The organism is Thermosporothrix sp. COM3, from assembly GCF_059696735.1.
In genome coordinates this window covers 5764058-5818781 of record NZ_AP019376.1, presented here as the reverse complement: position 1 = coordinate 5818781, position 54724 = coordinate 5764058, and the positions used below count along the sequence as shown (strand labels likewise).

The window sequence follows — 54724 nt, the reverse complement described above, 5'->3', positions numbered from 1 at the left end:
KNNKNNKNNNKNNKNNNKNNKNNKNNKNNKNNKNNKNNNKNNKNNTGTTCCATTATAAAATGGCTTGTAGTGCGGTTTTACGGGCTAGTTTTTTGCAAAAGGTAACGGTTCATCCCTATTCTCCCTTGCAAGGGGGTGCGCATGCCTAAAATCAAAAAGCGTGAGGAGTCATCTCTACAAATTCCCGTTCAGGAAGCAGTATATGATTTCTTTGCTTCTCCTGAATTTAAAAGATTGCGGCCCTCCACCAAGCAAGAATACTCCCAGGAGCTTCCTGAGTTTGCAGCATGGTGTGCATCTCATACCATATTGCAGGATAAAAACAAGAAATCCTGGTATGCTCTGCCAGTAGGGAAAAAATATGAACCGATCATGTTGAATCAGATAAACCACCATGTAATTCAGTGCTTTGTGGAATACTTACAACAAACACACAAGCCATCAAGATCTGCTGCAAGTGAGATATCCACTTACACCCTGGCCAGCTATGTAAGAGTGGCTAAACGCTTCCTCAGTTGGTGTCTGGAGGATGAGCAGTATAGCGATATACTTGATGCTAAAAGCATAAACAAAATTAAGCTCCCAACAGTGGTAAAAACCATTATCGAGGTCTTCTCGCCTGAACAGCTAGAAGCTCTTTTTGATGCGTGCAGATATGAGGAGTCTGAACATCTGCAAATACGAGATCAGGCCATCCTTGCACTGCTTGTAGATACAGGTATCCGAGCTTCCGAACTCGTTTCTCTCACTATAGGGAATGTAAGCCTAGACACAAAAGATTCTTACGTTCGGGTACTTGGGAAAGGGGGAAAATGGGGTGAAGTTGGCATGGGAGAGAAAACACGCCGGCTCTTACAAAAATACATACGTATGTTCCGAGTGCCAACAATAGAGTTTGCAATTGAAAGCCAGCTTAAAAAACTGCCTACTCGTAGCGCACAACAATTTAAGGCACAGGCGATACAAAAAGCGAATCTCTTTATGAGCCGGTCAGGAGGAGGGTTAACAGTTAGAGGCTTAGAGAGGTTGATTGAAAGATTAGGTGAATGGGCAGAAATAGAGGGAGTAAGATGTACTCCCCATACTTTCAGGCACACCTTTGCAGCAATGTTTATACGCAACGGAGGGGACATATATACGCTTTCCAAACTGCTCCGCCATTCCTCTGTGAAAGTCACAGAAGAATACCTAAAGAGTTTGAAACAGTCAGAAGCACGGAGAGGGGCAAAGTCGGTACTCGATACCCTCTAGCTCTTTCCCTTGCAAGGGGAACTACAGAACATTTCCTCTGTAGCTTCTGATTGAACAGCCGGGCTGGTGTCGAAGGCACCTTCCCGGCCAGCAGTCCTGTTACTAGGTTCAGGACTAAGCGACATTATATCCTGAAAGGACGGAAAAATGAATTACTTTCGCACTCTTGGGGGAATTCTCATTCTCTTATCCGTCATCGCGCTTGAGGCTTTATTTGCCGCAGGCATCTGGTTCATGATTGGAGTCGGTTTGCAACCTGCTCTCGGCCTCTCCTGGTCGTATGTGCTGGCAACAATTGTGAGCCCAGTGGTCGCAATTATGGCAATCGTTTTGTTTACATACGGCCATCAGTTGAAGTCATACATTCTCGATTATGAAGCGGTTCACGGGACAAAGTACAGTAGCGAGTATAAAGTCCGTTTCAACAGCCCTTCATATACACTCATTGTGGATTGTATGAAATGGTTCGTGTTTCTCATGGACTCTGCTGGTATTATTTATAGGCTCATGCTGGAGCCGATCCCCTTGCCCGGCAAGTTCCTGCTTGGCATCGTATTAGAACTACTGGCCCTTTCTCCCTGGCTTATTGGCACGATTGTCTATATTTTGGCGAATCGTCCTGCCGAGGCAATTCGCCGTGATATAGACTATATAACAGAAGTAGAAAAAGCGTACGAAGATTTGCGATCATTAAACGAGAAAAAGCGGAAGGCCCCACCTACCGCCCGTCACCAGCTTGCACCTACACAGACTGCTTCTTTACCACCAGCTCAAGCGGCCTCACTGCCGCCAGCTCAGGCTACAGTACAACCAGCACCAAAAATTATTAAGCCAATCTCCGGAAATTTTATCTCCCCTCTGCTGAACAACCAGGCCAATCAGCAGGGGAATTAGCCCCCTCTCCCGAACCTACCGAGTCTGAAAATTCAGGAAAAAATTCGGTAGGTTCACCTGCTCACTCCGCTTCGCCAGCGGCTTTAGTCTGGCATAAAAAACGAGGCAGGCAGAGAAGCAATGAGCAGGTACGCGAACTGATTCTCTATAGAATCGTTCGGGGTCATTGGCCTGGTGGATTATCAGATGACATGAGAATCTATTACAACCAGCATTATCTTAGAAGGAGTGGCAAATTTCATGCCAAAACAGTCCAGTGGCGCGCTGAAGCCGAAGAACAATTCGGTAAAAAATTCAGACTCACCGAAAAAACAGCCGAAAAAATACACGCTCCTCGATCTGGCAGACCTGTGGTTCACCTTGCCCGATACCGACAAGCGAACCAACGTTGAATCTTGCTCTGATGCTGAATTCTATCAATTCATCTCGCAGTATGTTCGCGTGGAAGGAGATGCGCCGGAACGCTGGTCTCTGGAAGATCGGCGCGATGTCCTCAATTTTGCGCTAGAAAATTCGGTACAACTGAATTTTTTAGAGGCTTCAGACGGCTCTACAAGCCATGTAGGCAAGAAAGAAGATACAAACAATGAAGGCCCGCCAGCAGGCACATAGGGAGCTACCAGAATAGCTTTTGCCGGGATGACAGAAAGAGTGTCCCGGCTTTTTCACGCTCTGAAGAGAGTTTTGTCAGAATGTATTTACAAGTCCTGATACACGGGGTATAATAACTGTAGGTTATGAATTTTGGTGTTGTGATAACTATTCGTTATCATGATCACAACGCCGCCATCACCATTCTTGCACTCGGACAAACGTTCAAGCACGTACTTGAGAAGCCCACGGCTTGAGTCGTAGGGCGTCGTTATTCTCCTTCCAGTATGGTGGTTGTAAACCCATCAGGTTCCTCTCTTGGAGCCGGTAGAGAGTAGAGGGTAGAGGTAGAGAGTAGGGGGAAGCTCTACCTACCGGCTCTTTTTTCAATAGGTGATGTTGCATGAATGATAAGCCAAAGAAAGAAACAGCGAGAGCCTATCGGGCCTTTCTGGCTTATCGCGACATGCCACAGCCTCGGAGTCTACGCAGACTTGCGGAAGAAATGGTTCGGGAACGCCACAAACCTTCAACAGTTCATCAACAAACCTTCAAGAGCGAGGCTTACGCAGCTTCATTATTTCGTCAACTCGCTACATGGTCATCTACATTCAATTGGCAGGAACGATGTAAGCAGTATGATGAAGAGCAGGCCGCACTGAGACGAGTTCAATATAGCGAGCTTGCCATAACCGCCCTCTTGAGACATCTTCAAGCAGATGTCTCCCCTTCCGCTCATTCCCAGATCAAAGCGGCGCAGCTCGTCCTGGAGCATCTGGTTGTCTCTGAGGAGATCGCCACCCTCAAAGCACAACAGGAGAAGCTCAGTGAAGCACTTAAGAAACTGGGGGTAGCACTCGAATGAGACTGCTTCCACTTTTGAACAAGAACAAAGCTGCTCTATCGGCTCTCGAATCCATGTTGTTGGAAGATCAGCCACAGGATATACCTCGCTTCTATGATTTTGTCCGAGACGCCTGGCACATTTTGGAGCCGTCAACGCCGTTTGTGGATGGCTGGCATATCCATGCCATCAGCGAGCATCTTGAAGCAGTGAGTTCAGGACAGATACAGAGGCTCCTCGTCAACATGCCTCCTCGCCATGCAAAGAGCACCCTGATCAGTGTGATGTGGCCTGTCTGGTCATGGTTGCTTGATCCATCTTTGCGCTGGCTGTGCGCCTCTTATGCGCTCTCTTTATCAATCAGGGATAACCGACGCTCGCGGATACTTATCCAGTCACCCTGGTTCCAGTCCCGTTATGGGCATATTTTCAGGCTCGCAGGCGATCAAAACATGAAGAGTCGCTTTGAGAATGACAAGCGAGGATATCGACTGGCTACCAGTGTCGGAGCTGCTACGACAGGAGAGGGTGGAGATCGACTTCTCATAGATGATCCGCATCCAGCCAGTGACGCGACCAGCGATGTGCAGAGACTGAACGCGCTTCAGTGGTTCAACGAGACGTGGGTGAGCCGTCTCAATGACCAGAAAACAGGTGCGATGGTCGTGGTTGGTCAGCGTATCCACCAGCAGGATGTGAGTGGACACATTTTAGAGTTAGGGGGTTGGGAACACCTGAATCTGCCAACGGAATTCGAGGAAGCGACGCGCTGTCGTACCTCACTTGGTTGGACAGATCCGCGCAAGGAAGAGGGTGAGTTGCTCTGGCCTGAACGGTTCGATCACGAATCCCTTGCACGGCTCAAGAAACAGCTTGGCTCTCAGGCTTATGCAGCTCAGTATCAGCAGACGCCTGTCCCAAGTGGTGGCGGTCAATTCAGGCGGGAATGGTTCCGGTATTTTCGAGAGACAGCAGATGCTTATCTACTGGAGGGGCGTGCTGTCATCAAAGCGCACTGTGAGCGTGTCTTTATTACCGTAGACCTGGCGATCAGCAGTAAGCAGCATGCGGACTACACGGTCTTTGGAGTGTGGGCAATGACACCAGAGCATGACCTTCTGCTTTTGGATGTGATTCGTGGCCGCTTCAGTAACCCTGAACAGTTCAAGTTGATACAGCGTCTGCATCACCACTATCCTCACGCGTATTTCAAGATCGAGAAGGTGGGCTATCAGCTCGCCCTTGTGCAACAGGCCTTGTCTCAAGGTATCCCTTGCAAGGAGTACCAACCCGTCCGAGATAAGGTCACACGCGCCTCCACAGCCTCTATCTGGTTCGAGAATGGCAAGATCTACTTTCGACAGGGGGGCCCCTGGTTGCATGATCTGGAGACAGAGCTACTGTTATTCCCGAAGGGCGCACATGATGACCAGGTTGACGTGATCAGCATGGCGGCAGAAGAGGCCACGAACGGCCAGCGAGACATTGAACCGCTGGACATTGATACAGCACAAGCCCTCAGTGGCTTTCTAGGATATTGAGTATGGCACTATGGGGAAAGCTTATGGAAGCTGGAAAGGCGGCTATCGTTGCCGCTAAGCGTGTGTTTGAGGAACAGCCGGAGTACACGGAATACAAAAACCGGGCTGCTGAATATGCATTGTTATGGAGCTATTACAATAATAGCATGTTTGACCGTGTGTCGAACGCCTGGTCAGCGTACAAGGCTAAGTATAACCTCTACCGCAACATTCGAATGATCTACAATCCGACAAAGAGGCTTGTAGACTTTTATGCTGGTGTCGTCTATCCCGGCGCGCTCTCAGAAGACGGGCGAGCTCTTCCTGATGGCGCGCCTGTCGCCATCCCCTTCAGTTCCGATACCCCAACCGAACTGGTACAGGCCATTGCTCAATTTTGGGCATGGAACAACTGGCAGTCACGCAAAAGCGTGATTGTCAGGTATGGGGCCGCACTGGGAAGTGTCCTCATTGAGCTGATCGACGACATTGAGCGAGGGAAGATCACGTCAGAAATCGTCTGGCCGGGGTACGTCAAATCTTTGGAGCTGGATGCTGCAGGCAATATCAAAGGATACGTGATTGAGTACACGGCCAAAGACGAAGCCGGGTCATACCAATATAGAAAAGAAGTAGACAAGGGATCATTCCGGTATTTCAGAGATGACCGCCCCTATGATTATGGCTTTGGCGCTGAGATAGAGAACCCGTATGGCTTTGTGCCTGCCGTCTGGATTCGACACTGTGATACTGGTTCCGACCACGGCAGTCCTGCAATTGCCGGGAGCCTGGGCAAAATTGACGAATTGAACAATCTGGTAAGCCATATCCATGACCAAGTACATAAGGTCATCGGTGCGCCTCTGGTTTTGTGGACAGACGGCAATGTCAACAACTTGTTCGGGGCGAAAAAGCGAGGCTCTACGAACGATTTTGACGAGCCTGCCAGTGAGCAGGAAAGCTTGCTCATGCTGAAAGGGCCAAAGGATGGGAAGGTAGATAGTCTGGCCGGGAATTTGGATCTGTCAGCAGCAAATATCTACATAGACAAACTACTAGCCGAAATTGAGCAGGATCACCCGGAGCTGATCTTTTACCGCGAGCTTCGGTCAATGTCGCAGGTGACGGGGCCTGCTGCATCACGCCTGGTTGGAGATGTCGCAAGCCGGGTTCAGGAAGCGCAAGCCAACTATGACCAGGCTTGCATCTCCCTGTTTCGTATGGCCTGTGCTATGGGTGGTTTCAGAGCCAATAGTGGCGCGTGGGGGCGCTCTCTCACACGCCAACAACAGAAGTTCTTACCGTTCTCACTTGAGAGCTACCAGCGCGGAGAATTGGACATGTCGATTATGCCCAGGCCTCTGCTCACTCCAACGCGACTGGAGCAGGCGCAAGAGAAACAAGCGATTTGGCAGGGGGTCAATCTGGCCGTGCAAGCCGGTGCGCCTCTGGAATTCGTTTTGCGAGGTGAGGGCTGGACTGATGAGGAGCTTGCGCAATTGGGTCAGGATCGGGTAGAACAGATTAAACGTGATCAGCTCTTGGCACAAGAAGATATTGTGCCAGGGGTGGAGCAATGATTATCAAACATATGTTTCTTCTTCCCGCGTTAATCCAGGCCAGGCGTCATAATACATCTGTCCCATATATGCGGGATGTACTGTATATGCAATACAAGTGCAAGCAGGAGCAATGGAATGAAGAGCAGTATCAAACAGCATTGCTTACTCTTGCCTTCCAGTATCCAGCCGATGTGTACAAACATGTTTATAAAGGAGATCTGCATGCAGAGGAAGTCACCGAAGAAAAAGCCGGTTCCGCTAGGTGAGCCTATCGAATGGACAGATGACGATCTGGATGCTCTCGCTCTTGTCAGCGAGACCAACATTAAAGAGGCAGAAGCGCTTTGGCAAAACACTGCGCCTCCCCCTTGCAAGGGATTGATCGACGCAGAGATTGTTGAGCCAGAGCCCGATAAAAAATGAGTCAGTTCGCCTACAATTACAATCCACGTGCCAGACGCTATGTGGATCTGAAAACGGGCCGCTTTGTGCCAGAACGCATCGTCAGGCAGGCAGTTGATGCTGTGATCGACAAAGAGACTCAGCGCATTCGCGATCTGTCTCAGCAGCTCGCGGATCGCGCGATCTCGCTTGCTCAATGGCAAGTCGGGATGCTTTCTATCCTGAAGCCACTCCATGTGGCGATGGCGATGATCGGCAATGGTGGCGCAAAAAACATGTCGCCAGCCGACTATGGCTTTGTTGGGAACTTGCTCAAGGAACAGTATCTATTTCTCAGGGGCTTTGTGAAGGACATCAAGACCGGCAAGCAAGCATTAGATGGCACCCTCCTTGCAAGGAGTGCGCTCTACACGCAAGCGGCCAGAGGGAGCCATGAAGCGATGAGAGAGCGCGTCGCCCGTATCGGTGGCGCACGCTTGCAACGCTCTATTCTAGGTATCGCGGATCATTGTACGGGCTGTTTGCAAGAAGCCCGCAAAGGCTGGCAACCGATAGGTTCGCTGATTCCAATTGGTCAGCGACAATGCAAGAGCCACTGTCGCTGCACCATGCAATACAAATAACAGACAGGTACTGACAAACTCTATTCGAGTTGTCTTTACAAATTGAAAGGAATCTGGTACAGTATGAAGAACAACAATACCACGAATACTACTGATGGCGTCCAGGCGGCGACCAGTAGTCCCCAGGCCCAGGCGGCCAACTTGGAACCCCAGGCGGGTGAAAAGTCCTCAGAAAATCAACCATCTCTTGAAGCGTTACAGCGCGAGATTGCCGATTTGCGCAAAGAGAACGCATCCTATCGCAAACGTGCCAAAGAGCAAGAAGAAGCGGCTCGCCTTGCAGAAGATCAACGCCTGAAAGAGCAAGGCCAATATAAGCAGCTTGCAGAGCAGTATCAGGCGAGAGTGAATGAATTAGAGCCGATCTCTGAGCGTTACAATCAGCTTGCATCTCTCCTTGCAAGCCAGATTGAGAGCGAGACCAAGGACTGGCCTGACGAGATCAAGGTATTTGATCCCGGAGCTGATGCACCGATTGAAGAGCGCCTGGCATGGATAGAGAAATCAAAACCGCTGGTGGCAAAGCTTGAGCAGCAAGGACGTGCTGGTTTGCCGGGGAATGCACCAAACCCAAAACCGACAGGACAGTCACACAAGAGTGAAGCAATCACGACAAGTCTTATGCGCAGTGGTTTATACAACTTTTAAAGGAGCATACGGATACTATGGCCGCAATTACAAAGAGTGGCACCCCCTCACTTTCCAGTGCCACGCCGCCCCCAAATAACCGGTTATCTGGCCTCTACGCGGGTGAAGTTATCGCCGCAGGAGATGCCTGCGTTATCAAAAATGATGGCAAGATCTACCGCGCGAGTGGAGCAGCCAATGATGGCAATGCCGTTGTGGATGGCTTTGCCGCAACTTCTGCTGCACCTGGAGAGTCTCTTTCCCTGTACTGGGGAGTGAACTTCAATTACGGAAAGAATCTTACTCCTGGCACCTCGTTGTATCTCTCAGGGACTGTGCCGGGTGGATTGGATACCGCACCCTCTACAGGCGGTACGACGGTGATTGGCCGTGTCGTGGATAGCACCCGCATTTACGTTCAGAAAAGCTACTAAGTAGTGCCGATGCACTAGAAAGGAAAGTACAGGATGGCATACGGCACCCTCCAAATACTGGATACTTTAGCCGCAAATAGAACGCTGATTGCAGATTATGGCGAAGAGAATACCTACCGTGCTGTACAGCAATTTCTGGACGCGCATAACGAGATTGTAAATATGATGACTTCTGATCTCGTTGAGCAAACGACAGATAGATTACGTCGTTACGGTGGCGTAGATACCATGACGATGATTGAAGGGGATGAGCACAGCTCGCCAGATGTACAGAAAATAACCACTGGCGTCAACGTCGGCTTCCCTCTCCGCCTATTCCAGGTCGGATTGCAATGGACCCGTAAGTATCTCCAAACTCGCACGGTTGCGGAGATAGCTGCTCAGGTGAACGCGGCCATGACAGCCGATATCAGGAGACTGCAAACCGAGATAAAGAAAGCCATCTTTACCCCCACAAATAATCTCAACTATCTGGATAGATTGGTTGACAATTTGAATCTCCCCATTCGCGCCCTACTCAATGCAGACGGGACACCGCTTCCCCCCGATCCGTATGAGAATGCCTTTGATGGTAATACTCATACGCACTACTTGGCTGTTTCAGCGCTAGATGTGAATGCGCTCAATAGCTTGATTAACACAGTGCTGGAACACTACAACACCGGTACGATCAAGGTGTACATCAGCCAGGCACAAGAAGCAGCAGTCCGCAGCTTATCCGGCTTTACAGCGTATGTTGACGCTCGGGTGCTACCTCCGACTACAACGGCAGTTGGCCGGACGCCGCTTGATACCATGAACATCTACAATCGGGCTATCGGAGTCTTTGGGGCGGCAGAAATCTGGGTGAAGCCCTGGATTCCAAATAACTACTTGTTTGCGTACAACCCGGCGCAGACGAAACCGCTCGCGATGCGGGTGCGAGATGCTCAGTCAGGGTCGCTACGTATTGCCGCTGAGTTAGAGTCTTACCCCTTGCATGCCCAGTATATGGAACGCGAGTACGGGATTGCGGTGCAAGAGAGGTCTAACGGTGCCGTTTTGTACATCGGGGGGAGCACATATGTCACCCCGACCTTCTAAGCGAGGTGGATGGAATGCCAGAGAAGAAAACACAGCAAGAAGAGAAGCAGACAGAGCAGCAACCCCTTGCAAGGGTGGAGCCAGAGCGCAAGCTTGACGAGGCCCCTGAAGGCGGGAGATACGTCGTCAATGGCGTGCTCGTTGATGCTAACGGCCTGCCAATCAAGGACAACGCGTGATGGATCGAACAGCCGCCTTGAGCTTCCTTCAGCAAGAATATAGAGAGCTGGCGATAGAGGCCAAGTTTACACCAGAGCAGACAGCCGATGCTTACAGCACGGCTATTGATATGAGCTTGCGCCATCTTGGTGTTGCAGAGCAGGATCTTCCAACGGCCAATGTTGCGCAAGCCGATACGCTTAAGTTCATCGCGCTTTTGAACTATTACGCGCTCAAGCGGTTTTCACGCTTGCTCGCTATTCGCTTTGATGTGGAGTTGCCCGGCCCGGTCAAAGCGTCTCGCTCACAGGCCTTTGACCGCGTGCAAATGCTTTTGAAAGACGCTGAAGCGGAGCTGGCTGGACTTGATATTCAGGTAGGTGGGCAGACTACACAGGGGTTTCAGCTCGGGCGGTTGCAACTGGATTTTCTGGAGCCAGGTTTAGCAAGCGGGAGTGAGTTCTAAATGACGATTATTAGCGATGAGGACTTACAGGCATTTTCTGACCTGGCAACAGAACTGGCCCTCAAGGATATGTGTGATGTGTTGAGAGAGACACGCACGCCCGACGGGCAGGGCGGTACAGAGATTACATGGACTGTCGTTGCGACGGTGCCATGTGCGCTGATTGATTCAGGGCAATCTCCCCAGGAAGTGGTAATTGCGGAGCGTCTGCAAGGCAAAACGCTCAAACGGCTTCTGGTGCCGCGCCTGACCGACATCCGCGGCGCTGATAGGCTCAGAATCAACGGCATCACCTACAAGGTTATTGACCTCTATGACCCAACCTCGTATGAGGTCTTGCGCCGGGTTGCGGTAGAGCAGTTAGCATGACCCTTGCAAGGAGCTGAGATATGGGAGTTGAGATTGTTGGTCTGGACAAAGTACTTGCTGATCTGGATCAGGCGGTAGACGAGCTGGAAAATCGTACAGAGCAGGAGTTGCTGGCAACGGGCAAAGAATGCAAAAACGAAGCACAGAAGCGGGTGCCGGTGCGGACTGGTCGTCTGAAAAACTCGATAAGCTACGAACAAACAGACAGGTACGAGGTTCTAGTTGGAACGAATGTCGAGTATGCGCCCTATGTCGAGTTCGGGACGCGAAAGATGCAGGCGCAACCGTATCTCCTGCCTGCGTTTGAGATTTCTCGCAAAGGGCTTGTTGAAAGGCTCAAGAAGTTATGACCTCACTCGGAGAGATTCAGCGAGCCTTGTACCAGCGGCTTACAGGCGACACCACACTGATGAACCTGGTCAAAGGGATATTTGACGCAAGTTCTGTTCCTGATGTTCAGACTTATCCCTATGTAACCATTGGTGAGGCAACCGAAGTCCCGTTTCATAGCTTTCAGCGGCGCGGCTATGAAGCGACGGTAACACTCCACATCTGGAGTGCAGCAAAAGGATTCAAGGAAGCGCAAGCCATCCTTGCAAGGTTGAATCAGATCCTTGACCAGCAATCGCTTCAGCTTGCAACTATGACGCAGGTTGGTTGCTGGTATGAATTCTCGGAATCTCTCAACGACCCAGAAGAAGATGTACGGCACATGCCTGTTAGATACAGGATTGAGACACAGGAGTAAGAACTATGGCAAAAGCGGCTTATAGTGCAGTGATCAAAGTAGGCAGCACTATTGTGCACGACATTTCGAGCGTGGAACTTCCTTTCAAGACCGACTTAGAGGAAACTACTGCATTTAGCAGTAGTGCGCCCGGTACCAAAACGTTTATCCCAACCTTGCGAGGGATGGAAACAAAATTGTCGGGAAACTGGAATGTAGGTGATCCCGGCCAGCAAGCGTTAGAGGACGCCTATTTCGGGCGGCAGTTGGTACAGCTTGAGATATCTCCCGATGGGGTGAAGAAATATTCCTTCGATGCCTGGATCGGTGAATACTCGATCAAGGCCGATGTGTCAGGGAAAATCGAGGTTGAGTACTCCGTCACAATGAATGGTGACGTGACGCGAGCATAAGGAGCTTCCAAATGGCGATTGCCGCGTATAATTCACAATTCCTCGTTGCATCCAAGCCAAGTGTTCCTTTTGTCAATGAGATGCTCACCGATGTAGGAGATCACAAGACCTATGTGATCGCGAACTCGACAAAACGGTATCTTGATCGGGACGTGCCAGTTATCGTTGAAACCAGTTCAGATGGTACGACCTGGACTCCGGTCAGCACAGGCTTCACTCTCTATCGTGTCGCTGCTCGCGTCGTCTTTGACTCACCGCAAGATCCGACCTTGCAAGTGCGTCTGGCCTCTGGCGCGTTTTATCCGTTCAGCCAGATAGGCAATGCGAAAAGTGTCGAATTTACGAGCAAAACAAATCTGGAGGACAGCACAACCTTCAATCCTACCGGCGCGAAGTTCTACACCCCGACCTTGCTCGAGGGGGAGCTAAAGGTTGACAGGTTTTGGCTTAATCATGATCGGGTGAAGAATTTGCAAGAGCGAGACCTGCTCATTGTCTCTTATGTCTCTCCTACAGGCCGCAGGTATGAAGGGTACGCTTACGTATCCGAGTGCAATATCAAAGCCGAAGTCTCGGCACTCATTGAAGAGGGCTTGACGTTCCAACTCACTGATGAGTTTTTCAAAGCGTAAATTTACAACATCACAAAAGGACAATATGAGATGAAGCCTGCAGAAATCAGAGCAAAATTCTTTAATAGACGCTTAAAGGTGCAAGACCTTGAGGTTACTCTTCCCGGTCTGGAGGAGCTAGATGGACAGCTTGCTCTCAGAGAATTGACTGCGAAGGAGGTCGTCCAGGCTGAACGCCTGAGCAAAGATGAGACAGGGCGGAACGAGGCATTAGAAGCCGCTGCTTTTGTCACTTACTCTCTCATCACCCGAGAAGGGAAAGAACAAATCTTCTCTGAGCAGGACATTGATGGCGTGGCGGGATTTGGGATGTCAGTGCTCACCCCGATTGCTGAGAAGATTCGGGAACTCTCCGCAATTGACGCAGACGAAACCCAAAAAAACTTGAAGCAAACGACCTCGAATACTTCTCCTACTTCCTGACGGAAACCGTCGGGGCAGGCAACACCAGAGACGAGTTTCTTGAGCGAATGAGTGCCAGCGAGTTTGCTGGGTGGCAGGCCTACTTCTCGATCAAAGCCAAGAGAGAGAAGCAAGCTATCGAGAAAGCGAAGAAAGAAGCAGCAAAGAGGCGATAAATGGGGATTTTATCCGGACTGATTGTGAAATTGAGTGTAGACATGTCCGGCCTGAAAAGCGGAGTGGCACAGGCAAAAAGCCAGCTCTCAGTTGTGTCATCCTCTGCTTTCAGCACAGGCAAAGCTCTCCAGAGCATGGAGGGCAGTGGCAATATGTCCAAAGCTGTGACCAACGTCGAAGCTGCGAAAGCGCACCTTGTCTTGATTGAAAGCCAGGTGCGCAAAGCTCGTGAACAACTGCAAAAGCTTGAGCATGCCGCCAACGCTGGTGAGGCCGTCACCGGCGTGGAAGAGGCCCGCGCTAAGCTGGTCTTGCTTGAAAAGCAAGCTCAGGACGCCAGAGAAAAGATCAAGCGTCTTGAGGACTCTAACACAGGGCAGAAGCTTGCCGCGGAGTTCCATCAGGCGTCTACTGCCGCCAGCTCTTTCAGCTCGCGTATCAGTTCCATGTCCTCTCATTTTAAATCCCAGCTCGAGGGGATGAAGGTGGCGGCGATGGGACTGGGGACAGCCCTCACCGGAGCACTGTCCCTCGGGGTCGGTGCCGCGATCGGTCTGGGGACGGCTATCTTTCAGTCAAGCGGGAAGATGGAACAGACCGAAATCGCCTTCAAGACCTTGCTTGGCAATGGGAATGAGGCGAAAAACCTGCTTCAGCAGATCCAAAAACTTGCTGCAACGTCACCTTTCGAATTCCCAGAGCTAGCTCAAACAGCTCAGAAATTACTGGCAATTGGGGTCAACGCCAAAGATATTCTGCCCTGGCTGACAGATATCGGGAATGTGGTCAGCGGAAATGCACTTGATCCGAGCAATCTTCAGGATATAGCAACTATTTTCGGACAAATGCGCTCAAACGGGAAGGCTTCAGCCGAAGACCTCGGTCAGCTCGCGGACAGGAATATACGCGTATGGGAGATTCTTGCCAATCAACTCCATATGACACAAAGCGAGGTGCGTGACCTTGTATCCAAAGGATTACTGCCCGCAGATGATGCTATCGCCATGTTGCGTAAGGGCATTCAGGAATCAAACCTTGCGGGTGCTATGGAAGCGCAGGGGAAAAGCGGATTTGGTGCACTCTCGAATCTCATTGATTCCGCAGGAAATGCCTTGCGTGAATTTGGGAAAAGTACCTTTGATGCAATGAAGAGTGGTTTGCTGCAATTAGGAGATCTCTTCAACAGTCCCGCCTTTTTGGGATTTGTCACAGGGACAGGCAAGCTTTTAGGCAGTACCCTTCAAAACATTGGCTCCTTTATTTCCACAAATGTCGCGCCCGGCTTCTCCCGCCTGGTTGATCTCTTCGGCAAGGCTGGGGAGGTACTTAACAAAGGTGGTGGCTGGTCTAACTTTGTCCAGAGTTTACAGAATCTGGGCAATACCATAGCCTCCAATATCGCGCCACACCTGACCCCCCTTGCAGATGGGCTGAAAGGGCTTTTTAGCGATGCTAATGTCAAAGCCGGTGCAGGCCTCCTGAACCAAGCGTTCCAGGGGCTAGCAGACGGAATCAAGCTTTTGAGTCCCTACGTACCAGGAATTATTTCAGGGGTTAGTAATCTAGGCCAAACTCTGACGCAACTCGGCACCTTCCTGATCACCACTTTCAAGCCTGTCTGGGATCAGCTCGTTGCCACCTGGACGACACAACTCCTACCAGCCTTGCAAGGGCTATGGCAGGGGCTACAACCGCTATTGCCAGGATTCGCTCTACTAGGGGCTGTTGTCACTGCCCTTCTCGTTGGTACTCTCAGCGGGGCTCTATCCTTTTTGTCCACCTTCCTGCAAGGCGTGGTCTCCTTTGTTGGTGGATTCATCCAGTATTGGTCAGGAGTATTCCAGATCATTTCGGGCCTCATCATGTTTTTTGTTCACCTGTTCACAGGCCAATTTGACCAGCTCGGGGCGGACCTTTCCAATATCTGGAGCGGTATCGTCAACATGGCTAGCGGGTTCTGGGGGATGATCAAGGGGATTTGGCTTATGGGGGTGCAGTCAGTCATATCCTTCGTCTCAGGGTTCGTCTCTGGCGTGATCGGCTTTTTCCAGTGGCTCTTTGACGTGCTGGTCGGGCATTCCATCGTGCCAGATCTGGTCAATTCCATCGTGTCCTTCTTCCAGAACATGGGCAAGTGGGTTTCTGATACGGTGTCTCATTTTGTGTCCAATATCGTCGGCTTTTTCGGTAATCTCTACAATCAAGCGACCGGCAAAGCAAGTGAGATTGTGTCAGGTATTGGTAGCTTCTTCAGCGGGCTTCCTGGACAGGCCTGGCAGTGGATGAGCGACTTCGGTGCGAATTTGATCGGTGGTCTGGGCAATCTCGTTGGCTCTGTAGGCCAAAAGGCCAAAGAGATCGCTGACACCATCTGGTCATATCTCCACTTCTCAACGCCTGAGATCGGGCCGCTTGTTTCGGTGCGGGACTGGATGCCAGATTTTGGCGACATCCTGGTATCGGGCCTTGATCGGCAGATCGGGCGCGTAGAGCGTGCCAGCTCGCGGCTTGCCACCGCGATGACGCCACAAATTGACTATCCAGAGCCTGCCGGAGCAGCCGTCATGCAGGCGGTGCAGGTTGCCTTGCAAGGGGATGGACGCCCGATCGTGCTGGAGGTTGACGGCCGCGTCCTGGGTGAGATCAGCGGCAACTACATCGCCAACAGATCACGGACAAAGGTAGGTGTCAGGTAGATGAGCAGCAAAACGCTATCCGTTTATCTCAACGGTGTCAATGTCCTTGCCTCTGTTGAACTTGAAACAGAGGACACCATTGAGCAGAGGGCAACAGCACGCGTTAAGGTGCTTGACACGTTTGGCACGGCCGACTACTACCCCGGACTCAAACTGGAGATCAAGGCAGATGATGAGCTGATCTTTTCCGGCTATGTGGACAGGGTAAGCAAGCACAATCTCTTTCCCAATCCCCACACCAGCTTTGATATTGACGCCATCGGCAAGCACTACATTGCAGACAAACGGTTCTTCAGCGGCAAGGACTACCATAACCAGTTAGCAGGTGATATTTTTGTAGACTTGCTCAAAACCTCCTTGCAAGGGGAAGGGATCAGGCAGAACTTCACATCCTACCGCGAGTCCGATGTTGCCGCCTTTCAGCAAGGAACCCTCTCGAATACAGTTACCACAACCGATGAGAGCGGCCGGGATGTGCTCACACTCTCACCTGCTGGCACACCTCTTCTAAAGGAATACAAAGATTTTACAAGCTGGCTTGCGCCAAACACATACAGTAGCCTTGAGATAGGGCCGGATAAGTCATTGCGGCTGCGCTCTAGCGGGGCCGTGAGCTTTCGCGCCCGGTGTTCCAGTACGAGCGCTGGCAACACCTATCTCTACGTGAAGATCTACAATGGTGGGTACACGATCCAGGCAAATGATTTCCTGCAGTATGAAGTCTGGGTCAGTTCGACGTCGCCTGAGATCAAAGCGAGTGTTGACATCACGCTCACCGATGGGACATCGCTGCGAGATATTCACAATTTTTATTCAAATGATATAAATGACCTGGATCCTCATCCTTCAACCGATTTAAAAGGATGGGCTGATGATAAATGGTATGAGAGAAGATTTTGGATCTCAGTCCCCACTATAAATTGGGTAGGGAAGAAAATCGCCTATGTTTCTCTTGGCTTCGAGGGAGATCAAGCAGGCGTTTATCAGGCCTTTTTTCGAAACATCAGGATTTATAATTCTGCGTCCAATGCTACAAAATTGTGGATTTTCGATAGCTCTTCTTCCAGCCTCCCGTTTGTGCCTAAAATCGTGAGAACATATGGCTATACCGACTTGGCTGTATCCTACGTTCGATCCTACGACAAACGCGGCTCTGTGACCTTTGCAGAGCCGACCGCGCTTTCGACTGTGGGCATTTACAAAGGAAGTCATCTCTCATATGTTGCCGATCTCCCAGACAAGACCACCTCCCGTGTGCAGGTCAGCGGCGACAATGGCATTTCCTATCTGGACGCTCCTAATGTTACGGCCCTCCCTTGCTTTGTGCCAGGGCAAGACCTGACAAAGCCGGGGGTTGGTCTCAAGTGGAAGTTAGACCTTGAAAACGGTTCACCAGACCCGACCATTTCGCCTGCCTTGAGATTATTCAGCTATCAGATCAATCCGGCGGCAAATACAACCAAACAAGACGCGCTCATCCTCTACCAGAACAAGGCAAGTTGGCAAACTGGCACGTACAACAACGTGCGCTCTGATTCAGACGAGATCAAGCTGAATCAGTACACCAGAAACTGGGATGATGGGGATGAGACCGGACTAACCTTTTTCGCGTCAAATGGCTATGGCGGAGCCGGAATTCGGCAAGCCGCCTACTTCCTGAATATTGACCCTCAGCACGATCTGAGGGCGCGTCTCAATTTCGCCGGGGGCGGGATCTGGACAAACTTCACTGCTGAAATAGATATCCTGCTCGGCAACGACTACGCGGTTGCCGGGCTGGAATACAGGACGAGCAATTATCCCGCCACCCGGCAGGCCCCGTTAAATTCCTTTGCCTACTTCGCGGGTTTTAGCACCAGTCTGCTTCAATTCGGCAAAGGCAGTAACTCTGCAAGTTCGGGATCGTGGACACAGCTTGCAAGTACGGCTCTGACCTTTGAGAAAGGCAACTGGCACCGGCTCAAGGTGGTTGTCAATGGGGCAACGCATAAGATCAGCATTGACGATGTGGAATACATCTCTGTCACCGACTCGACCCATGCCGGGCCGGGATATATCGCCATGCGGATTTATAATTCTCAAGCGGTATCAGGCGGCATTATTCAGGAAGCCAGATTCGACAACTTTGGCATTGTGTCTTCTTTGCAGGGCTCCTGGACAAGTCCCGCTCTCAACCTGTCGGGTGTGGGAGCCAACATTGTCGGCTCACTCATCAATTTTCAATATGATGAGCCGGTGCCAAGTGATGTCTCTTATAAAGTGGAGTTCTCCCCGGACAACGGCGCGAGCTGGCAAACTGTCGGCAAAGGACAGCCAGTCCCGGCCTTGCAGAAGGGCGCAAACTGCACGAACATGACCCAGGCACGCTTAAGAGCGACACTCTCCACAGAGTCCGTCAGCGTCCCTGCACGGATAACAGGCCTCTCTTTGGCTGTTGTGAGCAACTATCACGCGACAGGCTCACGCGTGACGCCAGCAATCGCGTTAGAGCTTGCAGATCGCGTCGGGTCAACAAGTCTGTCCTGGGACGGAAGCCAGCCACAAAATACGAGTACGAGCATACAAAGCTCGTTTGATGGGGTGTCATGGTCAAATGTTGGAGCTGGCGCAAGCGGTGCTTCTGCTCTCCCTGGTATTGTTGGCGCACAAGAGCCAGTTATAGACCAGTTCGCTTCTGACACACAGCGCGACTACTTCTCTCAATTCCTTGCAGGGGGTGATGCCGCTGTATGGACGTGGGATACAGCCAATAGCCGCCTTTTTGTTTCCAATGGCCTCAATGCAGTGCTACGCCCGACACGGCTCACGCCCGGCATGGAAGCAGTGGTTGTGTTTGACAGTGATCGCTCAGAGAACGGGGGCGCGGCTCTCTGCTTGAACAATGGCAATGCCTATTCCTGTGTTGTGCGAGATTCAGCGGCAACAAGCCAGCCCAACACCGCACAAATCTACCGGGCAGAAAACGGGACAAGCTCTCTCGTTGCTGCTGCTTCCATTTCGTTTGTGAGAGGCACGCCACATCGGTTCCGCTTCCAGCGTGTAGGCAACACCGTTTCCTTCTGGATGGATGGCGAGCTGCTCTGTGAGTATCCCGATACTACCCCCTTGCAAGGGGGCTACTCTGGCTTGTATTCAGCGGGCGGGCAAAACACCTTCAACTTTGCCTCCTTCCAGGTTTTGAGTTCGCCATTATTCCAGACAAACCTGTATGTGAAGACTGTGCTGAGTACAGATGATCCCTTGATGTCGCCATCACTCAATGATCTTGCTGTGACTATCCGGCCTGAAAGCATTGCAGATGGCGCACTCATTGCCAGCACAGACTACTCAATAGCGAGTGGCAAGCCTACCAGCATCGCGGCCGTCTTTGATGACCTGGCAAAGCAGAGTGACGCCCTCTGGTTCTTTGACCATGACGGAACACCGTATTTCCGGCGGCGCGAGGCAGAACTTGCGCCCTGGATCGCGACTGCCAATCTCATGGAGATTCAGGGCTTTTCTCTGGAAAACACGCAGGAGAGCTACCGCAACTCGCAATGGATTACAGGGGCCATCGACATTGTACCAATGACCGAAACCAAGAAAGCCGATGGTGAAGCGTCATCCTGGACGCTCGGCTATCCGGTAGAGGCGATGAAATCAATCAGCGTCGATGGCGTTGCTGTGAGCTACGCAGCTAAAGGCGCAACTGGAGCCGTCTTCTACTTCGAGAGAGGGTCAAACTCACTCAGTAGCGATGACTCGAACAAGCTCCGAGACGGACAGATCATCGAAGTCCAGTATGATGCTCAGGTGCCCATTTCGGTCAACGTCAGGGATGAGCAAGAGATAGCTTCTCGTTCAGCTCAGGACGGGACAAGCGGTATTGTCGAAGTCAACGAGGAAGTTGACAAGATGCCCAAGCGGCAAGCTCTCGCCCTGGCTGTAAGCAGGTTGAAGCAGTACGCCCAGAAGGGTCATGTGCTTTCGTTTGTGACTCGCAAACCAGGCCTCAAAGCCGGTCAGCTCCTGCATGTCTACCACCCGGCTTATGGTCTCAAAGATGTGCCCTTCCTCATTCAAAGTGTCGCACGATCGTGGGTGCCAACAGTTGATGAACAAGGCGTGCCGGTCTGGCAAGAGAAATTCCAGATCAAGGCCGTGCAAGGGGCTGTCGTGTCGGACTGGACGGCCTTCTTTGCAGACTAGAAAGGATTCTTTGTATATGCCTGATTCGATACAGCAGCAACTTGCTGCTATCTATAAAAAGATCGATGAACTGCCAAGCTCTTATGTCAATCTCAAAACTCATGAAGTGCAAATCAGAATGCATGAACAAATGATCCAAGAAAATCAAAAAAGGATAGACAATCTAGAAAGCCAGCTTTCGGTGTTGCGCAAAGAGTGGGGGATAGATTTAAAGGAAGCCAATTCGCGGCTAGAGACCATGAAAGAGAAATTTGATAAGCAACTCGATGATATCCAATCATCTAGCCAAATTTTAGCCGAGAGATTCATCATCCTTTCCCGCACGCTCTACTGGTTGCTTGGTGTTCTATCGTCTATCCTCATTGCGGTTATTATTGCCTACTTAACCAGATTTATTCATTGAAGGAGCCATCTATGCAAAACATCTACATTTCTATCCCAGAATATCGCCAACCAGCACAGCCGACAAACTTTGATGATGCTGTGGCAAGCCTCAACCGTTCGGGCGGTTTCTGGCGCATTCAAACACTTGAGAAGGCCACTGGCAACGTGACTCAAGAACAATGGCTGGAAAACGCCTACACGGATAATGGCGTGTTGACCATGTTCAAGGCGTTGGCCGGTGCAAGCACTCCGAGTACACCCCCCGCCTCAATGATCGCCATTGATCAATCTCTGGGTATGGCCTCGCTCTCTGCCGCCATTCCCGCGGGGGGCAACGTGACAAGCATCCAGATCGGCTCTCTGATAGGCGCTTCTATTCCAAGCGGGACAAAGCTGGTCATCAATGCAGGGACTTCTAACACCTTGACAGTTGTCACGACAGCCGCCATCTCAGGAGCCGGAACCGTGGGTGTTCAGTCAACTCCCGGGCCAACATCAAGCATCCCTGCCGGCTCATGGGTCAGGTATGACTATGCCAGTGTCCCGACAGCCGATCCAGGCGCGCTTACGTCTCCTGTGTCCTATACGGCTCCTTTACCTGCTGCACAGTTTACGTATGCAGTCAGCGGGGGCAATTCTGGGTATGGGAATCGCAGTCTGACCGTCACGAACAACGGGGCTTACCTTTTTAGCACGACAGGCACACCGCCGGCCGTTGCCGCCTCATATACAACGGCCTGGCTGGTCAGTGCTAACCCGGTAACAGCAACGACACACACCTTTTTGCGTGTGCCGTTCGACGCCCCTTTGATCATCTCTGACTCGTCAAATGGCCTCATCACTATCACTGAGAAGCTGTAATGGCTGTTTTAGCGCAAGACAATTTCAATAGAGCAGCAGTTTCAAACGGGTGGGGCATGGCGACTGATGGCAAAATCTGGGGAGCCGCTACCAATGACCCGCCTGAGGGTGGGTACTTGGATATGCTCTCAACCAACGGGACGCAAGGGCAAATACGCAACAGCCCGAGTAATCCCGGCTCCCGTTTGCACTACCGACTCGGTTCGGCAAGCACTGGAAATATGGAGCTGCTTGCTACCTTTATTCCTGCCTCGACATCTGATGAGTTCGGGCTTGATGCACGACTCAGTGGGAATGCAGGAACAAGCAACCTGACAGGCTACAGATTCAACTTAAGTTCTGGCTCTCTGCTCATTGCGCGGTTCGTCAACAACAGCACAACGCAGACCTGGTCAGGCCCGGCAAAGTCGATTACTGCCAACACCGCATACAAGATGCGGTTTCGCGTTACAGGAAGCAACCCAACCCGGTTACAAGGGAGGCTTTGGCTCGCGAGCAGTCAAGAGCCGAGCACGTGGGATATGGATGTATCTGACTCCAGCCCGGTTCTGACTGGTGGTTACGGTGTCACCGCTCTTCCGAGTTCAGCATCATGGCTCCGTGTAGATGACCTGACCGTTACCGACAGCGGTGCACCAACGGTGACAGGAAGCGTGACCGAAACCTTGCAGACCCCCTTGCAAGGGAGAGAGCGCGTCACGCTCACGGGCTGGCGACTGGTCAACGAGTTTTCTCGCGGCTCTGAAATGGTCATGAGTGGGCCTGTTTCGGTGGCGCGAGTTGTAGAGACGGTGCAACAGGTTGAGCAGGTTCTTGCAAAAGCTCTCCCCTTCACACGCAGAGATATCACCGAAAGCTCGCGGCAGTTTGAGAGCGTTCAGATTGCGATGCTACGTGCCAGCGATCCTGATGCGCTGATGCAGGTATCAGACCTGGTGCAGCAGTATGAGCGTGTCATGCATTCTCTTCTTGCGCCTTCCATCGAATATTGCGCAAAAATCTATTATGGCGGTGGGCAATATGGGGAGTTAGATGTGCAGCTCAAGGGGAGCCCCGATCTGTACGAGCTGCGCACCGTTCGACAAGTCAGCAATTTCCTGCAAGCGCATCTCTATCCCGAAGTTATCAAGCAAGATGCCCCGGTCTTTTATGATAGGTGCAACCAGGATACTGCGCTCTCCTTGCAAGGGGGGGTTACCACGAACGAGCCGGGAGTGATCGCTTCTGATCCGTCCATCCGCTTTGACGGCTCTACCGGCTATGGCGTCGTAGCAAACATGACGCTGAAGGACTGGAATCAGTACAGCCTTGAGCTGTGGATCAAGTTCGCTGATCTGTCGCGCAATGGCTACTGTAGCCTGGTCGCAACTGACAATCCAGTTTCTACCAATCACGGGATGAGGTTGGATGTCAGTACAGGATCGTACCACGCTCTCTATGTAGCCAATGGCTATGAGGATTTTTTCAACTCCATTGATGTTCCGACCACGTGGCAGTTCAACCAGTGGTATCACGTCGTTGCCACGTATGACAACACGAGATTAAAGCTCTATCTCAACGGCACAAAGGTCGGAGATATCGCTTCATCAGGCAATCTCTCCAATCCTGCTTATGCGCTTACCCTTGCAAGGAATCCCGTCCTGAGCACGTTTTTTGCCGGGTGGATTGATGAGTTTGCACTGTATTCTTATGCGCTTTCACAGACTCAAATAACCGCTCATTATCAGGCTCGCAATAGTTTGTAGACAAGGAGATTCTCTATGGCAAATCTCAATATCCAGTGGCTAGAGGCCGCGCATCATTGGGAAGGTCGCGAGGGCCAGCAACCGCGCTGGCTCATCCTGCATGGGACGGCGGGATTTCACCGTGCATACGATTGCGCGGCCTTTTTCGCAGATCCCGCTACTCAGGCCAGCGCGCACTACATCATAGGACTTGATGGCGAGATCTATCAGTGTGTCAGTGAAGATGATGCTGCCTGGGCCAATGGAGCGGTTACAGGCCCGGCAGGGACCGGCGGCGACAGTGTGCATCATGACGCCTGGTGGTCAGATCTAGGCCTCAATCCGAATCTCGTCACCATCGCCATTGAGCATATCAAGCCAAGCACTGATAATTCAGATGAGCTGACAGAGGCGCAGAAGCGTGCCAGTTTCCAGCTCATCAAGGACATCTGCCAGCGGTGGGGAATCCCGAAGCGTTATGCTGATGCCCGGGGCGGCATTACAGGCCATTTCTCAATGGATCCAGTCAACCGCACCGGCTGCCCCGGGCCCTATCCCTGGGATGAATTATGGAGTTTTTTGAATAAAAATGAAGGAGACCAAAAAATGGGAATACCAAACGGTTGGAAAGATGATGGCAAGACGCTGATCGCACCGAACGGGGTCAAAGTGGTGCAGGGCTTTCGCGACTACGTGCTTGCTCACGCATGGCACCCCGGGAACTGGCCGCTTGAGAGTGAGCATGGAGCAACCCCGCTTGAGATCAGTAATCCGAGCCTGGGTGGCGGCACGCAACAACGCTTCCGCTGGACAACCCTTGAATGGACACCGGCAAAGGGCGTTTTTGAGGCCTGGAGCGGGCAAGAATGGATCAAACTCCGTAGCGAGTACGACCGCCTCACAGGCCAGGTGAAACAGCTCCAGGATCAGCTTGCAGCCGAAAAAGGAAAGAATCATGCTATCGAAGTCGAGAAGCTGAAGCAGCAGCTTGCTCAGTACCAACAGGTAGCAAAGCAGGCTCTTACAGCCCTTCAATCAATCAAATAGAAAGGATTCATAATAGTGACACTTGAACAGCTTATTATGCTCATCAACCTGGTTGTCCCTTTTATTGTGCTGCTTTCTGCTCTGCTTTTGCCGCGGCTCTACGCCCGGTTGCCAGAGCAGGTACAACGGACCGTGCAAGAGGTTGCTCACACAGCAGTACTGGCAGTTGAGCAGCAATTTGACGGGTTGCCTGGAGAGCAGAAACGACAAAAGGCCGTTGACCTGATTATTGCCATGCTCCAGGCCGTTGGGCTAAAAAGCATGAACCCGACGCTGATTAATGCAGCTCTCGAGGCTGCTGTCAGGGCGATGAATCAGGTTGAGAAGCCTAAATCATAAGCGAAAAGAGGTTGACTCGTCAAAAAGTCAACCTCTTGTTTCTCTACAATAATTTCTTCAAATTTCACAACGATAATAAACTATCAATATCGCTGAGAAGCTGTGTCAGTTCGTCTTGAGGTGCCTCCTGCGCTATTATGGTCGCGTCAAAGTGAAGCCCCATCACGGTTATGCCCCCCGGTGCAAAGGCCAGGAGAGCAACAGCCTCAACCAGCTCATCGAGATAGGGCTGTTCACGTCCTGTCCCGTCAGGGTACAGGATCAGGTCGCCAGCTCTGGCGATATCTCGCGTGACCCCCCGAACCTGTTCGATATCTTCAGGCGTTGGCCCACCTTTCCTAAGGTAGTCCCGAATCCGCGGGGGGACACACCTTTGAAGATGTGTCCGCAAGCGGCGCGCGTTTGGATCGTCTCTCCAGTTATGTTCCAATTCATCTCTCCTTGCAAGGAACAGCGCATTCAGCCTTGCCTGTGATCTTCTCCCAGGCCTGCCGGAGATTCCGACAGGATATGCGCCAGCATTCGTAATATAAATTTTCCTTTTTCTCTTCAATAGCAGGATGATTATGCCAGCGCCCTGCTTCCCAGTATTCGGCGAACTTCGTCGCCATGAGTTGAGCATAATTACCATCCACACTCGTAACTGTTGCGAAGATGGAAATATACCTATACAGCTCCATCTGTCGCTTGGGGCTGCCACCAAGCAGATGGACGCGTCGCCCGGCCAATTCCCACGGGAGGAACTGGGCCGCGCCGTAACTGCTCGGCACCGAGAAGCCAATGGCGACGTCTGGTGGGAGCAACTGAAGCTGTTCGGACAGCTTAGGGACTACCAGGGGGACCTCGCAATATTCCGCGAGCTGCTCGTATTGCTTCATTGCCCGTTTGATCTCGCTGAGATCTGTCTGCTTAGCAGACAGATCTGGTACAGTTGCATATTTGGGGCGAAAAAGGCGGACTATCTCAAGGTGACGCTCGAAATCTGCCTTTTTGTAGTTAATATCTATAAATGTCATATTGAATGGAGAGGGTGTCGCATCAGAACGCTGTCCGAGCTGCCAGCCCTCTTCTAGCGCGATTCTTTGCAAGCCAATATTTCCGCCCGCACAGTAAATCAAGTCCATCTCTTCCCCCCTTGCAAGGGCTACTCGTCGTCGTCGGGATCCTCTTCCGGATCGTCATCGTCGTCAACCTTCACACCCGTTATTTGCTCGGCAAGCTGCCGGGCTCGCTGCCTGATGTCTCTGAGCATATTGCTACAGTGAGGGGATGCCCCCTCGCGATAGGTATAGAGCGGGGTAGCCAATGTCTTTGTGGGCAACGCGATAACGTCGACTGCTACCCAGGATTGTTGAATCAATTCTTGCTTTCTCGATTCAGGATCGACGACCGTTAGCTTGATCGCCTTCATTAGTGTTTCCAGACGCACAACTTTCCAGGGGGGAATTTCCCTTGTTGTATAATCACAGATATATATTTTTGAGGGGACGCTGTCGCCAACTTTCAGCCGAGCAAGCTCCCGATAGATTTCTTCTGCCCTTGCAAGGGGCGGGATTTTGGCTCGTTTCGGCCTGCTCTGGCTCTCCGCCTCTTCAACCCAAAGGGATTGTTGATCTAAAGAACTCATTGCTCTTGCCTCCGCTCAATCTCAACAATACTTTGAAAAATTGGAAGTATTTGTTGAGGGACAATGGCATTGCCAAGAGCTTTTAGCCGTTTTGCTCGGTTGGGATCCCGTTGGGTTGTAGTTCTGGGAGGTTCCCAGAGGTATTGTGACTCTCCTGGTTGGGCTGGGCTTTGATATCGGTCCATCCCGGTGGGAAGCCCATAAGGCATTCTACCCACTCGGGGTTGAGCCACTGAGCATCCTGTACTTGTGCGGTGTTGTGCCATCGCACTGCTATGCTCAGTGGCATGCCAAATCCGTTCCCATTGCGGGCCTTTTTCCGGACTGCTTCTCTTCTTTGCTTCCAACTCTCCAATGCTTCCCCGTCGTTGGGATTGCTCGCGGCCGGAGTAGGCCACAATGAAGAGACGATCGCGTCGGTGGGAGGCTCCAACCTCGTGAGCCCCATAGACTGCCCACGCCACATCATACCCCAACGCGTCCAGGTCGGCGATGATACCACCGAAAACCTGTCCAGCGTCAACTGAGAGTAGCCCCGGGACGTTTTCTCCCACAAACCAGCGTGGGTGCATTTTGCCAAGAATCCTGAGAATTTCAGGCCAGAGATTGCGTTCGTCGCTCCTCCCTTTTCGTTTCCCTGCCTGAGAGAAGGGTTGGCAAGGGAATCCACCAACCAGAAGATCGATTTCCCCAAATTCATCGCCTCGTACCTCACGAATATCGCGCATCCGCGCTACTTGCGGCCAAAGCTGCTGTAAGACACGCGTGCAAAATGTATCAATTTCAACTTGACCAACAACCTGTATTCCTGCCCATTCGGCTGCCAGATCGGCACCACCGATCCCAGAGCACAGCGACAGCATTTTCATGGGTGCCCCTCCAAATGCTGAAGCAGATGTTGAAGTAATTTTGAATAATATTGGTCGCGCTTCATTTCTGTCTTGCGCTGCCTTCATACGCATCAAGCGAACGCGCAAGACCAACATACTTAAAAGCATCATTTCAAATCCTCTCTCGAATCATGAAGTATAGTAGCGGTAATAATTTCAAAGACACGGCGCTCGCGCTCCACACTATCAGGAATATATGGAAGCTGCTCTATTTTTTTAGCCGCTTCAGGAAAGAATGTCTGCAAAATGCGATTCTGGTTGCGCGCCTGTTGCTGCCAGCGGAACAGACATTCCCGTTCCTGGCGCAAACGAGCTTGCAGGCGTGCTCGTTCCAAAAACAACACAAACAAATTGATGATCAGCACCACAAAGATCACGATAAAAATGATTGTTTGCATGCCCTATTCCCCTTCTTGCGGGAACGCGTACGCGCTTCCCTCCTCAAACAAACTGAGCTGACGCCGCACAGCTTTTCGATTCAGCCAGAGCACCTCTGTACGCACTTGCCCCTTTTCTGCCAGTGCTGGCATGCTCACACGCTGCCAGTGGGCTAATCGTTGATCATAGAGCGGATGAGCATAACCAGAGAGGACAACTGGGCCGCTATGCCGATCCAGGGCCTCAAGCAGACGAATATGATCTTTTTCATCATTTTGGCTCGTTTCGTCCTGTTCTCTGATTCCGCCTCACCTCTCTTGCCTCCTATCCTCAAATGGCTCCAAGAGGGCCCGAAGCATCCCTTCATAATCCACCTCTTCAGGCTCGTCTTGTTGCACCTTGTGTTGTTGCGCCTCTTGCTGAAGCACGTGGACTCGCTCCAGGCATTGCTGAAGCGAATGGCGCAACTCCGCGCATTCAGCGTCCTGAATGTGGCGCTCTCTTTTCAGCATGAGCAAGAGGACGGCGATAATGCCGCCCTCCACTGCAACTATTCCCATCAAAATATGCATATGTATCTCCTTTTATGAGCAGGTGTGTGGCTCAGGCTTACTTTGATACCAATGCCCACACAGAATACAAAACTCTCTATCCAGACCAAGTGCTTCTTTTAGCTTCTGGGTCTGTTCCAGAACATACGCTTCACGCTCGTCTTCCCCCCAACCTGCTTCCTGGGCGACAAAGTTGACCTCGATCAGGCCTTAAACGCATCGCGCGCGTTTTTGAGACGCGTGAGTGCGTCTGCCTCTAATTTTCCTTCCATCATTCCTCTCTCCTTGAAAATCTCTCACCTGCACAACACGTCATAGCCAGCTCCCGCCGGATCATACCGGTAGGGGATCGCAAGTCCCCTAACTTCTAGCGGGTAGTAGTATTTCAGCGAAAAGCCAATCTCCAAGAATCTAATTGCAGACAACAATATGACCGAAGGGAATGTTTTCCGTGCTTTCACGTATTGATCAACGGCTTGCTCAACGAGCTTCAAGGTATCCCGCTCCTGAGACTCAATCCGCACATATGGCCGGCCCTGCGAATCTACAGGCAAAAGAGGCTCGGTTTCAAAAGGCCTGACTATGCTGGTGATCTGAGTCGGCATATCAGCGAGCTGCTCTCGCCTCAGCGCGGCCCGTTGACGGGCGGATAGGATCGGTTTTCTAAGCATGATTTTCTCCCTTCCCTTGCAAGGTTTCAGCCCAAGCATCTAAGCATTCTTTTTCTTTTTCCCAACTTTCCTTATCATCCGGCGGCGGCAATGACTTGCTCACAAAAGCCTGGAGCTTACGCACCAACCCCTGCAAGGCTGCAATTTCTTGCTCTTGTTCCTTGTACACTTGCACTATCTTTTGCAATAGTTGCACTATCTTTTGCAATAGTTGCTCTTCTGTCATATCTCAGCTCCATTCTTTAGAGAGAAACAGAGCTCACGCACTGGGCATTTTTGTGCTCGCGGCTCATCAGGAGCAGTACATTTCCTTGCAGGGAGACGCCCGCTTTTCTGGGCTTTGATCACTCCGCCTACCACCTCATACATCCTCCTGGTATAGGGCTGGGCCAATTCTTTATCATGTTCAATTGCCCACATTTTCACCTTCTGCGTATTTTTATTCTCAACCAGCACCAGACCATAGGGAATATTCAACAGGTGACAATAAAGATTACATTGATGCCAGGCTGCTTCAGGCGGATTTCCACGCTCGTCAAGCGCCTGCCAGGTTTCCTGCTTATACCCCTTTATTTCCACGATCAGTTTGTAAGAACCAAATTGGATGATTGCATCAGGAGTGAAGTGCAAGAAACGGGTTTCATCGAAGTGGCTCTTCTCGACTTCAATCACACGGGCAAAGTCAGAGAAGAGCTTTTGATATTTCTCATGCAGGTGCCAGCCATGCAAGAAGACTGCATTCTGCAAGGCGTCCCAGGGCTTTGCTTCAGGACGCCTTGCTTGCTCAGGATGAAGAGCCAGAAGCACATGGCGCCGTGGACACCATTCCGACTCAGGCACCAGAATGGCAGAGGCATGAGGTGCACCTGTCCTGAGAGGTTTGGAAGCCTCCCAGGAATTGAACATATCATCAAGCTCCAGCCGCAGTAAAGCGGCCAGAGCTTTCAAGTTGGGCTTATTAGAATTCTGGAATGTCATCATCCACCTCAGGAACAGGCGCGACAGGCGTGGAACGTGACTCAACAACAGCAGGCGACAACGCTTCTAGAATGCGCTCTCGCACAAGGTCAGGGCCTGGAATAGCAGCCTGAATCTGGGAGGCTAGAGCTGTTGGCGTTTTAGGCATAACCACAAAGGCCTTGCTTTGCCCAGAGCCGACCTGCTCAATGGTAAAATCACAGCCAGTAATAGAGCCGCCACTATCAGGATCGCGCATATAGCTTCGGAACGCTTTCAGAATCATGCCCGCGGTTCCAAAACTCGTCAGTTCTAGCACACGGTAACCAGCTATCTGCTTTTCCACCTCTGATCCATCCTCTACCGTTTTGTACGTCATCGTCTGCCCGGTATGGGTGTCGATGACTTTGTACACATAGATAGGCAAGTAGAAAACCGTATGAGCATTCAGCTTCTTGTCATCTACGGCGCGCTGGCAGTATGCACATTGTTTGCCAATTTCAGCGGCGCAAACTGCGTTCACGCGATTCTCAGCATCTGGAGCAAACTTGTTATGTTTTTGCAGAACAATCACTTGATCCAGATTGTATAGAGGACGAACCAGTGCTTTCTGTCCCTCTTTCAAAAAGAGAAAAACCGGGCGTTTTGAGGCTGGTTTTGGAGCTGCTGCTTTTGCAAGTTCATTGTCGATCAGATCAAGAGGATTTACTTTCGTTGCCATGTGTTCATCTACCTTTCTTCTCTTCAAAACTTTTCAAAACTTCTGAGATGTCTGGTTCGAGGGGAACAGACAGAATGTAAGAACCAAACACCTCACACTGCTAAGTTTAACTAAGTTTTATTAACTTGTCAATACTATAGCATACTTTAGTAAAATGTGGTATTATTTTTACAACTTAATCAAAGTACAAGAAAGGAAAGACAATGGAGCATCTACTTACCACCAAAGATGTTGCAAGACGCTTGAACTTGCATGTGCAAACAGTACTCGAGCTGATACACAAAGGAGAGCTGAGAGCGGCGAATATTGGAAATCGATACCGAGTCGAAGCTTCAGACGTAGAGGCCTATCTTGAACAGGCTCGCCAGCGCGCTACAAAAACTCCTCAGGAGACACAGGAGGAGACACGAAATGATTGAACTTCGTCCCGATCAGCAAGAGGCTCTGCAAGCTGTCCTTACAGCCTACAAGCAACGACCAGAGGACGGCAAGGCATTAATAGTCGCCGCTACTGGCTGGGGGAAAACCGTGTTCTTCAGTTCCCTTGCAAGGGAGCTGAAGAGCATCAACATCCTCATCCTGGCGCATCGTGACGAACTCCTTGACCAGGCGCGTGAAAAGCTGCAAATGGTTGACAGCTCTGCAATAGTAGGGAAGGTAGGCGGGGGTTCTTACGAGTGGGGCGCACCGATTACTGTCGCGGGAGTCGACACTATTTCCCGCGACAAGCACCTGAAGAACCTTCATAAGTTCAACTACAAGCTCATCATCGTGGATGAGTGCCACCATGCGCCTGCACCAAAGTATCAGAAGGTTCTCAATGCTCTTCCTAATGCGTTCCGACTCGGTGTCACCGCGACACCTGAGCGACTGGACGGCAAATCTCTAGAACCAATCTTCGGAAAACCGCTTTTCCGAATGGACATTAAAGATGCTATCCAGCAGGGCTTGCTCTCTGATATCCGCAGCATCGCCATTAGAACGGAGACAAGTCTAGACAACATTAAATCTTCCAGAAATGCCGATGGCGAAATTGACTTCAACCAGAAGGAACTTGAAAACGCTATTGACACACCTGCGAGGAATCAGCGAATAGTCGAGGCATACCAGGAACATGCCGTAGGACGTAGAACTATTTGCTTCTGCGTTTCCGTAGAACATGCTCACAATGTTGCAGAAGCGTTCAATCAGGCCGGTATTCCTGCCGCTGTCGTCTCTGGCACAACCTCCCTCACGGAGCGTGCCAGACTCTATAGTCAGCTTAGAGATGGATCTTTGAAGGTACTCACAAATGTCTTAGTTTTAACTGAGGGCTTTGACTTGCCAGCAGTAGACTGCGTCATTATGGCGCGGCCTACGCAAAGTAACAGTCTCTACATTCAGTGCATTGGGAGAGGAGCGAGACGCGCCCCGAACAAAATATACTGCCTCATATTGGACATCACAGACAATTGCTACAGGCTCCGCTTGTCACCGCAAAATATTAGCAAGGCTCTGGGATTAAAGATCAATGGTGGCGAGCTGCTCACAGAAGCAATAGAGCGAGAGGAGAAAGAAAAAGCAGAACAAGAGGCACGCGAGAAACGCGCTCTCATTCGCAAACTCAACGAGAGACGGCATGAAGATAAGGAGATTGATCTGTTCGCTCTGCCTGAATGGCAGGAGAAGCCTGGAGGCTTGTATGTGTTAGAAGTGGGACCTCGCAAACACCGCATAGCTCTAGTTCCATGCTCTTCTTCTGGATGGACTCAGCTCTATGATGTTTGCGCTCGTCTCGCACCTGATTTCCAGGGACAGCGCTGGCTCAAGGCACAGCCGCTTGATTACGCACTTCAATACGCTGAGAAGCGAGCACATCAGCTTCTGGAAGATCCAGGCTCAGTCAAACTGCTAGATAGAAACGCAGCCTGGAGAAGCCAGCCGCTTGATCCCGCAGGCAAACAAGCAAAGATGCTTCGCTGGTACCGCATTCCAATACGAGACGGAATGACCAAAGGCGAAGCATCTGATCTCATCAGTGAGCATAAGGCCAAACTTGAACAAAAGAAAGCCCGAAAAGCAGCAAAACAACGCGAAGAAACCGCCTGAGAATGGCGGTCTTTTTATGCTTCTTGCTCCTCATCAATATACTGAGGAGTTAAAAGATCGAGCACATCATCTTCCCAGACAAAAATTTCTTTCCCAAATTTTAGTCTGAACCTTCTCACGTTATTCCTTTTGAGGATAGGGAGCAGTGCTGTGTAAGATATGCCCAATTTTCTTTGGGCCTGCTGTAGAGTCAAAGCACGCCGCTCCTCACCACGCTCCGGATCATATACTATACGTACCTCGGACTGCTCTTCTTGTTCAGATCGTTCTTCCTTCTTATCAGTCATTTCTGGTCGGTCCTCTCTTTGGATATGGTAGCAGGGGAATCGGGGTAGGGAATTGCATACGTATACAATTCCTTGTAAAACTATACCATCAGAGAACCAAGATTACAACAGTAAGGTTAACTTTCATAAAGTTAACCTTACAAAGCTTCAAAATGTCTCAATTTGCGCAGGTTCTAACATGAGATCCTTGCAAGGGTAGAGCCGCGTAGCTCCATGAGGCGGCGGCGCACCTTTCAAATGATCCAGCGTAACCCTGATCTTATCTCTTTCTATATGTTGCCGGAGCTGGCTCATATCCCATATACGGCCAGGGCCATCGGGCGTCATGACGTGTTCTGAGCCAATCAAGCGCTCGTACTCAGATTGGATATCAAGAGCGCGCTGGATTTCCGGTCGGCCTATCGGAGTCTCAGCTTTCCGTTCCGATATCACCGGCGGCGCATCGGGCGGCGGCAACTGTGCAGCCCAGATGCCGTCCTGCACCCATTGCCGAACGCTGTAGCCATCACGTTCCGTGTTCAGTTTCTGAAGCATCTCATTGACATCTTTATAGCCGAATGGTGGAAAACGTATTGCATTAGGCAAGACGCGGAGCCAGTAATCAGCTCCCTGATAGCCCGCTTCATCCGCATCGAACGCCTGCAGCACATGAGAGGCAAGCGATAGCTCTGCAATCCAACGCATCAAGCGCCCTCGCGTAGCACTCCCGGTGGCGACACAACCGGTAATGTCGCCTGCCTCTTGCAGCACTGACAAGCAGTCAAACTCTCCCTCTACCATCACGACAGGCGCGTTTGGCCTAATCGTATGTACTCCATACAGTCCTTCAGCACTGCCCATAACCTGACCATAGTCCATTTTTTCACCCGGCCTCTTGATAGCTATTTTCCAAAGCCGATCCCCTTCGAACCAGGGGATAATGATCCCATTGGGGACGCGTACCCCACCCTTTTTCTTTTGCTCTTCTGTCGGCTCTATGCCCCAGTTTTCAAAGCTGTCCATATACCATCTTCCATCTTTCTTGAGCGGCATATAGCCCAGGTGATATTTCTTTATGGTTTCCTCAGTCAACCCTCTCCCTATCAAATAATGAAGGGACTCTCGACCTTGCAAGGAATGCCACAGATAATGAGTGGCCATCTGTACAATTTCCTTCCCGGCTTTCTGCCAGGCCTGGTGAGGTGGTCTGTTATTGTTCACCAATTGAGCGAGAGAAGGGGCAGTATAGGTAGACATATCATCATCCTCAATTCCTAATTCCTCACATGCTTCACCGAAAGACATGTTGCAATATTCAACCAAAAACCAGGGTGCAGACCCCTCCTTACCACAAATGCGGCACCAATAATGCGGCCTGGATCCCTCTGGCCATACATGAAAGCGATTATCTCCGCGTTTGCAGAACGGGCATGACCCCCAGTATTCAGGCCCGAATTCATAGTGATTGGCTTCAAGGGTTAGCGTTATTCCCGCTTTTTGCTCAATCAATGTTACCAGGTCAATCTTTGCAGATGTATACGCCACATGCTTCCTCCTATCGTCTATCCAGCTTTCTTATGATTTTCAAAAGCTCATTCTTGATTCGCTCCTGATCTAAGGCATTGAAGCCACTCAGATAGTCTTGCGTCTCTTTCGATCCCACCGCTTGTCGAATCAGCAAGGCTGCAAGCTGGTTCGCATAGATCTCGACATCAAGTGACGAAAGTCGGTAATAGTCAGTTGTCATCTGTCCCATCTTCTTCAGGCTCCTCTTCCTTCAATCTGTATTTCTCACTGTGAGATGTCGCATATTTCTCGACAATACCGGCTCGTATCATCGCCTTCAAAGCATCCTCTAGCTGCTTAGAAGAATATTTCTTGAGATATGAGGTTCGCAATGTGTTTAACGTTAGCGCTCCCTGTCGCTTGAAGATCCGCATGATAGCGTCTTCAAGCTTGGCTCCTTCAGTCTCTGTCGAGGCGGGTAAGTTCACCTGCGCATACAGTTCATGGAGACTCAGGCGCAAAATTTCCGCCAGCTCCTGCGCTTTTGCCCAGTGGCGCAGCTCAATATGGTTGTTGTTTTCCAGACTTGCCATGAGTAAAGACATCCGCAATGCCGTTTCTGGCAAGCGGGTATAGCTGGCATTAAAATCCTCATGTGGGAAGCTCCAGAACAGCTTTTTGAGAGCCGTGCGATAGCGTTTATAGGCCTCGTATGCCTCTGATGACATGGTTGCCTGGGTCTCTGGCAACTCTTCACGAACGATATTGTATCTGCCGGTCGGACTCCCATTCTTGTCTGTCACAGGCTCCAGTTCGCAAGCTGGCACGCCTAAACGCTCATGCCAGCGTTGCAAGGGCCGGACCAGTTCTTCTGGGATGAGCAACTCGCCAAGCTCCAGAGTTGCATCTTTTGGTGTGACAGGAGGTGCCGCAACAAACGAAAATCGTGCCCAGAAACCGTCTGTCCAGAAATCAGCTCCAGATCCTGCATTTTCGCGAATGTTAGGCGGTGTCATACAACCCAACAGAGAGAGATAAGGCCGTTTGATGACCTCAGATCCACGTGAAATGGTGCTTGAATCAAATTCTGATGGACAGCCATCCAGCTCCAGGAATAACGAGACAAATTCAGCATTTGTGCTGTTCCGTCTCAAAACAGACTGCACGAATTTTCCAAACTCATCAAAGTACAATCCACGCTGGCCCGCCATCGACAACCGTTTTCTGATCCGTTCCTGCGCCTGTGCATCCAGATCCTCATATTGTGCTGGAATATGCACGCCTGCCATATCTGAAAGCAATTTCGCGGGCGACACTCGCTTCGGGGCCAGCAAATGCCCCAGACCGGCGTTGAACAAAACGTCCACTGCAACCTGTGCGGTTGTACTTTTGGCAAATACACTGGACTTGCCGTAGAGCGCAATCATGAGGTTTCCATAAATGCGCTTCGTTTGCAGAGGCAGGTAGACCCGCCGCGATGCTACAGTTGAAAGCAACCACATACCACAAAATACATGGTATGCTTCATAGCCCTCTGGCGAGGCCTGCTTACTGAAAGCTTCATATACTTCCAGGTATTGGCAGGCCCCCCGACTCAGTTCTTCTGGTAAGTGTGCCTGTTCAGGCAATTCTGGAAAGCCGATCTCTTGTGCCCTTGCAAGGGGAGCTGATGGTGTGGAAAGGAGATCAGCGAGAGCCGGATGCGTTTTAGCAAGGGCTGTAAAGACCCTCTCTATCGCCTCTGGATCGCCTTTAGCTCTCTCATATGGGGCTTCTAGCATGTCTGCCACATCTTCCCAATCAGGCCCCAGATCGGGCCTGTTTTGAGGCTTTTTACCGGCCTTGAGGTTGGTAAAATAGTCTCGGGCGCGCTGGTCGTACATGGCCGCCTGCTTTGCGGTAAGAGATGAGGGTGCGGCAACCATACGTATTCTCCTTTTTATTCGCAGAACTTTATTTACAGGACACTTCAATTTCTGTTCGCGGGCGCTCTTTGTCCACAGCTTTAGCCGCGCGGAGATCGACAACCAGGTTGTCATTGAGGCCAAGAAAATTGAACACAGCATCCTGGGAGATTTTGATACCGCCATCAATATCTCTCATCCATAGTGATGGCAGGTAGAACTTTAAAGTCATTTGAAGTGGAGTTTTCTGCTTATTTTCACGGATTACCCGAACAGCCTCCCAGTTCACTTGAGCATTCGCCTGCAACATCCATGCGGCCTCTTCCTTGAATTGTTTTGCTTTCGGAGATGAGGCCAGGCGACGTGTGCCAGAAACTACCTGGTAGGATCGATTGATTGAGGGAGGTAAAGGGAGTGTTCCTTGACAAATAATGAGATTATTTATCTGTTCAATAGTTGTCATAACTTTGACCTTCTTTTCATTTATTTCTCTTCCTTCTCAAGAAAAGGGGTTTGAACCTTTATCCTACTGCAACCTTTCCTTAGGTCACAGCCCTTCTCATCAGGATAAAGCAGGCTTTTATTGAAGTCAAGTATACCAAAGTTTAATTAACTTGTCAAAACTTTAATTAAATTGTCAAAAGCTAAGTTATAAAAAAAAGAAACTACAAACAAAATTCTGTAGTTTCTCCTCTTTACCTATAGCTTGCACTGGCTTGTAGAGCCAAACGAGCAAAACTACAGAAACTACAGACTGCAGAAACCAAAGAAACACCCAAAAATCGTCTGTAGTTTTTACCGTGCAAGGGGTTGCCTCTCTTCCCTGGAAGATTCCTCATGTTGTCCGTACAAATACTCTCTCCAATAAGATATCTTGTTATGACAAGACTGTTGTACTTACGACATAATTATATTCATAATAATATTATTATGATAATAATATTATTATGAATATAATAACTATTTTAGAATAGATAGCGTTGTATGGACATCCTGCACTGTACCCCTTGCACGGCACAAGAAACTACAGACCATTTTCGGGACTTCTTTGATTTCTGTAGTTCTGTACTTTGCGACTTCATTGGCTTGTAAAGCCAATGGAAACTACAGACAGGTGCAGAAAAAAAAGAAAGCTACAGAAACCCGTCTGTAGTTTCCTCCTTGCAAGGGGATAGGCTACCGAGAGCGAAGAGGAAGGCTGCTGAGTTTGGTTCAGCAGCCTTCCTCTTGAAGGCTTTTTAGGAAATGAGTAAATCCTGTAATTCTATGATATCATTATCACCCGACCAGATCCCTTCCATGATCTGATAGCCCAAGTTCGCTTCAGACAGTTCTGCTAAACCGTTCAAAAAAGAGGGGCGCCATAGTGCTCTTCTTTTTTTGTCATAGTTTTCTCTTGTGCGCTCTATTCCGTGCAAATGCCTGGTATGCTGGTTGCAGTCCTTCAGAGGTCAGAAAGGCGAAGGTGAGCGGTACCGTTGCAACGCAATGGGATGTTTGGGATATGGCTGTTGAAGCAGTGCAGGATCTGAAAGTGCTGGCCTGCTCCACGAATCAGGGGCAGGTTGCTGTGAGCGAAGAGGGAGGCTGCTGAGTTTGGTTCAGCAGCCTTCTTCTTGAAGGCTTTTTAGGAAATGAGTAAATCCTGTAATTCTATGATATCATTATCACCCGACCAGATCCCTTCCATGATCTGATAGCCCAAGTTTGCTTCGTTCAGATAGGTTTCGCTTTGAAGTCGTTGCGCAAAAAGCACAACAGCTTTCCAGAGAGCGATGGAGAGTTCTTTGTCCTTTTTGGCTCGTGGAAGTTTGAGAGATGCAAACATGGCTTCGCTCAGAATGCCCAGATGAGTGCGGGCTGCGACGGGCAATTTCGCATTGAAGTTTCCACTTTCGATATCAATGATCTGCCCAAAAGTCTCCAACGCGATATCTTGCCGACCAAGATAGGCAAATGCAATTCCTCGATGCCTTATTAATCTGGCATGGCTATGATTAATGTAAGGGGGAATATGTTCTGTATTTGCCTCCCTCGCAAAAAAGGTTTCTTCGGCTTTCGCCAGGGATGCAAAGGTTTCCGGCTTCCGATGGAGCGCCTGGTATTTCGCCAGACCGGTGTAAACCCATGACTCGATTACGGGGGAAACTTTCGTGTGTCGCTTTTGTTCTATCAGATAGGCTGCTTCTTCTGCATACTGAAGAGCATTCATCTTCTGATACCCCGAAGTCCATTCATAAGCGCCGGTTAATTCTCGGAGAGCCAGGACAAGGGACGCTCTGTTCTGACTTTGTCTCGCATAGGAAACTCCTTGTTCCGCATACAGCAAGGCTTTTTTTGTTCCTTCGAGATGGTAGCTGATCCTAGACTTGAGTTGGAACGTCTGAGAAAGAAGTGCAAGTGCTACATGCTCATACTTTCCTTGTGCTGCTGCTTGTAAGAGAGGCACGTAACTTCCCAGAACGGAGTATGCACACTCCATTTCTTTTCGCTCGCCTGCCGCCAGATAACCACAAGCAGTGAGGCCCGCCGCGCACTCATGAATTACTTCTTCTGCTGTACGTTTGTCAGATCTCCCTTTTAACAGTAAGGGGAGTAATGCGACCCGTTGTAATGCTTCTGTTCGCATAGGTTCTGTTGCCTCATCGATAATACGTGAAAGCTCCTGCTGTAGCATCCAGCAGGATTCAGAGGGAGTGAATGTTATTGCCATGAGTTGAGTTGTAAGATCGGCTTGGATGTAGGTTTGAAGATTATGTGTTTCCTGTGTGGTGTTTACAGGCATTGGTATGTTCTCGTCATCCAGACCTAGTTCTTCTTTTGACGATCCATACACCTTGCATAATTTGGCTCGATAATAGGCTGATGGGGTGGCTCCTAATTCCCAACGGTTCAGCGTATTAGGAGCACAGCCTATGTGGCTTGAAGCTGTTTCTAGCGTCCAATCCCTGCTTGTCCTTGCTTCTATTAATTTTAATCTTTTAGACCGTTTTGTCATAATCCTACATCCCTTCTTACAATAAACCACAAAACTGTATATCTGGTATTTAGCATAGCATGATTAGAAATACTTGTCGAGTGGAAAAACGGCATCTTGTTGAGGAGATGTTGAAATCTGTAGAAAGAAGAAAAATTGGAGAAAAGAAAGCTTGTTCATACATTCAAAATTGCATTTTCAGCTTGTATTCTCATTATAGATAGTTATACTTCTTTAGGGATACAACGATTGAGAGATGAGAAACAGGAGATATTTGATGGTAGAGAAAGATTACACAGTCAAAGCAGGCGATTATACCCTGTACAGTGGATCTGATCCTCAGGAAGCGCGTCGCGTATTTTTGGAGGCGGCAAATGATCCTGCCTATTTTGAGTGCAGAATCCAGCTTCTGAAAGGCGACCAGCTTCTTGGGGAGTTTCTCGAACGGATCGGACACCGACAACAGGACAAAGAGCTACTGAAATCGATCGAGAAGGAAGGAGAGAAAAATGAAGCAGACGACCTTGAGCAATGACGCCATTTTTGCACTGGTTGACCAGCACATCTTTGGCTTTGAGCCGACGTGTCACGGGCCGTGCCAGTACTGGTTCTTACGGGGGCATCTGGACATCTACAAGTGCCGGGAGTGTGGCGCGGAGGTCGTGAGCGACGATTTTCGACGTGTGCCGTCACACCATCCCCGACGCATTCCAGAATACCGCCTGGAACAGCTTCTGCAAGCGGTCAAACACCTCTCGCCAGAGCAACAGAAACGGGTTGTCATCGAGCTGCTTGCTGATGTCTCCTCAGAGAACTGGTCCATCACAACGGTGCTCATACATCTGCTTGTCACTATGAATGCTCGTCAGCTTGCCATTGCGATGCTTTGGGCACTTGGCGTTCTCTCTGAGCAGGAGCAAACCCATGAGTAAAGCGTTGTTTCGTCAAGACTGCTGGTATCGCACCATGCAAGGGGAGCTGGTCCATGTGATTGGCTATGAGGCCGATGAGCCTGACACACCCTATACGATCGCTTCGTTTGACGGGAAACAGTATTTCTGTAACCCTCTGGGGAGGGAGGAATCTGGGCTTTTCTCCCTGGCAGACGCTGAGATTGTGGAGCCACCACCGGGCAAGGAAATCTTTCTGTTTCGGGCGGAGCTGATCCTCGATATCAAAGTGCTCGCAATCGATCAAGAAACGGCCCGCATGCTTGCCGCGGAAATGTTGTCCCCGCGATCAGGGGACGATCATGTAATCATCATGTGCCATCAAAAGACACACATACAGGACAGGGAGGGTCCAGAACATGCTTCAATGGATGAGAAAGAAAATCGCTGACTGGTTGCAGGCGTTGTATGAGGCAAACCGGGTTCCTGAGACATGGGGGAGCCCGTCCGTTTCGCGTGAGACGTTTGAGCAGCTCCGTGAACGGGGCTTTTTCGCGGCTGGTCGGTATCTCTTCGGGCGGCTTCGTGAGGTTGGCCGTCCTGAGTGGTCACCAGCTCGCAAATTTGTCGCGCTTATCGTTGGTATCGGCCTGGTCGTGTGCGTGAACGCGTTCCTGCATACCTTCACGAAAGAGCGAAGGCCAGAAGTGACGACGGCTGGTCGTCGCCAGTTTTCGCCTCAGGTGCCAGCAGGGGCTGTACTGCTCTATGCCATCGGTGCAAGCTTATTGGTGGCGCAGAATGGCGAGGAGATCTCCGGCGGAGGTAGCGGAGGTGGATATGAAGGCACAGGGTGGGATGATTCAGAGGCGACGGAATACCGGCCCTACAAGCGGCGCGATGAAGAAGATGGAGGAGTCGGGAACGAAGACCTGTCGATATATGAACATTTTGATCCAAACGAGAACTATTAAAACGAGTATACTGAGAGAGAGGAGTATGACATCCTCCTCTCTTGCTATAAAGGAGGTAGCAAACATGCCACCACAGTTTATACGAATCGATCATGATAGGCCCTTTCTCGATATTATCAAGGAGAGCGCGAAACAATTTCACCCGTATCCCGAGAAGCTTGTAAAGCTGTTTGAAGAGATTGACAGAGCGCATTTCGTGCCAGAAGAGCTGAGCGACTTCTTGCCGTATGTTTACACAGATAGAGGTCGGGCGGGCTTGCTCAGTCAACCCTGGGTGATTTTCCGCATGTGTGCCTTGTTATTTCTTACAGGGAAGGAAACTGTCTTTGAAGGCGGCACCGGGACGGGGTATCAAACAGCCATCATGGCCCGCTTATGCAAGCACGTTTACTCGGTAGAGCGCGATCCCAAACGCGTCGAGTTTGCGAAGGATCGTCTGGCAAAACTCGGCATAGAGAATGTGACCATCATGCAGGGCGACGCCGCTGAAGGTCTGCCCCACTCTGCCCCCTTCGATCGGATGATTTTTGGTTGCGCCTTTTCTCAGGATCATGTGGAACAAGATCTTCTCGATCAGATGGCGGAGCAACAGTCTCGGCTCATCGCGCCTACTGGCCAGTATAGAGATGGGCGTGTATATGGGGATATTCTCAGGGTCGAGAAGAGGCGAGGAGAAGTCAAGCAGGAAGTGATCAACGCCTTTGCCAATACCCTTTACTTCGTACCGCTGGTTTCACCGCGCCCGGTCGGTTGGACCTGGCAGAAGGATCGCTATGTGCCCTCTAGCCAGGTGCACCAGCGCAAATGGTGGCAGTTCTGGCGCGTGTCGTAGAGCAACAAAAAAGAAAAGAGAGGGCTGCTCTGCCCTCTCCCCTTTTAATTTTTACAGCGCTCATTTAAAAATTGACGAAGATTTTCCACTTCGCTGGATGATAGCACGAATGTACATACTTTCTTAATATCTACAATCCCAACACTTCCATCAGAAAAATAAATAAATTCATATTCTTCGTCAGAATGATCAACGGTCTCATAAATGACGTCATTCATCTTGCACACCTGGCCTTCTAGAGGTTCATCCTCAATCAATGATGTACGCCTTCCAGTTAAACAAGCGAAAGAATTGTTATTTTAGTATAAGATTTAAAAAAGTCGTTCGCTTGTTCTGTTGTAAGCATTATAAGAGAGCGAACAGATGTTTGCAAGGTGTTCAAATGTTTCTTTCATATTCCCTACAAATCTTTATACAATTTTAACACATTAACAGTAGTTTGTTAGAAAGAACTACAATATACTAGTAATAAGAGAGCAAAGGGAAGCCAGAGCCAGACTCTGGAACTGCCCTGCTCCTTGCAAGGGGGGAGATGCAGCATCGCACTCCCCTCTTCCCACCTAGCACAATGATGCGAAATAGGCCATCTCGCAGGCTTCACACTGGTACTGAACCTCTTTTGTCAGACGGTAGATTTCCCGGCCATTTTCATCGTAGCGGCCAGTTTGTTCACAGATACCATACTCAGACGCCTGCTCCGCTGGAACAGTCTGCTTGCAAGTCATACACTGAACAAAATGAGACGAGCAGATTGCAAGTGTCATAATATGTCCTTCTTTCTTTGATCTGTAGGGACGGAGCTGGTTTGTCCAGCTCTTACCGCATGAACGAAAAGCCAGAGCTGGAAGAGAGTGGTGCACAACGTTGCCAATCGTTTGCAGGCGCTGACGGCGTATTTCCTATCTTCACGCCGTATGGGATTCTCGGAGAGACTCTTTCAGCCTGAGAGGATGGCGATAAAGGATCGGTGGTCTGCAGCAACGCTTTCAACTGAGAAATCTCGTCCTGAAGACGAGATACCTCCTCTTCAGAAAGTCCGCCTTCAATCAGAGAGCCCAACGCTAAATCATCTTCTATCTGCTGAATGCGCGTTTTGATTTGCGCTCTCTCATCCTGCTCGGAAGGTGCCGGTGCAGGAGTGGCTTGCGCTCTCTCATCTTGCTCAGTGACGACAGGCTGCATCGGGGGTTTGCAACCAGGGCGACCAAGCTTCACACGAAGCTCGCACATCTCTTTGACGGCGCGAATGTGCACGCATTCGCACGTCGCCGGGCAGGTGCAATGCCAGCGGCCATGTTCGTCGCATGTCACCTGATAGTATTTGGAGTTGTCGCGAGAGGGGGCAAGGTAGCCCAGGACTGCCCCTGTCGCCTTGTCATACACACGAATCAGTACGACAGGATGATAGGGCTTGCGGACGGCCTGCTTGCGAGATGTGCGGGTTGCGAGTGCTGTAGTCATCTGATAGAATCTCCTTTGTACAATTTTGTACCGCGTCGATCTGCTGTCCGGTTTGGCGATTGGGAGCAGGCGACGCGCTTTTTTATTTTCTGTGAGGTTATATCCTCGTTGAGAGTAGTATATAACACCTCTCTACACTTGTCAATAAAAATCCACAATAATTTATTTTCATCAAAATTATTTGACAGTTTTATAGATGGTATTATAAAATGTTAATGGACCTTCAATGAGGTTCCAATGACATTTCAAAGACGAACCAAGAAAAAAAGGGGAGAGATGGCAGCACAAAATTATATTCCTCTTGAAGAGGTTGCAAATCAGCTTCAGGTAACACGTGCGACCGTATACTACTACATAAAAGTGCTTAAACTGGAAAAACGTAGGTTTCCGTTAGACAGACGAGCTTATCTAGCAGCACAAGATGTTGAGCGCATTAAGAAGCTGAAAGAAGATGCAGCAAGGCGAAGTAGCAACTGAGTAGAGAAAAAAAATCAGAAGAAGAAGAGGCCGCTTAGCCCAGGTGTCCAGTGCTCCGCAAGCCTGAGAAACTAGCTCCACTGGACACCCAAGAAAGTACAGATTCAGTATACCACAATCTGTACTTTCTGCGATTCTTCAATTCTGTCGTTTGTACGCAAGTTCGTATGTTAACTCAACAAGATGAAAGGAAGAGTACAGGTGCATTCTACACCATCTATACACACATCGTCATCACCCTTCGATCAGATTCGCCGTGTTGAGAACGAGCACGAATATTGGAGTGCTCGCGATCTTCAGGGACTTCTGGGATATACAGCATGGCACAATTTTGAAGATGCCATTGAACGGGCGAAGCTCGCTTGTCAGAACAGTGGTCACAAAACTGAAGAACATTTTAACGGCGTCGTTAAAACATCCCCTATGCCCAATGGCGGCTTTAAAACAATACAAGACTACCATCTATCTCGCTACGCCTGCTATCTGGTAGCCGTGAACGGCGATCCTCGCAAAAAAGAGATTGCAGCAGCTCAAACCTACTTCGCCATGAAGCCCAGAGAAGCGAAAATGAGTCAGGCACAGAAAATCGACCAACCGCAGACCCGGACCCCCTTGCAAGGGCTACGCGACCTCTTGCCAGTTCCCTACATTGAGGCTCTCAAGCAGGTGCTACGCGCCGCTGAACACTACAAGCGAACCGTTGAAAGCGTGCTCACTCCGCAGAGCCAGCGGGAAAAACAGCCGCCAGCTCCGACACTGCTCCTGGAAGAGCCGAATCCTGAGCACATTCAGCGTGAAAACCTGCGCCACCTGGAGCGCGTGGAGACTCTGACAGTCAACACTCTTCGTACTTCCTGCATGAAGCACTACGACACTGCAGCGCTCCAGGCACAGCTTGAAGTGCTACTCAAGCACGGCAAAATCTCATAGTTCCAGACCAGCCACAGCACAAAGTATCAGCGCATATAAACAGCAAGGAAGATGAAAGATGAATCGCAAGGACATTGAAAAGCTGCTCAAGGAACTCGACAAAGAGCTATGCAAACAGCAACTTACGTCACGCGTTCAAATCATGATCGTTGGCGGTGCGTACATGCTGACCCAGATCCGCAACCGCGAAGCGACCAACGATGTCGATGTTGTCTTTCTGCATATTGAGGATCGCCAGATATTTAAGCAGTCCGTTGTTTCCATTGCCAGGAAACAGCAGCTCCCTGTTACCTGGCTTAACGATCTGGTTGATGATTTCCTCACCGAGCTTGGCCTTCCCGGGAAGTATGTCCCCTGGAAAAGGTTCAAATGCCTGGAAGTCTATGTGCCACCAAAGGAGTACATACTTGCACTGAAGCTGCTAGCAGGAAGACAAAAAGATCTACCAGACATTGACGCCCTGGCAAAGCAACTCAAAATACGAACACGCAAGCAAGCGCAACAGCTTCTGGATCGCCACTTCTCGCGACGAGTACAGCAGATCTACGAAGTCAGAAATACGCTGGAATTCTGCTTCCCGCAGTAAGTTTTCCCCTTCCTCCTCATATCGTATAATGGGTATAAGGAGGGAACGTCTATGAACTATCAGAAGCAAACCATGAAACGAGCCTTTGCAGAGATTTGTCAGGGCGTTGATCCCTGGATCGCTCTCGGAAACTTCATGAACGAATGGTTCGTCTACTCCGTTGATGATCGCTCTCAGCTTGTCTCTGAACCAATTCACCTGCCAGAGCAGGCGACCCCTTCACAGCTCCAGTGGGCCGCCTTTTGCGCCGCATCGGTTGAGTACCTCTGCCAGAAATACAACGTTCCCTGCCCGTCCTGGCCGCAAACTCTCAACTTCAAGCTCCCTATTCCCTGGTATTACCCTGCCAAAACTCAGTATCTGATAGAACGAACGCCAGAGCCGTTCCGACGCCGCAATATCTATTGCGGAGATAAAATGTTCAACAATAAGACCGAGATTCGTAGCCCTCTGGGCATTTGAGAAGATGCTTGATACCTACGGAGAATTTTGGTGGGTTGCCGCTGATGTGTGTCGAATTCTTGAGCTGGTGATCGAGCTCAAATAGTGTCAAGCCCCTGCGACGGTCAGCAGGGGCTTCTTTTTTGTTGCCAGAGCAGAGGGAAAAGTGTTGACGCTTCGGTTTTGTGTTGAATGGTGTTGAGGTTCCTCTTCAACGATTAAACTGGCTCTAGCAGGGAATTGAAGCCCTTTTGTTGACATGTTGACGTTGTTGACAATTAACTTTAAAAAAAGACTTCTCTATAATATAAAATAAACTAATTTGTACTAACAACATAACGTAATAATAATATTATGTTATGTATTATTATTATTATTATTTGTACAGACAAGATAATGATTTAGAGAATTTTTTCTTGCGAAAAGAAAAGGAGAATTTTCTTTTCCACTATCAACAGTGTCAACATGTCAACAAATTCGGTTCAGGCTGCTTGTAGCGCTGGTTTACGTGTGGAAGGAGAGCTTCAACATCTCTTCAACATTCCCTGCTCTGTCAACATTTTCTTTCGCTCCCCTTTTTTAATCGCCTATTGTCAACAATGTCAACATGTCAACAACTGGCCTCTAGCAGGCTCCACAAGCCAGATGACGTGTTGCCCTCTCCTTCAACAGCGTGAATATGCCCGTCAACAATTCATCGGCAGTGAACTTCCTGCTGACGACTCAACATCTTAAGCTAATGAATGCTCTACGGCCCAAAATTTTGAAATTTTGGGGCATACAGAAGCTGAAAGCTCAATCTGGTAGTCTGGGGGGAAAAACAGGCAATTTTGGGGAAATTCCCTTTGAGGGATTGCACCAAAAAACAAGAAAACCCGCTGGCCTGACCACCCGCAGGTTTCTTGTTCTGTTTGTGGTTGTGTTCACTAACAACGAAAATCCTGCCCCGTTGAACGTAACGGGATAATCCTATTATATCATACTTACGTATGTTCGTACAGATGACAGTACTTCCTGCTTTCTACCAGCATCCTGCACAGCTTTCGCCATGCAGGGAATGCTTATTCGGCTGGCTCATCTGCCTCATCTGGCACATCTTCCAGAAGGTCACGCGTCTCCACGCCTAATGCCCTGGCAAGTTTTGTCAGGGTGTATGTGGTGACACCCTGGAAAGGATTCTTAAATATATTTCTTATGGTTGAATAAGGGACTTCACTTTCTATGTGCAGCCTCGTCATAGACATGTTTTTCTTCTTGGCAATTTCTTTCACTCGTAGTCGGGTTTTCATCATTTAGCTCCTTCATCCACACAACCTACAGAACTACAGAACTACAGAAACCAAAGAAACCCCCGAAAATTGTCTGTAGTTGTTGCTCCTGCACCCGATGATCTCGGTATTTTCAAGGTCATCAGCAAGGAAAGCAGACAATACAAAATCATCTGCTGACATACGCTCTACCGTCCCAAATTGGCCAAAATTCGGGCATACATTTGCAGGGGTGCACAGATTTATGCATCCCCGCAAAATATCGATGTTACGACGCCTTCAGGGGGCTCTTATACTCCCTCGCCATTCTTCTCGTCACCTGACACGCTCTCAACCAGCTCAGATATGTCCGTCTCCAGCACTTTCGCTATTCTCGCGAGCGTCTCCAGAGTGATATTGGTGTGCGGATTGTGGAAAATTCGCCTGATAATCGTGATATCGACCCCTGACTGTAGAAAAAGCTGCCTCTGACTCAGTCCCTTTTGCTGAGCGATTTCTTTGACTTTTAAACGAAATAGCATGCTGACTCCCCTGGTTCAACTATAGAGGAGTCTACCAAGCCACCTTGATTTAGAATAGCATGGTATTTTTCACGATGTTTGACAACATGATGTGGGTAATCGTATGTTTATAACCAGGATGATTAAAACCATTATGGTTCATAGGGTTGGAGGGAGCAATGACACAAAACAGCGAAGTTACACGTTTACTGGCTCAGATCAGCGAGGAATATGAAGCAGCTCAACGTGGACTGTCTGGCCTGGCGCAAGGCACATCTCAACACACATTCATTACAAAGCGAATGGAACAGATAGCAAATCTCCACAACCGTTTGAGGGAGCTGGTAGGAGAGAAGGCGATGGCTCTTATAGTGAAGCAGCTAGAAGGCCAGCATGAACAACGAAAAAATACACGTTGAGAGAGGAAACAAAAAAGCAAGGGAGCAAAGAAATCAACACAGGTAAACGATGTTATTTTTGCCTCATCATTACGTTTAAGTGAAAAGACGATATTCATTTGAATGTACATATTCATTGGAGGAACCTATGTATCAACATCCCTCATCACAAGAGCATTTTTCTCATGACTATCAAGCAGGATATACTTCACAACCGACATTCGCGCCACCGCAGCCAACCTATCCACAGCCATCCCAACAGCCCTACGCGCCACAACAACCGCTTCAACACCCCTATCCAGCGCCACAGCCATCTTATCCGCAACAGCCGTCCTATCCGATGCAGCAGCAGCCTCTGTATCCACAACAACAGGTGATGATGCCGCCTCAGCACATAGTGGTTCAGCCCCAGGTGCAAAACGTGGTAAACGTCGTCAATGTACAAAAAAAGAAGCTGCCTCTCCTCATCAGGCTTCTCTATTTCTGTGTCATTGGTTCATGGCTCGGAACGTCCTGGCTTCTCATTGCACTTATGGTCTGCGCTACCGTTGTGGGTTTTCCCGTTGGCGTCGTCATGCTGGCTCTGACACCAAAGATATACTTTCTGTAGCACCCCACGCGTGAAAGCGGAGCCTACCCCTTGCAAGGGAGAAACTACAGACGGGTTTCTGTAGTTTCTTCTTTTTTTCTGCACCTGTCTGTAGCTTCCATTGGCTTATAAAGCCAATGAAGTTGCAAAGTACAGAACTACAGAAATCAAAGAAGTCCCGAAAATGGTCTGTAGTTTCTCTTCCGTGCAAGGGGCACAGTACAGGATGTCCATACAACGCTATCTATTCTAAAATAGTTATTATTTTAAATAATAATATTATTATCATAATAATATTATTATGAATATAATTATGTCGTAAGTACAACAGTCTTGTTATGACAAGATATCCTATTAGAGAGGGCATTTGTACGGACAACATGAGGAATCTTCCAGGGAAGAGGGGCAACCCCTTGCACGGAGTAAAAACTACAGACGATTTTCAGGGGTTTCTTTAGTTTCTGTAGTCTGTAGTTTCTGTAGTTTTGTTCGTTTGGCTCTACAAGCCAGTGCAAGCTGCAGGTAAAGAGGAGAAACTACAGAATTTTGTTTGTAGGACCCCCTTGCACGGAAGAGAAACTACAGACAATTTTTGGGGGTTTCTTTGGTTTCTGTAGTTCTGCAGTTTCTGTAGATTGTGTGGATGACGTTGCTTGAGAAGCTTCATCAGAAAAGCCAAACCTCCATTTTTTTAGAATACTCTGGCAAAAAGTGCAGATTCTTTAAAGGCCCCCGCCAGGTATCGAAAACTGAGCCCAAATAACTTAAAGCGAAAAGTGCAGACTTTTTAAGGGAATAGTCTGTAGTATCTGTAGTCTTCAGTTTCTGCACATCTCTTCATCGGCTTTCCACCCTGCCTGGAGCAAATTTGTGGAACGCAAACTACAGACTCTGATCTACTCCTTGCCTTGCACGGCCTAAAATAGTATTGCAAAAGGGCACAATCAGTGCTCAATTAGAAAGATTGTGAGGTATTGCTTAAATGGCTAAAAATAAAAGAAACTTGCGTCAAATTTGATAAAACATGGTATACTTCCTTTTAGAAAACCAAGCCGGTGTAGCTCAGGGGTAGAGCAGCGGTTTTGTTTACGCTAAGACAACGGTTTTCAAAGAAGGAGCAACGGTTATGTTGACATTTTCAACACACCAAAAAAAGAAAAAGTGGCTTATCAAGCCACCTGGAATCAAAGAGCCGGTGAAGGGATTCGAACCCCCGGCCGGCGGTTTACAAAACCTGTTCCATTATAAAATGGCTTGTAGTGCGGTTTTACGGGCTAGTTTTTTGCAAAAGGTAACGGTTCATCCCTATTCTCCCTTGCAAGGGGGTGCGCATGCCTAAAATCAAAAAGCGTGAGGAGTCATCTCTACAAATTCCCGTTCAGGAAGCAGTATATGATTTCTTTGCTTCTCCTGAATTTAAAAGATTGCGGCCCTCCACCAAGCAAGAATACTCCCAGGAGCTTCCTGAGTTTGCAGCATGGTGTGCATCTCATACCATATTGCAGGATAAAAACAAGAAATCCTGGTATGCTCTGCCAGTAGGGAAAAAATATGAACCGATCATGTTGAATCAGATAAACCACCATGTAATTCAGTGCTTTGTGGAATACTTACAACAAACACACAAGCCATCAAGATCTGCTGCAAGTGAGATATCCACTTACACCCTGGCCAGCTATGTAAGAGTGGCTAAACGCTTCCTCAGTTGGTGTCTGGAGGATGAGCAGTATAGCGATATACTTGATGCTAAAAGCATAAACAAAATTAAGCTCCCAACAGTGGTAAAAACCATTATCGAGGTCTTCTCGCCTGAACAGCTAGAAGCTCTTTTTGATGCGTGCAGATATGAGGAGTCTGAACATCTGCAAATACGAGATCAGGCCATCCTTGCACTGCTTGTAGATACAGGTATCCGAGCTTCCGAACTCGTTTCTCTCACTATAGGGAATGTAAGCCTAGACACAAAAGATTCTTACGTTCGGGTACTTGGGAAAGGGGGAAAATGGGGTGAAGTTGGCATGGGAGAGAAAACACGCCGGCTCTTACAAAAATACATACGTATGTTCCGAGTGCCAACAATAGAGTTTGCAATTGAAAGCCAGCTTAAAAAACTGCCTACTCGTAGCGCACAACAATTTAAGGCACAGGCGATACAAAAAGCGAATCTCTTTATGAGCCGGTCAGGAGGAGGGTTAACAGTTAGAGGCTTAGAGAGGTTGATTGAAAGATTAGGTGAATGGGCAGAAATAGAGGGAGTAAGATGTACTCCCCATACTTTCAGGCACACCTTTGCAGCAATGTTTATACGCAACGGAGGGGACATATATACGCTTTCCAAACTGCTCCGCCATTCCTCTGTGAAAGTCACAGAAGAATACCTAAAGAGTTTGAAACAGTCAGAAGCACGGAGAGGGGCAAAGTCGGTACTCGATACCCTCTAGCTCTTTCCCTTGCAAGGGGAACTACAGAACATTTCCTCTGTAGCTTCTGATTGAACAGCCGGGCTGGTGTCGAAGGCACCTTCCCGGCCAGCAGTCCTGTTACTAGGTTCAGGACTAAGCGACATTATATCCTGAAAGGACGGAAAAATGAATTACTTTCGCACTCTTGGGGGAATTCTCATTCTCTTATCCGTCATCGCGCTTGAGGCTTTATTTGCCGCAGGCATCTGGTTCATGATTGGAGTCGGTTTGCAACCTGCTCTCGGCCTCTCCTGGTCGTATGTGCTGGCAACAATTGTGAGCCCAGTGGTCGCAATTATGGCAATCGTTTTGTTTACATACGGCCATCAGTTGAAGTCATACATTCTCGATTATGAAGCGGTTCACGGGACAAAGTACAGTAGCGAGTATAAAGTCCGTTTCAACAGCCCTTCATATACACTCATTGTGGATTGTATGAAATGGTTCGTGTTTCTCATGGACTCTGCTGGTATTATTTATAGGCTCATGCTGGAGCCGATCCCCTTGCCCGGCAAGTTCCTGCTTGGCATCGTATTAGAACTACTGGCCCTTTCTCCCTGGCTTATTGGCACGATTGTCTATATTTTGGCGAATCGTCCTGCCGAGGCAATTCGCCGTGATATAGACTATATAACAGAAGTAGAAAAAGCGTACGAAGATTTGCGATCATTAAACGAGAAAAAGCGGAAGGCCCCACCTACCGCCCGTCACCAGCTTGCACCTACACAGACTGCTTCTTTACCACCAGCTCAAGCGGCCTCACTGCCGCCAGCTCAGGCTACAGTACAACCAGCACCAAAAATTATTAAGCCAATCTCCGGAAATTTTATCTCCCCTCTGCTGAACAACCAGGCCAATCAGCAGGGGAATTAGCCCCCTCTCCCGAACCTACCGAGTCTGAAAATTCAGGAAAAAATTCGGTAGGTTCACCTGCTCACTCCGCTTCGCCAGCGGCTTTAGTCTGGCATAAAAAACGAGGCAGGCAGAGAAGCAATGAGCAGGTACGCGAACTGATTCTCTATAGAATCGTTCGGGGTCATTGGCCTGGTGGATTATCAGATGACATGAGAATCTATTACAACCAGCATTATCTTAGAAGGAGTGGCAAATTTCATGCCAAAACAGTCCAGTGGCGCGCTGAAGCCGAAGAACAATTCGGTAAAAAATTCAGACTCACCGAAAAAACAGCCGAAAAAATACACGCTCCTCGATCTGGCAGACCTGTGGTTCACCTTGCCCGATACCGACAAGCGAACCAACGTTGAATCTTGCTCTGATGCTGAATTCTATCAATTCATCTCGCAGTATGTTCGCGTGGAAGGAGATGCGCCGGAACGCTGGTCTCTGGAAGATCGGCGCGATGTCCTCAATTTTGCGCTAGAAAATTCGGTACAACTGAATTTTTTAGAGGCTTCAGACGGCTCTACAAGCCATGTAGGCAAGAAAGAAGATACAAACAATGAAGGCCCGCCAGCAGGCACATAGGGAGCTACCAGAATAGCTTTTGCCGGGATGACAGAAAGAGTGTCCCGGCTTTTTCACGCTCTGAAGAGAGTTTTGTCAGAATGTATTTACAAGTCCTGATACACGGGGTATAATAACTGTAGGTTATGAATTTTGGTGTTGTGATAACTATTCGTTATCATGATCACAACGCCGCCATCACCATTCTTGCACTCGGACAAACGTTCAAGCACGTACTTGAGAAGCCCACGGCTTGAGTCGTAGGGCGTCGTTATTCTCCTTCCAGTATGGTGGTTGTAAACCCATCAGGTTCCTCTCTTGGAGCCGGTAGAGAGTAGAGGGTAGAGGTAGAGAGTAGGGGGAAGCTCTACCTACCGGCTCTTTTTTCAATAGGTGATGTTGCATGAATGATAAGCCAAAGAAAGAAACAGCGAGAGCCTATCGGGCCTTTCTGGCTTATCGCGACATGCCACAGCCTCGGAGTCTACGCAGACTTGCGGAAGAAATGGTTCGGGAACGCCACAAACCTTCAACAGTTCATCAACAAACCTTCAAGAGCGAGGCTTACGCAGCTTCATTATTTCGTCAACTCGCTACATGGTCATCTACATTCAATTGGCAGGAACGATGTAAGCAGTATGATGAAGAGCAGGCCGCACTGAGACGAGTTCAATATAGCGAGCTTGCCATAACCGCCCTCTTGAGACATCTTCAAGCAGATGTCTCCCCTTCCGCTCATTCCCAGATCAAAGCGGCGCAGCTCGTCCTGGAGCATCTGGTTGTCTCTGAGGAGATCGCCACCCTCAAAGCACAACAGGAGAAGCTCAGTGAAGCACTTAAGAAACTGGGGGTAGCACTCGAATGAGACTGCTTCCACTTTTGAACAAGAACAAAGCTGCTCTATCGGCTCTCGAATCCATGTTGTTGGAAGATCAGCCACAGGATATACCTCGCTTCTATGATTTTGTCCGAGACGCCTGGCACATTTTGGAGCCGTCAACGCCGTTTGTGGATGGCTGGCATATCCATGCCATCAGCGAGCATCTTGAAGCAGTGAGTTCAGGACAGATACAGAGGCTCCTCGTCAACATGCCTCCTCGCCATGCAAAGAGCACCCTGATCAGTGTGATGTGGCCTGTCTGGTCATGGTTGCTTGATCCATCTTTGCGCTGGCTGTGCGCCTCTTATGCGCTCTCTTTATCAATCAGGGATAACCGACGCTCGCGGATACTTATCCAGTCACCCTGGTTCCAGTCCCGTTATGGGCATATTTTCAGGCTCGCAGGCGATCAAAACATGAAGAGTCGCTTTGAGAATGACAAGCGAGGATATCGACTGGCTACCAGTGTCGGAGCTGCTACGACAGGAGAGGGTGGAGATCGACTTCTCATAGATGATCCGCATCCAGCCAGTGACGCGACCAGCGATGTGCAGAGACTGAACGCGCTTCAGTGGTTCAACGAGACGTGGGTGAGCCGTCTCAATGACCAGAAAACAGGTGCGATGGTCGTGGTTGGTCAGCGTATCCACCAGCAGGATGTGAGTGGACACATTTTAGAGTTAGGGGGTTGGGAACACCTGAATCTGCCAACGGAATTCGAGGAAGCGACGCGCTGTCGTACCTCACTTGGTTGGACAGATCCGCGCAAGGAAGAGGGTGAGTTGCTCTGGCCTGAACGGTTCGATCACGAATCCCTTGCACGGCTCAAGAAACAGCTTGGCTCTCAGGCTTATGCAGCTCAGTATCAGCAGACGCCTGTCCCAAGTGGTGGCGGTCAATTCAGGCGGGAATGGTTCCGGTATTTTCGAGAGACAGCAGATGCTTATCTACTGGAGGGGCGTGCTGTCATCAAAGCGCACTGTGAGCGTGTCTTTATTACCGTAGACCTGGCGATCAGCAGTAAGCAGCATGCGGACTACACGGTCTTTGGAGTGTGGGCAATGACACCAGAGCATGACCTTCTGCTTTTGGATGTGATTCGTGGCCGCTTCAGTAACCCTGAACAGTTCAAGTTGATACAGCGTCTGCATCACCACTATCCTCACGCGTATTTCAAGATCGAGAAGGTGGGCTATCAGCTCGCCCTTGTGCAACAGGCCTTGTCTCAAGGTATCCCTTGCAAGGAGTACCAACCCGTCCGAGATAAGGTCACACGCGCCTCCACAGCCTCTATCTGGTTCGAGAATGGCAAGATCTACTTTCGACAGGGGGGCCCCTGGTTGCATGATCTGGAGACAGAGCTACTGTTATTCCCGAAGGGCGCACATGATGACCAGGTTGACGTGATCAGCATGGCGGCAGAAGAGGCCACGAACGGCCAGCGAGACATTGAACCGCTGGACATTGATACAGCACAAGCCCTCAGTGGCTTTCTAGGATATTGAGTATGGCACTATGGGGAAAGCTTATGGAAGCTGGAAAGGCGGCTATCGTTGCCGCTAAGCGTGTGTTTGAGGAACAGCCGGAGTACACGGAATACAAAAACCGGGCTGCTGAATAT

Annotated in this window: 69 protein-coding genes (1 of these 69 only partly in view); 48 read left to right on the top strand and 21 right to left on the bottom strand. The window is 49.7% G+C overall.

Going from position 1 to position 54724, the window contains the following annotated elements; all coding sequences use genetic code 11:
* The first annotated feature begins 141 nt into the window (after positions 1-141).
* The 26 genes from KTH_RS24880 to KTH_RS24755 all read left to right on the top strand — a co-directional run bounded on the left by KTH_RS24880 (position 142) and on the right by KTH_RS24755 (position 24415).
* Positions 142-1251, top strand: a complete 1110-nt coding sequence (locus KTH_RS24880; protein WP_497621594.1) for a tyrosine-type recombinase/integrase — start codon at positions 142-144, stop codon at positions 1249-1251.
* Between the two features lie 147 nt (positions 1252-1398).
* Positions 1399-2145 carry a hypothetical protein gene (locus KTH_RS24875; protein WP_497621592.1) on the top strand — a complete coding sequence of 249 codons (747 nt, stop codon included), beginning with the start codon at positions 1399-1401 and terminating at the stop codon, positions 2143-2145.
* A gap of 240 nt (positions 2146-2385) precedes the next feature.
* Positions 2386-2757 (top strand): hypothetical protein, encoded by a 372-nt coding sequence (locus tag KTH_RS24870; RefSeq protein WP_497621590.1) that lies wholly within the window; start codon positions 2386-2388, stop codon positions 2755-2757.
* Positions 2758-3139: 382 nt separating this feature from the next.
* Entirely contained in the window at positions 3140-3601 is a 462-nt protein-coding gene (locus KTH_RS24865; RefSeq protein ID WP_111326230.1) for a hypothetical protein, read from the top strand.
* 53 nt (positions 3602-3654) lie between these two features.
* Positions 3655-5121, top strand: coding sequence for a phage terminase large subunit (gene terL, locus KTH_RS24860; protein ID WP_497621588.1), 1467 nt, complete (start codon positions 3655-3657; stop codon positions 5119-5121).
* A gap of 2 nt (positions 5122-5123) precedes the next feature.
* A complete protein-coding gene (locus KTH_RS24855; protein ID WP_497621585.1) occupies positions 5124-6680 on the top strand; it encodes a phage portal protein in 1557 nt (518 codons plus the stop codon).
* A gap of 204 nt (positions 6681-6884) precedes the next feature.
* The gene (locus tag KTH_RS24850; RefSeq protein ID WP_497621583.1) at positions 6885-7085 is read left to right on the top strand and encodes a hypothetical protein; all 201 of its coding nucleotides are present in this window, start codon (positions 6885-6887) and stop codon (positions 7083-7085) included.
* Positions 7082-7687, top strand: coding sequence for a hypothetical protein (locus tag KTH_RS24845; protein WP_497621581.1), 606 nt, complete (start codon positions 7082-7084; stop codon positions 7685-7687). The genes KTH_RS24850 and KTH_RS24845 overlap by 4 nt, the downstream gene beginning before the upstream one ends.
* 63 nt (positions 7688-7750) lie before the next feature.
* Positions 7751-8335 carry a hypothetical protein gene (locus KTH_RS24840; RefSeq protein WP_497621579.1) on the top strand — a complete coding sequence of 195 codons (585 nt, stop codon included), beginning with the start codon at positions 7751-7753 and terminating at the stop codon, positions 8333-8335.
* A gap of 17 nt (positions 8336-8352) precedes the next feature.
* Positions 8353-8748 (top strand): hypothetical protein, encoded by a 396-nt coding sequence (locus KTH_RS24835; RefSeq protein WP_111326224.1) that lies wholly within the window; start codon positions 8353-8355, stop codon positions 8746-8748.
* A gap of 33 nt (positions 8749-8781) precedes the next feature.
* Positions 8782-9831, top strand: a complete 1050-nt coding sequence (locus tag KTH_RS24830; RefSeq protein WP_497621577.1) for a hypothetical protein — start codon at positions 8782-8784, stop codon at positions 9829-9831.
* A 14-nt stretch (positions 9832-9845) separates the two neighbouring features.
* On the top strand, positions 9846-10010 hold the full coding sequence (locus KTH_RS24825) for a hypothetical protein (RefSeq protein WP_497621575.1): 165 nt from the start codon (positions 9846-9848) through the stop codon (positions 10008-10010).
* Entirely contained in the window at positions 10007-10456 is a 450-nt protein-coding gene (locus KTH_RS24820; RefSeq protein ID WP_497621573.1) for a hypothetical protein, read from the top strand. Before KTH_RS24825 ends, KTH_RS24820 begins: the two co-directional genes overlap by 4 nt.
* Entirely contained in the window at positions 10457-10825 is a 369-nt protein-coding gene (locus KTH_RS24815) for a phage head completion protein (protein WP_497621571.1), read from the top strand. It begins immediately after the preceding gene.
* A 20-nt stretch (positions 10826-10845) separates the two neighbouring features.
* Complete coding sequence (locus tag KTH_RS24810) at positions 10846-11175, top strand: HK97-gp10 family putative phage morphogenesis protein (protein ID WP_111326220.1); 330 nt, start codon at positions 10846-10848, stop codon at positions 11173-11175.
* Positions 11172-11573 (top strand): DUF3168 domain-containing protein, encoded by a 402-nt coding sequence (locus KTH_RS24805; RefSeq protein ID WP_497621569.1) that lies wholly within the window; start codon positions 11172-11174, stop codon positions 11571-11573. Before KTH_RS24810 ends, KTH_RS24805 begins: the two co-directional genes overlap by 4 nt.
* Before the next feature lie 5 nt (positions 11574-11578).
* Entirely contained in the window at positions 11579-11965 is a 387-nt protein-coding gene (locus tag KTH_RS24800; protein ID WP_497621567.1) for a phage tail tube protein, read from the top strand.
* 11 nt (positions 11966-11976) lie between these two features.
* A complete protein-coding gene (locus tag KTH_RS24795) occupies positions 11977-12597 on the top strand; it encodes a hypothetical protein (RefSeq protein ID WP_497621565.1) in 621 nt (206 codons plus the stop codon).
* Between the two features lie 30 nt (positions 12598-12627).
* Complete coding sequence (locus KTH_RS24790) at positions 12628-13020, top strand: hypothetical protein (RefSeq protein ID WP_497621563.1); 393 nt, start codon at positions 12628-12630, stop codon at positions 13018-13020.
* 155 nt (positions 13021-13175) lie between these two features.
* The gene (locus KTH_RS24785) at positions 13176-15872 is read left to right on the top strand and encodes a tape measure protein (RefSeq protein WP_497621561.1); all 2697 of its coding nucleotides are present in this window, start codon (positions 13176-13178) and stop codon (positions 15870-15872) included.
* On the top strand, positions 15873-20060 hold the full coding sequence (locus KTH_RS24780) for a hypothetical protein (protein WP_497621560.1): 4188 nt from the start codon (positions 15873-15875) through the stop codon (positions 20058-20060). It abuts the gene before it with no gap.
* A 16-nt stretch (positions 20061-20076) separates the two neighbouring features.
* Positions 20077-20463: a hypothetical protein gene (locus tag KTH_RS24775; RefSeq protein ID WP_111326213.1), complete on the top strand. Its 387-nt coding sequence runs from the start codon at positions 20077-20079 to the stop codon at positions 20461-20463.
* An 11-nt stretch (positions 20464-20474) separates the two neighbouring features.
* Complete coding sequence (locus tag KTH_RS24770) at positions 20475-21305, top strand: hypothetical protein (RefSeq protein ID WP_111326212.1); 831 nt, start codon at positions 20475-20477, stop codon at positions 21303-21305.
* Entirely contained in the window at positions 21305-23050 is a 1746-nt protein-coding gene (locus KTH_RS24765; protein ID WP_497621557.1) for a LamG domain-containing protein, read from the top strand. The genes KTH_RS24770 and KTH_RS24765 overlap by 1 nt, the downstream gene beginning before the upstream one ends.
* Before the next feature lie 15 nt (positions 23051-23065).
* On the top strand, positions 23066-24076 hold the full coding sequence (locus tag KTH_RS24760) for an N-acetylmuramoyl-L-alanine amidase (protein WP_497621555.1): 1011 nt from the start codon (positions 23066-23068) through the stop codon (positions 24074-24076).
* A 15-nt stretch (positions 24077-24091) separates the two neighbouring features.
* Positions 24092-24415, top strand: coding sequence for a phage holin (locus tag KTH_RS24755; protein ID WP_497621553.1), 324 nt, complete (start codon positions 24092-24094; stop codon positions 24413-24415).
* 64 nt (positions 24416-24479) lie between these two features.
* Here KTH_RS24755 and KTH_RS24750 read toward each other — a convergent pair whose 3' ends face one another.
* From KTH_RS24750 to KTH_RS24705, 10 genes are all read right to left on the bottom strand, one after another.
* Entirely contained in the window at positions 24480-24845 is a 366-nt protein-coding gene (locus KTH_RS24750; RefSeq protein WP_497621551.1) for a hypothetical protein, read from the bottom strand.
* 1 nt (position 24846) lies between these two features.
* Entirely contained in the window at positions 24847-25539 is a 693-nt protein-coding gene (locus KTH_RS24745) for a DUF6610 family protein (RefSeq protein WP_497621549.1), read from the bottom strand.
* Between the two features lie 20 nt (positions 25540-25559).
* On the bottom strand, positions 25560-26042 hold the full coding sequence (locus KTH_RS24740; RefSeq protein ID WP_497621547.1) for a hypothetical protein: 483 nt from the start codon (positions 26040-26042) through the stop codon (positions 25560-25562).
* The gene (locus KTH_RS24735; protein WP_497621545.1) at positions 26039-26911 is read right to left on the bottom strand and encodes a DNA cytosine methyltransferase; all 873 of its coding nucleotides are present in this window, start codon (positions 26909-26911) and stop codon (positions 26039-26041) included. The genes KTH_RS24740 and KTH_RS24735 overlap by 4 nt, the downstream gene beginning before the upstream one ends.
* A 128-nt stretch (positions 26912-27039) precedes the next feature.
* The gene (locus tag KTH_RS24730) at positions 27040-27330 is read right to left on the bottom strand and encodes a hypothetical protein (protein ID WP_497621543.1); all 291 of its coding nucleotides are present in this window, start codon (positions 27328-27330) and stop codon (positions 27040-27042) included.
* 288 nt (positions 27331-27618) lie between these two features.
* The gene (locus KTH_RS24725; protein WP_497621541.1) at positions 27619-27882 is read right to left on the bottom strand and encodes a hypothetical protein; all 264 of its coding nucleotides are present in this window, start codon (positions 27880-27882) and stop codon (positions 27619-27621) included.
* A 275-nt stretch (positions 27883-28157) separates the two neighbouring features.
* Positions 28158-28532 (bottom strand): hypothetical protein, encoded by a 375-nt coding sequence (locus KTH_RS24720; protein WP_497621539.1) that lies wholly within the window; start codon positions 28530-28532, stop codon positions 28158-28160.
* Positions 28525-28758, bottom strand: a complete 234-nt coding sequence (locus KTH_RS24715; protein WP_497621538.1) for a hypothetical protein — start codon at positions 28756-28758, stop codon at positions 28525-28527. The genes KTH_RS24720 and KTH_RS24715 overlap by 8 nt, the downstream gene beginning before the upstream one ends.
* Complete coding sequence (locus KTH_RS24710; protein ID WP_497621536.1) at positions 28755-29513, bottom strand: PD-(D/E)XK nuclease family protein; 759 nt, start codon at positions 29511-29513, stop codon at positions 28755-28757. The genes KTH_RS24715 and KTH_RS24710 overlap by 4 nt, the downstream gene beginning before the upstream one ends.
* Entirely contained in the window at positions 29491-30210 is a 720-nt protein-coding gene (locus tag KTH_RS24705; protein WP_497621535.1) for a hypothetical protein, read from the bottom strand. The genes KTH_RS24710 and KTH_RS24705 overlap by 23 nt, the downstream gene beginning before the upstream one ends.
* Before the next feature lie 203 nt (positions 30211-30413).
* Here KTH_RS24705 and KTH_RS24700 point away from each other — a divergent pair, with 203 nt between their 5' ends.
* Positions 30414-30629, top strand: a complete 216-nt coding sequence (locus tag KTH_RS24700) for a helix-turn-helix domain-containing protein (RefSeq protein WP_497621533.1) — start codon at positions 30414-30416, stop codon at positions 30627-30629.
* Positions 30622-32298 carry a DEAD/DEAH box helicase gene (locus KTH_RS24695; RefSeq protein WP_497621531.1) on the top strand — a complete coding sequence of 559 codons (1677 nt, stop codon included), beginning with the start codon at positions 30622-30624 and terminating at the stop codon, positions 32296-32298. The genes KTH_RS24700 and KTH_RS24695 overlap by 8 nt, the downstream gene beginning before the upstream one ends.
* A gap of 14 nt (positions 32299-32312) precedes the next feature.
* On the opposite strand, the gene KTH_RS24690 is transcribed toward KTH_RS24695, so the two are convergent.
* From KTH_RS24690 to KTH_RS24670, 5 genes are all read right to left on the bottom strand, one after another.
* Entirely contained in the window at positions 32313-32585 is a 273-nt protein-coding gene (locus KTH_RS24690; protein ID WP_497621529.1) for a hypothetical protein, read from the bottom strand.
* A gap of 147 nt (positions 32586-32732) precedes the next feature.
* Complete coding sequence (locus KTH_RS24685; protein ID WP_497621527.1) at positions 32733-34109, bottom strand: CHC2 zinc finger domain-containing protein; 1377 nt, start codon at positions 34107-34109, stop codon at positions 32733-32735.
* A 10-nt stretch (positions 34110-34119) separates the two neighbouring features.
* Entirely contained in the window at positions 34120-34320 is a 201-nt protein-coding gene (locus KTH_RS24680; protein ID WP_497621525.1) for a hypothetical protein, read from the bottom strand.
* Positions 34301-35995, bottom strand: coding sequence for a DUF3987 domain-containing protein (locus KTH_RS24675; RefSeq protein ID WP_497621523.1), 1695 nt, complete (start codon positions 35993-35995; stop codon positions 34301-34303). The genes KTH_RS24680 and KTH_RS24675 overlap by 20 nt, the downstream gene beginning before the upstream one ends.
* A gap of 28 nt (positions 35996-36023) precedes the next feature.
* Positions 36024-36437, bottom strand: coding sequence for a RusA family crossover junction endodeoxyribonuclease (locus tag KTH_RS24670; protein ID WP_497621521.1), 414 nt, complete (start codon positions 36435-36437; stop codon positions 36024-36026).
* Between the two features lie 1002 nt (positions 36438-37439).
* Here KTH_RS24670 and KTH_RS24665 point away from each other — a divergent pair.
* Entirely contained in the window at positions 37440-37568 is a 129-nt protein-coding gene (locus KTH_RS24665; protein WP_497621519.1) for a hypothetical protein, read from the top strand.
* Positions 37569-37601: 33 nt separating this feature from the next.
* Here the strand turns inward: KTH_RS24665 and KTH_RS24660 are convergent, their stop codons facing one another.
* Entirely contained in the window at positions 37602-38972 is a 1371-nt protein-coding gene (locus KTH_RS24660; protein ID WP_497621517.1) for a helix-turn-helix transcriptional regulator, read from the bottom strand.
* Between the two features lie 256 nt (positions 38973-39228).
* On the opposite strand from KTH_RS24660, the gene KTH_RS24655 reads away from it, so the two are divergent.
* From KTH_RS24655 to KTH_RS24635, 5 genes are all read left to right on the top strand, one after another.
* Positions 39229-39486: a hypothetical protein gene (locus KTH_RS24655; RefSeq protein WP_497621515.1), complete on the top strand. Its 258-nt coding sequence runs from the start codon at positions 39229-39231 to the stop codon at positions 39484-39486.
* A complete protein-coding gene (locus tag KTH_RS24650; protein ID WP_497621513.1) occupies positions 39461-39883 on the top strand; it encodes a hypothetical protein in 423 nt (140 codons plus the stop codon). Before KTH_RS24655 ends, KTH_RS24650 begins: the two co-directional genes overlap by 26 nt.
* Complete coding sequence (locus tag KTH_RS24645; RefSeq protein WP_497621511.1) at positions 39876-40292, top strand: hypothetical protein; 417 nt, start codon at positions 39876-39878, stop codon at positions 40290-40292. The genes KTH_RS24650 and KTH_RS24645 overlap by 8 nt, the downstream gene beginning before the upstream one ends.
* Positions 40261-40815, top strand: a complete 555-nt coding sequence (locus KTH_RS24640; RefSeq protein ID WP_497621509.1) for a hypothetical protein — start codon at positions 40261-40263, stop codon at positions 40813-40815. The genes KTH_RS24645 and KTH_RS24640 overlap by 32 nt, the downstream gene beginning before the upstream one ends.
* Positions 40816-40879: 64 nt before the next feature.
* Positions 40880-41647 (top strand): protein-L-isoaspartate O-methyltransferase family protein, encoded by a 768-nt coding sequence (locus tag KTH_RS24635; protein WP_497621508.1) that lies wholly within the window; start codon positions 40880-40882, stop codon positions 41645-41647.
* Positions 41648-41691: 44 nt separating this feature from the next.
* Here KTH_RS24635 and KTH_RS24630 read toward each other — a convergent pair whose 3' ends face one another.
* The 3 genes from KTH_RS24630 to KTH_RS24620 form a co-directional block, all read right to left on the bottom strand.
* Positions 41692-41865 carry a hypothetical protein gene (locus KTH_RS24630; protein WP_497621506.1) on the bottom strand — a complete coding sequence of 58 codons (174 nt, stop codon included), beginning with the start codon at positions 41863-41865 and terminating at the stop codon, positions 41692-41694.
* Positions 41866-42207: 342 nt separating this feature from the next.
* Positions 42208-42411 (bottom strand): hypothetical protein, encoded by a 204-nt coding sequence (locus tag KTH_RS24625; protein ID WP_497621504.1) that lies wholly within the window; start codon positions 42409-42411, stop codon positions 42208-42210.
* A 52-nt stretch (positions 42412-42463) separates the two neighbouring features.
* Positions 42464-43108 (bottom strand): hypothetical protein, encoded by a 645-nt coding sequence (locus KTH_RS24620; RefSeq protein ID WP_497621502.1) that lies wholly within the window; start codon positions 43106-43108, stop codon positions 42464-42466.
* Positions 43109-43384: 276 nt separating this feature from the next.
* Between KTH_RS24620 and KTH_RS24615 the strand changes: the two genes are divergently transcribed.
* The 5 genes from KTH_RS24615 to KTH_RS24595 all read left to right on the top strand — a co-directional run bounded on the left by KTH_RS24615 (position 43385) and on the right by KTH_RS24595 (position 46277).
* Positions 43385-43585 (top strand): MerR family transcriptional regulator, encoded by a 201-nt coding sequence (locus tag KTH_RS24615; protein ID WP_497621500.1) that lies wholly within the window; start codon positions 43385-43387, stop codon positions 43583-43585.
* Positions 43586-43786: 201 nt separating this feature from the next.
* The gene (locus KTH_RS24610) at positions 43787-44515 is read left to right on the top strand and encodes a BRO family protein (RefSeq protein WP_497621499.1); all 729 of its coding nucleotides are present in this window, start codon (positions 43787-43789) and stop codon (positions 44513-44515) included.
* A gap of 58 nt (positions 44516-44573) precedes the next feature.
* Positions 44574-45101 (top strand): hypothetical protein, encoded by a 528-nt coding sequence (locus KTH_RS24605; RefSeq protein ID WP_497621498.1) that lies wholly within the window; start codon positions 44574-44576, stop codon positions 45099-45101.
* 51 nt (positions 45102-45152) lie between these two features.
* Positions 45153-45563, top strand: a complete 411-nt coding sequence (locus tag KTH_RS24600; protein ID WP_497621496.1) for a hypothetical protein — start codon at positions 45153-45155, stop codon at positions 45561-45563.
* A gap of 444 nt (positions 45564-46007) precedes the next feature.
* The gene (locus KTH_RS24595) at positions 46008-46277 is read left to right on the top strand and encodes a hypothetical protein (RefSeq protein WP_497621495.1); all 270 of its coding nucleotides are present in this window, start codon (positions 46008-46010) and stop codon (positions 46275-46277) included.
* A gap of 326 nt (positions 46278-46603) precedes the next feature.
* On the opposite strand, the gene KTH_RS24590 is transcribed toward KTH_RS24595, so the two are convergent.
* Both KTH_RS24590 and KTH_RS24585 read right to left on the bottom strand, forming a co-directional pair.
* Positions 46604-46834, bottom strand: a complete 231-nt coding sequence (locus KTH_RS24590; protein ID WP_497621494.1) for a helix-turn-helix domain-containing protein — start codon at positions 46832-46834, stop codon at positions 46604-46606.
* Positions 46835-47100: 266 nt separating this feature from the next.
* Positions 47101-47331: a helix-turn-helix domain-containing protein gene (locus tag KTH_RS24585; RefSeq protein ID WP_111325496.1), complete on the bottom strand. Its 231-nt coding sequence runs from the start codon at positions 47329-47331 to the stop codon at positions 47101-47103.
* Positions 47332-47489: 158 nt separating this feature from the next.
* Here KTH_RS24585 and KTH_RS24580 point away from each other — a divergent pair, with 158 nt between their 5' ends.
* From KTH_RS24580 to KTH_RS24540, 9 genes are all read left to right on the top strand, one after another.
* A complete protein-coding gene (locus tag KTH_RS24580; protein ID WP_497621493.1) occupies positions 47490-47729 on the top strand; it encodes a hypothetical protein in 240 nt (79 codons plus the stop codon).
* 127 nt (positions 47730-47856) lie between these two features.
* The gene (locus tag KTH_RS24575; protein ID WP_497621492.1) at positions 47857-48318 is read left to right on the top strand and encodes a hypothetical protein; all 462 of its coding nucleotides are present in this window, start codon (positions 47857-47859) and stop codon (positions 48316-48318) included.
* Between the two features lie 1105 nt (positions 48319-49423).
* Positions 49424-49636: a hypothetical protein gene (locus KTH_RS24570; RefSeq protein ID WP_497621596.1), complete on the top strand. Its 213-nt coding sequence runs from the start codon at positions 49424-49426 to the stop codon at positions 49634-49636.
* The gene (locus KTH_RS24565) at positions 49629-50738 is read left to right on the top strand and encodes a tyrosine-type recombinase/integrase (RefSeq protein ID WP_497621594.1); all 1110 of its coding nucleotides are present in this window, start codon (positions 49629-49631) and stop codon (positions 50736-50738) included. The genes KTH_RS24570 and KTH_RS24565 overlap by 8 nt, the downstream gene beginning before the upstream one ends.
* Before the next feature lie 147 nt (positions 50739-50885).
* Positions 50886-51632: a hypothetical protein gene (locus KTH_RS24560; protein ID WP_497621592.1), complete on the top strand. Its 747-nt coding sequence runs from the start codon at positions 50886-50888 to the stop codon at positions 51630-51632.
* Between the two features lie 240 nt (positions 51633-51872).
* The gene (locus KTH_RS24555; protein WP_497621590.1) at positions 51873-52244 is read left to right on the top strand and encodes a hypothetical protein; all 372 of its coding nucleotides are present in this window, start codon (positions 51873-51875) and stop codon (positions 52242-52244) included.
* A 382-nt stretch (positions 52245-52626) separates the two neighbouring features.
* A complete protein-coding gene (locus KTH_RS24550; RefSeq protein WP_111326230.1) occupies positions 52627-53088 on the top strand; it encodes a hypothetical protein in 462 nt (153 codons plus the stop codon).
* 53 nt (positions 53089-53141) lie between these two features.
* Positions 53142-54608, top strand: coding sequence for a phage terminase large subunit (gene terL, locus KTH_RS24545; protein WP_497621588.1), 1467 nt, complete (start codon positions 53142-53144; stop codon positions 54606-54608).
* Positions 54609-54610: 2 nt separating this feature from the next.
* A protein-coding gene (locus tag KTH_RS24540; protein ID WP_497621585.1) for a phage portal protein crosses the window boundary here: on the top strand, positions 54611-54724 show its 5' portion. Its footprint extends 1443 nt past the window's final position; only the first 114 of its 1557 coding nucleotides appear in the window; the start codon lies at positions 54611-54613; its stop codon lies off the right edge, out of view.

Bases quoted from the DNA above. Each gene is read 5' to 3' on its own strand.
- KTH_RS24765 (WP_497621557.1), top strand. From the start codon at position 21,305: ATGGCTGTTTTAGCGCAAGACAATTTCAATAGAGCAGCAGTTTCAAAC.
- KTH_RS24680 (WP_497621525.1), bottom strand. From the start codon at position 34,320: ATGGGACAGATGACAACTGACTATTACCGACTTTCGTCACTTGATGTC.
- KTH_RS24590 (WP_497621494.1), bottom strand. From the start codon at position 46,834: ATGATGAAAACCCGACTACGAGTGAAAGAAATTGCCAAGAAGAAAAAC.
- KTH_RS24560 (WP_497621592.1), top strand. From the start codon at position 50,886: ATGAATTACTTTCGCACTCTTGGGGGAATTCTCATTCTCTTATCCGTC.
- KTH_RS24760 (WP_497621555.1), top strand. From the start codon at position 23,066: ATGGCAAATCTCAATATCCAGTGGCTAGAGGCCGCGCATCATTGGGAA.
- KTH_RS24815 (WP_497621571.1), top strand. From the start codon at position 10,457: ATGACGATTATTAGCGATGAGGACTTACAGGCATTTTCTGACCTGGCA.
- KTH_RS24865 (WP_111326230.1), top strand. From the start codon at position 3,140: ATGAATGATAAGCCAAAGAAAGAAACAGCGAGAGCCTATCGGGCCTTT.
- KTH_RS24805 (WP_497621569.1), top strand. From the start codon at position 11,172: ATGACCTCACTCGGAGAGATTCAGCGAGCCTTGTACCAGCGGCTTACA.
- KTH_RS24740 (WP_497621547.1), bottom strand. From the start codon at position 26,042: ATGAGTTCTTTAGATCAACAATCCCTTTGGGTTGAAGAGGCGGAGAGC.
- KTH_RS24785 (WP_497621561.1), top strand. From the start codon at position 13,176: ATGGGGATTTTATCCGGACTGATTGTGAAATTGAGTGTAGACATGTCC.
- KTH_RS24835 (WP_111326224.1), top strand. From the start codon at position 8,353: ATGGCCGCAATTACAAAGAGTGGCACCCCCTCACTTTCCAGTGCCACG.
- KTH_RS24570 (WP_497621596.1), top strand. From the start codon at position 49,424: ATGTTGACATTTTCAACACACCAAAAAAAGAAAAAGTGGCTTATCAAG.
- KTH_RS24635 (WP_497621508.1), top strand. From the start codon at position 40,880: ATGCCACCACAGTTTATACGAATCGATCATGATAGGCCCTTTCTCGAT.
- KTH_RS24790 (WP_497621563.1), top strand. From the start codon at position 12,628: ATGAAGCCTGCAGAAATCAGAGCAAAATTCTTTAATAGACGCTTAAAG.
- KTH_RS24745 (WP_497621549.1), bottom strand. From the start codon at position 25,539: ATGGACTTGATTTACTGTGCGGGCGGAAATATTGGCTTGCAAAGAATC.
- KTH_RS24810 (WP_111326220.1), top strand. From the start codon at position 10,846: ATGGGAGTTGAGATTGTTGGTCTGGACAAAGTACTTGCTGATCTGGAT.
- terL (WP_497621588.1), top strand. From the start codon at position 3,655: ATGTTGTTGGAAGATCAGCCACAGGATATACCTCGCTTCTATGATTTT.
- KTH_RS24780 (WP_497621560.1), top strand. From the start codon at position 15,873: ATGAGCAGCAAAACGCTATCCGTTTATCTCAACGGTGTCAATGTCCTT.
- KTH_RS24650 (WP_497621513.1), top strand. From the start codon at position 39,461: ATGAAGCAGACGACCTTGAGCAATGACGCCATTTTTGCACTGGTTGAC.
- KTH_RS24620 (WP_497621502.1), bottom strand. From the start codon at position 43,108: ATGACTACAGCACTCGCAACCCGCACATCTCGCAAGCAGGCCGTCCGC.
- KTH_RS24770 (WP_111326212.1), top strand. From the start codon at position 20,475: ATGCAAAACATCTACATTTCTATCCCAGAATATCGCCAACCAGCACAG.
- KTH_RS24870 (WP_497621590.1), top strand. From the start codon at position 2,386: ATGCCAAAACAGTCCAGTGGCGCGCTGAAGCCGAAGAACAATTCGGTA.
- KTH_RS24640 (WP_497621509.1), top strand. From the start codon at position 40,261: ATGCTTCAATGGATGAGAAAGAAAATCGCTGACTGGTTGCAGGCGTTG.
- KTH_RS24880 (WP_497621594.1), top strand. From the start codon at position 142: ATGCCTAAAATCAAAAAGCGTGAGGAGTCATCTCTACAAATTCCCGTT.
- KTH_RS24855 (WP_497621585.1), top strand. From the start codon at position 5,124: ATGGCACTATGGGGAAAGCTTATGGAAGCTGGAAAGGCGGCTATCGTT.
- KTH_RS24695 (WP_497621531.1), top strand. From the start codon at position 30,622: ATGATTGAACTTCGTCCCGATCAGCAAGAGGCTCTGCAAGCTGTCCTT.
- KTH_RS24690 (WP_497621529.1), bottom strand. From the start codon at position 32,585: ATGACTGATAAGAAGGAAGAACGATCTGAACAAGAAGAGCAGTCCGAG.
- KTH_RS24550 (WP_111326230.1), top strand. From the start codon at position 52,627: ATGAATGATAAGCCAAAGAAAGAAACAGCGAGAGCCTATCGGGCCTTT.
- KTH_RS24850 (WP_497621583.1), top strand. From the start codon at position 6,885: ATGCAGAGGAAGTCACCGAAGAAAAAGCCGGTTCCGCTAGGTGAGCCT.
- KTH_RS24630 (WP_497621506.1), bottom strand. From the start codon at position 41,865: ATGAATGACGTCATTTATGAGACCGTTGATCATTCTGACGAAGAATAT.
- KTH_RS24795 (WP_497621565.1), top strand. From the start codon at position 11,977: ATGGCGATTGCCGCGTATAATTCACAATTCCTCGTTGCATCCAAGCCA.
- KTH_RS24845 (WP_497621581.1), top strand. From the start codon at position 7,082: ATGAGTCAGTTCGCCTACAATTACAATCCACGTGCCAGACGCTATGTG.
- KTH_RS24615 (WP_497621500.1), top strand. From the start codon at position 43,385: ATGGCAGCACAAAATTATATTCCTCTTGAAGAGGTTGCAAATCAGCTT.
- KTH_RS24875 (WP_497621592.1), top strand. From the start codon at position 1,399: ATGAATTACTTTCGCACTCTTGGGGGAATTCTCATTCTCTTATCCGTC.
- KTH_RS24595 (WP_497621495.1), top strand. From the start codon at position 46,008: ATGTCAACAAATTCGGTTCAGGCTGCTTGTAGCGCTGGTTTACGTGTG.
- KTH_RS24645 (WP_497621511.1), top strand. From the start codon at position 39,876: ATGAGTAAAGCGTTGTTTCGTCAAGACTGCTGGTATCGCACCATGCAA.
- KTH_RS24575 (WP_497621492.1), top strand. From the start codon at position 47,857: ATGTATCAACATCCCTCATCACAAGAGCATTTTTCTCATGACTATCAA.
- KTH_RS24655 (WP_497621515.1), top strand. From the start codon at position 39,229: ATGGTAGAGAAAGATTACACAGTCAAAGCAGGCGATTATACCCTGTAC.
- KTH_RS24625 (WP_497621504.1), bottom strand. From the start codon at position 42,411: ATGACACTTGCAATCTGCTCGTCTCATTTTGTTCAGTGTATGACTTGC.
- KTH_RS24775 (WP_111326213.1), top strand. From the start codon at position 20,077: ATGCCTGATTCGATACAGCAGCAACTTGCTGCTATCTATAAAAAGATC.
- KTH_RS24580 (WP_497621493.1), top strand. From the start codon at position 47,490: ATGACACAAAACAGCGAAGTTACACGTTTACTGGCTCAGATCAGCGAG.
- KTH_RS24670 (WP_497621521.1), bottom strand. From the start codon at position 36,437: ATGACAACTATTGAACAGATAAATAATCTCATTATTTGTCAAGGAACA.
- KTH_RS24720 (WP_497621539.1), bottom strand. From the start codon at position 28,532: ATGCTTAGAAAACCGATCCTATCCGCCCGTCAACGGGCCGCGCTGAGG.
- KTH_RS24605 (WP_497621498.1), top strand. From the start codon at position 44,574: ATGAATCGCAAGGACATTGAAAAGCTGCTCAAGGAACTCGACAAAGAG.
- KTH_RS24555 (WP_497621590.1), top strand. From the start codon at position 51,873: ATGCCAAAACAGTCCAGTGGCGCGCTGAAGCCGAAGAACAATTCGGTA.
- KTH_RS24705 (WP_497621535.1), bottom strand. From the start codon at position 30,210: ATGGCAACGAAAGTAAATCCTCTTGATCTGATCGACAATGAACTTGCA.
- KTH_RS24710 (WP_497621536.1), bottom strand. From the start codon at position 29,513: ATGATGACATTCCAGAATTCTAATAAGCCCAACTTGAAAGCTCTGGCC.
- KTH_RS24715 (WP_497621538.1), bottom strand. From the start codon at position 28,758: ATGACAGAAGAGCAACTATTGCAAAAGATAGTGCAACTATTGCAAAAG.
- KTH_RS24830 (WP_497621577.1), top strand. From the start codon at position 8,782: ATGGCATACGGCACCCTCCAAATACTGGATACTTTAGCCGCAAATAGA.
- KTH_RS24565 (WP_497621594.1), top strand. From the start codon at position 49,629: ATGCCTAAAATCAAAAAGCGTGAGGAGTCATCTCTACAAATTCCCGTT.
- KTH_RS24675 (WP_497621523.1), bottom strand. From the start codon at position 35,995: ATGGTTGCCGCACCCTCATCTCTTACCGCAAAGCAGGCGGCCATGTAC.
- KTH_RS24735 (WP_497621545.1), bottom strand. From the start codon at position 26,911: ATGAAAATGCTGTCGCTGTGCTCTGGGATCGGTGGTGCCGATCTGGCA.
- KTH_RS24600 (WP_497621496.1), top strand. From the start codon at position 45,153: ATGAACTATCAGAAGCAAACCATGAAACGAGCCTTTGCAGAGATTTGT.
- KTH_RS24800 (WP_497621567.1), top strand. From the start codon at position 11,579: ATGGCAAAAGCGGCTTATAGTGCAGTGATCAAAGTAGGCAGCACTATT.
- KTH_RS24585 (WP_111325496.1), bottom strand. From the start codon at position 47,331: ATGCTATTTCGTTTAAAAGTCAAAGAAATCGCTCAGCAAAAGGGACTG.
- KTH_RS24730 (WP_497621543.1), bottom strand. From the start codon at position 27,330: ATGCAAACAATCATTTTTATCGTGATCTTTGTGGTGCTGATCATCAAT.
- KTH_RS24825 (WP_497621575.1), top strand. From the start codon at position 9,846: ATGCCAGAGAAGAAAACACAGCAAGAAGAGAAGCAGACAGAGCAGCAA.
- KTH_RS24725 (WP_497621541.1), bottom strand. From the start codon at position 27,882: ATGCATATTTTGATGGGAATAGTTGCAGTGGAGGGCGGCATTATCGCC.
- terL (WP_497621588.1), top strand. From the start codon at position 53,142: ATGTTGTTGGAAGATCAGCCACAGGATATACCTCGCTTCTATGATTTT.
- KTH_RS24700 (WP_497621533.1), top strand. From the start codon at position 30,414: ATGGAGCATCTACTTACCACCAAAGATGTTGCAAGACGCTTGAACTTG.
- KTH_RS24840 (WP_497621579.1), top strand. From the start codon at position 7,751: ATGAAGAACAACAATACCACGAATACTACTGATGGCGTCCAGGCGGCG.
- KTH_RS24660 (WP_497621517.1), bottom strand. From the start codon at position 38,972: ATGACAAAACGGTCTAAAAGATTAAAATTAATAGAAGCAAGGACAAGC.